Source organism: Prosthecobacter sp. (genome assembly GCF_044232965.1).
Taxonomy (GTDB): Bacteria; Verrucomicrobiota; Verrucomicrobiia; order Verrucomicrobiales; family Verrucomicrobiaceae; genus Prosthecobacter.
This window is the reverse complement of sequence record NZ_JBIIKX010000023.1, coordinates 1-57,671: the sequence shown is the minus strand read 5'-3', so window position 1 is coordinate 57,671 and position 57,671 is coordinate 1. Positions and strand designations below refer to the sequence as shown.

43 protein-coding genes and 1 pseudogene (1 of these 44 running past the window's edge) are annotated in these 57,671 nt (G+C 61.0%); 8 read left to right on the top strand and 36 right to left on the bottom strand.

What is annotated here, in order from left to right; all coding sequences use genetic code 11:
• Both ACILSI_RS12065 and ACILSI_RS12060 read left to right on the top strand, forming a co-directional pair.
• Positions 1 to 6,074: the final stretch of an autotransporter-associated beta strand repeat-containing protein gene (locus tag ACILSI_RS12065; RefSeq protein ID WP_395722131.1), read on the top strand. It extends 8,476 nt beyond the left edge of the window; 6,074 of the gene's 14,550 nt are visible here — the last part of the coding sequence; its start codon lies beyond the left edge, outside the window; the stop codon is at positions 6,072 to 6,074.
• Between the two features lie 7 nt (positions 6,075 to 6,081).
• Entirely contained in the window at positions 6,082 to 6,888 is an 807-nt protein-coding gene (locus tag ACILSI_RS12060) for a hypothetical protein (protein WP_395722130.1), read from the top strand.
• A gap of 22 nt (positions 6,889 to 6,910) precedes the next feature.
• On the opposite strand, the gene ACILSI_RS12055 is transcribed toward ACILSI_RS12060, so the two are convergent.
• From ACILSI_RS12055 to ACILSI_RS12035, 5 genes are all read right to left on the bottom strand, one after another.
• Positions 6,911 to 7,528 carry a response regulator gene (locus ACILSI_RS12055; protein ID WP_395722129.1) on the bottom strand — a complete coding sequence of 206 codons (618 nt, stop codon included), beginning with the start codon at positions 7,526 to 7,528 and terminating at the stop codon, positions 6,911 to 6,913.
• Between the two features lie 7 nt (positions 7,529 to 7,535).
• A complete protein-coding gene (locus tag ACILSI_RS12050) occupies positions 7,536 to 8,975 on the bottom strand; it encodes a sensor histidine kinase (protein WP_395722128.1) in 1,440 nt (479 codons plus the stop codon).
• Complete coding sequence (locus ACILSI_RS12045) at positions 8,972 to 9,961, bottom strand: ABC transporter substrate-binding protein (protein WP_395722127.1); 990 nt, start codon at positions 9,959 to 9,961, stop codon at positions 8,972 to 8,974. Before ACILSI_RS12045 ends, ACILSI_RS12050 begins: the two co-directional genes overlap by 4 nt.
• 224 nt (positions 9,962 to 10,185) lie before the next feature.
• Positions 10,186 to 10,767, bottom strand: a complete 582-nt coding sequence (locus ACILSI_RS12040) for a hypothetical protein (protein WP_395722126.1) — start codon at positions 10,765 to 10,767, stop codon at positions 10,186 to 10,188.
• 123 nt (positions 10,768 to 10,890) lie between these two features.
• Positions 10,891 to 11,145: a transposase gene (locus tag ACILSI_RS12035; RefSeq protein WP_395722125.1), complete on the bottom strand. Its 255-nt coding sequence runs from the start codon at positions 11,143 to 11,145 to the stop codon at positions 10,891 to 10,893.
• 36 nt (positions 11,146 to 11,181) lie between these two features.
• Here ACILSI_RS12035 and ACILSI_RS12030 point away from each other — a divergent pair, with 36 nt between their 5' ends.
• Positions 11,182 to 11,769: a hypothetical protein gene (locus ACILSI_RS12030; protein ID WP_395722124.1), complete on the top strand. Its 588-nt coding sequence runs from the start codon at positions 11,182 to 11,184 to the stop codon at positions 11,767 to 11,769.
• 339 nt (positions 11,770 to 12,108) lie between these two features.
• On the opposite strand, the gene ACILSI_RS12025 is transcribed toward ACILSI_RS12030, so the two are convergent.
• Positions 12,109 to 14,133: a DNA gyrase/topoisomerase IV subunit A gene (locus tag ACILSI_RS12025; protein WP_395722123.1), complete on the bottom strand. Its 2,025-nt coding sequence runs from the start codon at positions 14,131 to 14,133 to the stop codon at positions 12,109 to 12,111.
• A gap of 293 nt (positions 14,134 to 14,426) precedes the next feature.
• Here ACILSI_RS12025 and ACILSI_RS12020 point away from each other — a divergent pair, with 293 nt between their 5' ends.
• Positions 14,427 to 22,157, top strand: coding sequence for a PA14 domain-containing protein (locus ACILSI_RS12020; protein WP_395722122.1), 7,731 nt, complete (start codon positions 14,427 to 14,429; stop codon positions 22,155 to 22,157).
• Positions 22,158 to 22,410: 253 nt separating this feature from the next.
• Here the strand turns inward: ACILSI_RS12020 and ACILSI_RS12015 are convergent, their stop codons facing one another.
• The 6 genes from ACILSI_RS12015 to acsA are packed head-to-tail and all read right to left on the bottom strand — an operon-like array spanning position 22,411 to position 28,338.
• Positions 22,411 to 23,118, bottom strand: coding sequence for a hypothetical protein (locus ACILSI_RS12015; RefSeq protein ID WP_395722121.1), 708 nt, complete (start codon positions 23,116 to 23,118; stop codon positions 22,411 to 22,413).
• 15 nt (positions 23,119 to 23,133) lie between these two features.
• Entirely contained in the window at positions 23,134 to 23,376 is a 243-nt protein-coding gene (locus ACILSI_RS12010) for an acyl carrier protein (RefSeq protein WP_395722120.1), read from the bottom strand.
• Positions 23,373 to 24,614 (bottom strand): dihydrolipoamide acetyltransferase family protein, encoded by a 1,242-nt coding sequence (locus ACILSI_RS12005; RefSeq protein WP_395722119.1) that lies wholly within the window; start codon positions 24,612 to 24,614, stop codon positions 23,373 to 23,375. The genes ACILSI_RS12010 and ACILSI_RS12005 overlap by 4 nt, the downstream gene beginning before the upstream one ends.
• Positions 24,607 to 25,608, bottom strand: a complete 1,002-nt coding sequence (locus ACILSI_RS12000) for an alpha-ketoacid dehydrogenase subunit beta (protein ID WP_395722118.1) — start codon at positions 25,606 to 25,608, stop codon at positions 24,607 to 24,609. The genes ACILSI_RS12005 and ACILSI_RS12000 overlap by 8 nt, the downstream gene beginning before the upstream one ends.
• Positions 25,605 to 26,585, bottom strand: coding sequence for a pyruvate dehydrogenase (acetyl-transferring) E1 component subunit alpha (gene pdhA, locus ACILSI_RS11995; RefSeq protein ID WP_395722117.1), 981 nt, complete (start codon positions 26,583 to 26,585; stop codon positions 25,605 to 25,607). Before pdhA ends, ACILSI_RS12000 begins: the two co-directional genes overlap by 4 nt.
• A gap of 1 nt (position 26,586) precedes the next feature.
• Positions 26,587 to 28,338, bottom strand: a complete 1,752-nt coding sequence (gene acsA / locus ACILSI_RS11990) for an acetate--CoA ligase (protein WP_395722116.1) — start codon at positions 28,336 to 28,338, stop codon at positions 26,587 to 26,589.
• 157 nt (positions 28,339 to 28,495) lie between these two features.
• Between acsA and ACILSI_RS11985 the strand changes: the two genes are divergently transcribed.
• Entirely contained in the window at positions 28,496 to 29,476 is a 981-nt protein-coding gene (locus ACILSI_RS11985) for a DnaJ C-terminal domain-containing protein (RefSeq protein WP_395722115.1), read from the top strand.
• Positions 29,477 to 29,479: 3 nt separating this feature from the next.
• Entirely contained in the window at positions 29,480 to 29,722 is a 243-nt protein-coding gene (locus ACILSI_RS11980; RefSeq protein ID WP_395722114.1) for a chaperone modulator CbpM, read from the top strand.
• Here ACILSI_RS11980 and ppsA read toward each other — a convergent pair whose 3' ends face one another.
• The 5 genes from ppsA to ACILSI_RS11955 all read right to left on the bottom strand — a co-directional run bounded on the left by ppsA (position 29,723) and on the right by ACILSI_RS11955 (position 36,698).
• On the bottom strand, positions 29,723 to 32,137 hold the full coding sequence (gene ppsA, locus ACILSI_RS11975) for a phosphoenolpyruvate synthase (RefSeq protein WP_395722113.1): 2,415 nt from the start codon (positions 32,135 to 32,137) through the stop codon (positions 29,723 to 29,725).
• Between the two features lie 80 nt (positions 32,138 to 32,217).
• Entirely contained in the window at positions 32,218 to 33,537 is a 1,320-nt protein-coding gene (locus ACILSI_RS11970; RefSeq protein ID WP_395722112.1) for a universal stress protein, read from the bottom strand.
• A gap of 53 nt (positions 33,538 to 33,590) precedes the next feature.
• A complete protein-coding gene (locus ACILSI_RS11965; RefSeq protein ID WP_395722111.1) occupies positions 33,591 to 34,940 on the bottom strand; it encodes an erythromycin esterase family protein in 1,350 nt (449 codons plus the stop codon).
• 2 nt (positions 34,941 to 34,942) lie between these two features.
• Positions 34,943 to 35,356 (bottom strand): HPF/RaiA family ribosome-associated protein, encoded by a 414-nt coding sequence (locus ACILSI_RS11960; protein WP_395722110.1) that lies wholly within the window; start codon positions 35,354 to 35,356, stop codon positions 34,943 to 34,945.
• 49 nt (positions 35,357 to 35,405) lie between these two features.
• Positions 35,406 to 36,698 carry a trypsin-like peptidase domain-containing protein gene (locus ACILSI_RS11955; RefSeq protein WP_395722148.1) on the bottom strand — a complete coding sequence of 431 codons (1,293 nt, stop codon included), beginning with the start codon at positions 36,696 to 36,698 and terminating at the stop codon, positions 35,406 to 35,408.
• A gap of 157 nt (positions 36,699 to 36,855) precedes the next feature.
• On the opposite strand from ACILSI_RS11955, the gene ACILSI_RS11950 reads away from it, so the two are divergent.
• Positions 36,856 to 37,038 (top strand): twin-arginine translocation signal domain-containing protein, encoded by a 183-nt coding sequence (locus tag ACILSI_RS11950; RefSeq protein WP_395722109.1) that lies wholly within the window; start codon positions 36,856 to 36,858, stop codon positions 37,036 to 37,038.
• On the opposite strand, the gene ACILSI_RS11945 is transcribed toward ACILSI_RS11950, so the two are convergent.
• The 11 genes from ACILSI_RS11945 to ACILSI_RS11895 all read right to left on the bottom strand — a co-directional run bounded on the left by ACILSI_RS11945 (position 37,009) and on the right by ACILSI_RS11895 (position 47,000).
• Positions 37,009 to 37,545, bottom strand: coding sequence for a hypothetical protein (locus ACILSI_RS11945; protein ID WP_395722108.1), 537 nt, complete (start codon positions 37,543 to 37,545; stop codon positions 37,009 to 37,011). The two genes, ACILSI_RS11950 and ACILSI_RS11945, sit on opposite strands and share 30 nt — an antisense overlap.
• On the bottom strand, positions 37,542 to 38,585 hold the full coding sequence (locus ACILSI_RS11940; protein WP_395722107.1) for a CapA family protein: 1,044 nt from the start codon (positions 38,583 to 38,585) through the stop codon (positions 37,542 to 37,544). The genes ACILSI_RS11945 and ACILSI_RS11940 overlap by 4 nt, the downstream gene beginning before the upstream one ends.
• Positions 38,586 to 39,247: 662 nt before the next feature.
• Complete coding sequence (locus tag ACILSI_RS11935) at positions 39,248 to 39,841, bottom strand: GspE/PulE family protein (protein ID WP_395722147.1); 594 nt, start codon at positions 39,839 to 39,841, stop codon at positions 39,248 to 39,250.
• A gap of 262 nt (positions 39,842 to 40,103) precedes the next feature.
• Positions 40,104 to 41,798: an alpha-glucan family phosphorylase gene (gene glgP, locus ACILSI_RS11930; protein ID WP_395722106.1), complete on the bottom strand. Its 1,695-nt coding sequence runs from the start codon at positions 41,796 to 41,798 to the stop codon at positions 40,104 to 40,106.
• Positions 41,795 to 42,469, bottom strand: coding sequence for a phosphoribosyltransferase (locus ACILSI_RS11925; protein ID WP_395722105.1), 675 nt, complete (start codon positions 42,467 to 42,469; stop codon positions 41,795 to 41,797). The genes glgP and ACILSI_RS11925 overlap by 4 nt, the downstream gene beginning before the upstream one ends.
• Positions 42,466 to 43,167 (bottom strand): dienelactone hydrolase family protein, encoded by a 702-nt coding sequence (locus ACILSI_RS11920; RefSeq protein ID WP_395722104.1) that lies wholly within the window; start codon positions 43,165 to 43,167, stop codon positions 42,466 to 42,468. Before ACILSI_RS11920 ends, ACILSI_RS11925 begins: the two co-directional genes overlap by 4 nt.
• Complete coding sequence (locus ACILSI_RS11915; RefSeq protein WP_395722103.1) at positions 43,164 to 43,736, bottom strand: TraR/DksA family transcriptional regulator; 573 nt, start codon at positions 43,734 to 43,736, stop codon at positions 43,164 to 43,166. The genes ACILSI_RS11920 and ACILSI_RS11915 overlap by 4 nt, the downstream gene beginning before the upstream one ends.
• A 4-nt stretch (positions 43,737 to 43,740) precedes the next feature.
• On the bottom strand, positions 43,741 to 45,366 hold the full coding sequence (gene groL / locus ACILSI_RS11910; RefSeq protein ID WP_395722102.1) for a chaperonin GroEL: 1,626 nt from the start codon (positions 45,364 to 45,366) through the stop codon (positions 43,741 to 43,743).
• A 156-nt stretch (positions 45,367 to 45,522) separates the two neighbouring features.
• Complete coding sequence (locus ACILSI_RS11905) at positions 45,523 to 45,975, bottom strand: Hsp20/alpha crystallin family protein (RefSeq protein WP_395722101.1); 453 nt, start codon at positions 45,973 to 45,975, stop codon at positions 45,523 to 45,525.
• Between the two features lie 109 nt (positions 45,976 to 46,084).
• Complete coding sequence (locus tag ACILSI_RS11900; protein ID WP_395722100.1) at positions 46,085 to 46,384, bottom strand: DUF2934 domain-containing protein; 300 nt, start codon at positions 46,382 to 46,384, stop codon at positions 46,085 to 46,087.
• A 28-nt stretch (positions 46,385 to 46,412) separates the two neighbouring features.
• On the bottom strand, positions 46,413 to 47,000 hold the full coding sequence (locus ACILSI_RS11895) for a hypothetical protein (protein WP_395722099.1): 588 nt from the start codon (positions 46,998 to 47,000) through the stop codon (positions 46,413 to 46,415).
• A gap of 151 nt (positions 47,001 to 47,151) precedes the next feature.
• On the opposite strand from ACILSI_RS11895, the gene ACILSI_RS11890 reads away from it, so the two are divergent.
• Entirely contained in the window at positions 47,152 to 47,721 is a 570-nt protein-coding gene (locus ACILSI_RS11890) for a DUF6642 family protein (RefSeq protein WP_395722098.1), read from the top strand.
• 21 nt (positions 47,722 to 47,742) lie between these two features.
• Here ACILSI_RS11890 and ACILSI_RS11885 read toward each other — a convergent pair whose 3' ends face one another.
• The 8 genes and pseudogenes from ACILSI_RS11885 to ACILSI_RS11850 form a co-directional block, all read right to left on the bottom strand.
• The gene (locus ACILSI_RS11885) at positions 47,743 to 48,111 is read right to left on the bottom strand and encodes a hypothetical protein (protein WP_395722097.1); all 369 of its coding nucleotides are present in this window, start codon (positions 48,109 to 48,111) and stop codon (positions 47,743 to 47,745) included.
• A gap of 24 nt (positions 48,112 to 48,135) precedes the next feature.
• Positions 48,136 to 48,828, bottom strand: a complete 693-nt coding sequence (locus tag ACILSI_RS11880; RefSeq protein ID WP_395722096.1) for an SRPBCC family protein — start codon at positions 48,826 to 48,828, stop codon at positions 48,136 to 48,138.
• Positions 48,829 to 49,320: 492 nt separating this feature from the next.
• Complete coding sequence (locus tag ACILSI_RS11875; protein ID WP_395722095.1) at positions 49,321 to 49,992, bottom strand: response regulator; 672 nt, start codon at positions 49,990 to 49,992, stop codon at positions 49,321 to 49,323.
• Positions 49,985 to 52,555, bottom strand: a complete 2,571-nt coding sequence (locus tag ACILSI_RS11870) for a PAS domain S-box protein (protein ID WP_395722094.1) — start codon at positions 52,553 to 52,555, stop codon at positions 49,985 to 49,987. The genes ACILSI_RS11875 and ACILSI_RS11870 overlap by 8 nt, the downstream gene beginning before the upstream one ends.
• Complete coding sequence (locus tag ACILSI_RS11865; protein ID WP_395722093.1) at positions 52,552 to 52,998, bottom strand: response regulator; 447 nt, start codon at positions 52,996 to 52,998, stop codon at positions 52,552 to 52,554. Before ACILSI_RS11865 ends, ACILSI_RS11870 begins: the two co-directional genes overlap by 4 nt.
• A gap of 2 nt (positions 52,999 to 53,000) precedes the next feature.
• Positions 53,001 to 54,158, bottom strand: coding sequence for a PAS domain-containing protein (locus ACILSI_RS11860; protein WP_395722092.1), 1,158 nt, complete (start codon positions 54,156 to 54,158; stop codon positions 53,001 to 53,003).
• Entirely contained in the window at positions 54,155 to 57,037 is a 2,883-nt protein-coding gene (locus ACILSI_RS11855; RefSeq protein WP_395722146.1) for a chemotaxis protein CheB, read from the bottom strand. Before ACILSI_RS11855 ends, ACILSI_RS11860 begins: the two co-directional genes overlap by 4 nt.
• A gap of 299 nt (positions 57,038 to 57,336) precedes the next feature.
• A pseudogene (locus ACILSI_RS11850) lies at positions 57,337 to 57,671 on the bottom strand (hypothetical protein); the annotation flags it as partial.

Here is a 57,671-nt window from a genome sequence, read left to right as displayed (position 1 = left end):
GCACGGGCGACTTCATCTCGAACTTCGGCACGATCCGCCTCGCCAGTTCGGTCGCTGACCACGACTTCTTCGTCACGACGGGCCAGACGATCTTCATCAACGGCCAGACCACCATCACCCTGGACCGCAATGGTGGATCGGCAGCGGTTAACAAATACCTTGGCGACCACAATGACGGGCAGATGATCGTCACCAACAACAACCCTTTCCTCATCACCAATGGCAGCGACGGTCTCGTGATTGAGGCTGGCATCCTCATGAATGACATCCTGAACCTCCGCACGGACATCACGACCTACATTCGTGATGTCATCCAAGGCCGGGGCAAGATCGTCAAGATGGGCAACTACTTGATTCTGGACCAGAACGATGTTCACACCTTCAGCGGCGGCTATGACGCCTACCAGGGGGTGACCCTGCTTGGGCATGCCAACACCGTGCTGGGCACGGGTGCAGTGCGGTTCTTCTCCGGCACCTACCTTTCTACCCTCTCCACCGTCAACCTCGGAACGACCGGCCTGACCATGCTGGTCAACAGCAGCAGCGCCATGACAGCCGTCGGCGTCCGCACCAGCACTGTGGCCAACTTCAACGCCATCAGCGCAGCGGTGGCTGCCCCGGGCGTCTTCAAAGGCACTGGCGCTGGCATTCTGAGCATTGATGCCAATGCGACCTACTCCGCCGACCTGCTCATGGCGACCCGCGATGGCGGCTTCTACAACAACTGGTTCCTCGGTGGCGGCAATGGGAATGGAAACCTCACGGCGAACAGCGTTGAACCATGGGGCGCGGGTGGCGCTGAGTTCCGTCTCGGTGGTGCTGGCGGCACGCTCACGCTTAACCCTGGCACTGTGGGAGCGCAGTTCTCTGGTGGTAATCGCATGCTGCTGGGCGCGGGCATGAACGTCAATGCCTACGGGTTCGTGGCCTTCGCGAACAACGCCAACAACACCTACAGCGGAGGCTCCCTGCTGTCCCGCACCCGTCACTACGACGGTGGCTACCGCGGCTTTGGCCTCTCCCTAGCTGGCGGTAACAACGGCACGCGCACCCCACTTGGCACAGGTGAGGTGGACATCTTCGGCGAAGTGCGCGTTGAGGGTGCCGCTGGCACGGCCGTCGGCGCTGGCGGCAACAACGCCAACCAGTGGATTCTGCACCCCTCCAGCCGCTTGCGGTTTGACTATGCCACACCCTACACGGGAACCAATCTCGATGGCCGCTGGGGTGACAATGAGGCTATCACCATTGACGGCGGCAGCTTGGAATTGCTCGGCGACGATGCTGCGGCGGTTGTTAACACCATCCAATATAGGGAAACTGTCGGCGCGGTCACTGCCAAGCGTGGAGCGGACATTTCCGTGGTCAGCCGCGGTGCTTTCTATGCTGAGCTGACCCTGGCCGACCTGACTCGTGACACCGTCACCAGCGCCACGCTGACCCTCCGGCATAATGCCAACCGGCTCGGCGTCGCGGGCCTGGCCAATGCCGAGCGCCTCATCGTGACCGCCTGGGCTGGCAGTTCGCCGTTGATGAACAACAATATGATTGATCCTTGGATCGTCAGCCGCTCAGAGCATCAGTTCTTGAAGTATGACACGGTCCGAGGCTTTGAACTCGTCACCGCAGGCGGTGCGCCGGCCAATTACAAGACCTTCGCAGGCGGAACCCTCAACGGCACCACACTCTCGCTCAACGACGGCACGGAGATCCTAAATCTCACCACCGCCACCACCACTCTCGGCATCAATGCTGATGTGCATGCCCTGCGCCTGGACCGTGACATCAACGTCAGCGCGGACGGTCAGTTCAACCGCATCATCATCCGCAGCGGTGGTCTCCTGCTTGGGAGCAGCCAGACACCGACCATCAATCCTGATCTCTACTTTGGAGCCTCCGGGCTCGGAGATGGCGAGGCGATCATCAACACCTCGGTCAATACTCTTCAGATCAATGGCAAGATCTTCGCCAGCCAGGTCACCAAGTCTGGCCTGAGTGCCCTGAATATTCGTGGTGATCAGTCGCAGTTCGGTGGCGACTGGGTCATTCAGGACGGCATCATTCAGTTCCTGACCCCGGATTCCGTGGGCAACGGCAGCAATCAGATCATCCTGGGTGGCGGCCACATGAATGACAACGACAACTACCTGCAATCCTTCCACTCGGAGGTCCGTTTCACCTTCAATTCTGGCACGCCGGATCTCTTCATCTGGAATACCGGCAAGATCACCAACTACGACATCGGGCGTGTTTACACTCCGACGGCCAGCGATCGCTTGGTCCAGATCGCTGACATTGACCTGCGCACCACCAACACAGTGGCGGGAGCGGGACAGGAAGGTGTTCTGTTCTTCCAGGTGGATAGCCTGCGCTCTGTCACACGCACCGGCACCGTGACTCTCTTTGACCACTACCTGATGCATGTCGAGGCAGGGTCCTTTGGTCCGGGTTCGACCGTTGGCGTGCAACTCGGCTCCGGCACAGGCCTGGGCGGCCTCAACAACGGTGGTCTCTACGACTTCCGCAAAGTGGGGGACGGCATGCTCATTCTGGGTGACAACAGCGGCAGCTTCACCGGCGGCCGCACCTTCACCGCAGGTGAAGGTGGTGTGCGAGTCACCCACAATGGTGCCTTCGGCAACGCCACCATCAATGCCATCATCAATCCGACCGCCGCCCTAGAAATCGCCGTGTCCAACTGGACGCCAACCGCGAATCTGACACAGGCTTGGGGTTCCATTGAGCGCTGGGCTGTCAGTGATGCTCGTGGCACAGGAAATTTCACTCTGGCCGAGGGGGTCCACCTTCAGGTGTATGCCGACCTCGTTGGCACTCGCAGGATCGACCTCAATGGCGGTGCCATCATGGGCTACCTGCCGCTCGATTATGAACAGGTGGCTGTCATCCAGACCGTGCGCAGCGGTGTGACCCTCAATCTGACCTCCGACTCTTTCCTTGGCCAGATTTACCCCGCCGGCACCTCCAACGGGCAGAACTCAATGTTCTATGACATGGGCAAGCTCAACACCACGACCAACCTGAATCCAAACGATCCAGGACTGCGTGGCTCCTACCTCCAGATCGACGGCAACATCACCGGGAATTTCAACCTGACCAAGGTCGGCCAGGACATCATCAAGCTTTCCGGCACCGCTAACACCTACGGCAGCACGTCCGTCGAAAACGGCATCCTGCAGATCGGCGCGAACAACGTCCTGCCACTCGGAGGCACTCTCACCACGAAGTTCTCAGGCATGTTCGATCTCAACGGTTACAATCAGGAAGTGGCGGGACTTACCGGTGACGGCGGCTCCGTCAACAACGGCGGCTTCGACAACAACACCCTCACCGTCAACCAAGCCGCGAACACCACCTACGGCGGTCAGGTCAACGGCAACGTCACCCTGCGGAAGAAGAGCGCGGGCAAGCTCACCTTCACCGCCGTGAACAGCCACCGTGGCGGCACTGAGATCGAGGGCGGCACCATTTCCGTCGCACAGGCATCCAGTCTCGGCTATGTCTCGAATGCCTTCCGGGCTGCCGCGTTGCGGTTCCTCGGCGGTGCGCTCGAAGTGACCGCCAACACCACACTGGCTGCCAACAGCGGTGTGACGGTCGATGCAGGCGGCGGCACCATTGCCACGACCGCTGGCACCACCTTTACCATCGCTTCTGCCATCACCGGAACCGGCGACCTCACCAAGACCGGGACAGGCACCCTTGCCCTCACCGGTTCCGGCAGTGATCTCAGCGGCGACATGAATGTCACCGACGGCACCCTGCTTGGTGGCGCGGCCAATGCCTTCTCCTCTCACTCCCGTGTCGTCATCACCGGTGACACGGCTTCCGGCACACTTGATCTCGGTGGCTTCAGCCAGACCATCGGCTCCCTCGCCAGCACCGGTGCAACCCAGGTCAACGCCAGCGTCATCCTCGGTTCCAGCACGCTCAGCGTAGGCGGTGACGGCACCTCCGACGCCGTCTATGCGGGTGCCATCACCGGCAACGGGGTCTTCCGCGTCAGCACCCACGGCGCCCAAACTCTCTCCACCGTGGATCATTCCGCGCAGTCTTGGTCCACCGAGATCGCCAATGGCAGGCTTTCCGTGACCAATGATGGCAAGCTCGGCTCTGGCAGCATCACCCTTGGCATCGCCCCGGTCACAGGAACGGATGACATGACCGTGCTCAACCTTCAAGGTGTGACGCTCGCCAACAACATCATCGTCAACAACACAAACTCAGCGGGCGTCAGCGTGATCCAATCCACAGGAGCGGATTCTGCCATCACCGGCAATGTCACGCTCAATCGTGACACCTTTGTGGGGGTGCAAGCTCTCACGGGCCTGGTTCTTGGCGGCGCAAACGTTGTCAGCGGCACAGGCCGCATCACCATGGTGGACGGCGGCAATTTGCTGCTCTCTGGCAACAACACTTACGGTTCTGGCGTCAGCGGCAGTGCCGGCACCCTGATTGACGGCGGCACGATTGTCCGCTCCGGCCGGATTGAGCTCAGCAGCAGCAGCGCGTTGGGTGCCAAGCACGTCGAACTCGGTGACACACGCACCGTGATGACCACCATCATCGACCGTGCCTCCACGGCCAGCCTGACGGCTGGCGGCGGTGTCTTTGACGCGATCGGCGGCAGCGCGCAGTCCGGCTCCTTCACGGGCGTTTCCTCCACGGTGGACGGCAACACCTATGGTGTGGGCGATGTGGGCAAGACCATCCTCGTGAAGAACGAGGAGACCAACCCCACCCGCAACGGCATCTACACCATTGTTAGCGTGTCTGGTGGAACCATGAATTTGGTCCGTCATGTGGAGTTCGACGCTCCAAGCGAGATGACCTATGGCACCCAGTTTGCCGTGGTGAATGGCACCTCTGCCGGGAAACACTTCTTCATGATGCAGAATGATGCCGACGAGTGCTGCCTCCCGGTGGAGGACTCCGTGCGCTTCCGTGAGGAGTTTGCCACCAACAACGTCGCCCTGGTGATCACGGCCGATGCCCTGAACATCTCCAACGCCATTGATGTGAATGCCACCGCAGGCACAGGCAGTGTCACCCTCGGTGGTGATGAAGCCCTCACCACCGGAGCCGCGACCTTCAGTGGCAATGTGGCGCTCCAGAACCTCCAGGCCGGTGCCACTGGCATCGAAACCAAGACCGTCACCCTCACCTCGGCCACCAACGGCTCCAGCACTGGCATCACCTTCTCTGGCGTCATTTCCGAGGCCGACGCCATCAACGACACGCTCTCCGTTGAGAAGACCGGAAACGGCACCGTTACCCTCACTGGCGCGAACACCTACCACGGCACCACCCACGTCACAGATGGCACCTTGCAGCTTGGCACCGGCGGCTCCATCAACGACACCACCTTCATCCGCATCGACAGTGGAGCCACCTTCGGCACGGCGGTTGGTGGTTACATCACAGACGCCACTGTGAGCGGTGTGGGCACCATCTCAGGGGACATCACCATCGGCAGCAATGTCGGCTCTATCAATACCACTGGCTCGCTGAGAGCCGGTGACAGCACCGGTGGTCTCCTCGCCAATGCCGGCGACCAACTCGGAACTCTCACCATCAACGGTAATCTCACCATCGCTTCCGGCTCCTCTGCAGTGATGCAACTCGGCGGCTTCACGCTGAATGACGATCCGACGATACGCGGCTTCGAGAACAATCTCACCGGCATCGACTCTGGGATCATCACTGGCTGGGAAAACACCAACACCGTGTCACTCCACGATCACATCCTTGTGAACGGCGGCTCCGCCCCTGTCATTGACGGCACCATCAAGATCGCCCCCACCTTCCTGAACGGCTACACTCCGGTCTTTGGCGATATCTTCGACCTCATGGACTGGACTGCCGTCTCCAACCTCGGTGGTGCGACCAGCTTCGACTTCTCTGGTGTCGTTCTCGGATCAGGCCTCGCCTTCAATACACAATTGTTCGCCAGCAACGGCTTCATCGTCGTAGTTCCTGAGCCGTCCCGTGCGCTGCTGCTGCTGTTTGGCCTCTTGGGGCTGTTCTTCCGCCGCCGTCGGGCTTCTTCAATTTGATCCTGCCATGAAAACCAGCACGCACTCATCATCCTTCCATGGAACGGAGCAGGACGGACTGGAGTCGGGCACAGGAGCTGATTCGCCCCCGTTATTCCTGTCTCTCAGCAGTTATGACCGCGATCTCAGCGAGCGTCTTGCTGTGTCATCGAAAACCGCTCCTGCGGTGAGGCACATGGCCCGGCTGCTGTTGGAAATGGGCCGTCTGTCATCGTTGGAACATGCGGCTGAACGCACGGGCCTGTCGTGCCAGGTGCTGGCCGAGGTGCGTCAAACATATCTGTGGGGTGGCATCCAAGAGGTCCTCAGCATGAGCCAGCAGTTGCCCATGCCAGTGACCACGCCGGTGCGCCTCACCGCGGCTGAGCGTGCTTTCTGTCGGCAGGTTCTGGAGTCGTGTGAGGGATCGAAAGGCAGGCTGCGCCGCGCAAAGGCACTGCTGCTGCTTGACGAGGGCAAGTCGAAGGACAGCATCGCCAGCGAGACACAGGCATGCTCGCGTACGCTGAAACGACTGGTCGAGCGCTGTCAAATCTATGGCGTGACAGGCGCGGTGAATGACGCGGAGCGTCCGGGACGCCCGCAGTGTTATCCCAAATCCGAGTTTGTGCCTCTCATCCGGGAGGTGATGGGGCACGAGCCGCCCACCACGAGGTTTCGATGGACGGCCACCGATTTGCGCCGGGTATTGGCGCATCATCGGCCGGAGGCCGCGCGCATGTCCATGCCAACCTTGCGCGCACTCGTCACCGCTGCTGGTTTTGGCTACGGTTACGCTCCCAAAGGCGCGGCATCCATGTCCCTGAGCGTTTGATCCTGAGAGAGCGAGCCAAGCATCACAGTGTTTTCTGTCCTTCTGCCCAGCGGATGGCAAAGTAACTCAGCTCACTAGGATCGCTCATGCCCAGCTTTTCCCGGATGTTCATCTTGTGAACGTCCACAGTTTTGGTGCTGATACGGAGCCCCTCCGCGATTTGTGCGGTGTTTTTTCCCTGGCCGAGGAGCTGGAACACCTCGAATTCACGGTCACTCAGTCCGGCGATGGAGTCCTGGGATTCAGTCACTGCTCCTGTGGAGAACGCCTTCAAAATTTCCTCGGACATTTCCTCGCTCACCGCGATGCCGCCGGCCGCCACGCGGCGCAGCGCTTGCTCCAGCGCCTTTTGCGGCGCGCTTTTCATGACATAACCGCGTGCCCCGGCCTTCAAGGCTCGCTGGGCATACAGTTTTTCGTCATGCATTGACACGGCCAGCATGGACAACTTCGGGCGCAACAGGCGGAGATCCTTGATCAACTCCAATCCTGAGCGATCTGGCAGTGAAATGTCCAGCACCAGCACATCCGGCGTGTCTTCGTCAACCTTCCGCACTGCTTCGGAAGCGTCGCCCGCCATCCAGGCAAAAGCCATGTCAGCGGTGTTCTCGATGAAAAGACGCCACCCTTCACGCATCATGGTGTGATCATCCACCACTGCCACCCTGATGATTGTTGGTTGAGATCTCGCGTTCATTCGATACGGGATACATTAACGGAATGCGCACGGTGGCAATCGAGAAATCTCGCCCTTCGCTTTTAATCGTTCGCTCAAGAGTCGCGGACAAAGTGCGCAGACGCTGGTTCATCAGATGAAGCCCCATGCCACTGCTTCCATTGCTCACATCTGCATCATCGAATGGCTTGCCGTCATGAATCACACTCAGCACGATCTGATCATCCGCAAGATGTACAGACAGATTCAGGACTCCGGGACTGGAATGCTTGCAAGCATTGGTCACCAGTTCCTGGGCGATCCGAAAAAGCAACTCTTGGGAGACCACCGGCAAGTGTCCATGCACATCTACGCATTCGACGGCACACCTGACCTGATACATCCTCTCTGCAAACAACGCCACATTCTCAAGCGCATCCTTCAATCCATGGTTCTCCAGGCCCACCGGAGAAAGCCCCCGGGCCATGCTTCGGGCGATCACAACTGTCTTTGCCAGATCATCTATCACCTGCTGGGCCAGGCCGGCCACCTTGCCATCCTTGTCAGGCATCAGTCCCCGCATCACCTCCAGTGTCATTTTTATAGCCGAAAGTCGCTGGCAGACATCGTCATGCAAATCTCGGCCGAATTTTCTGCGTTCCTGCTCCGCGGCATCGAGAACGAGATTCTCCGCTGCCCGCAGTTGAGTCACCGTCCGGGAGAACTCGCGCGAGATCGTCGTCAGTTCATCGTTGCCAGGTAGTACCTCCGGTGGCGCTGTGCTCGTTCCCACGGCGCGCAGGTTGCTCACCAGCTTGCGCACTCGTCGCGTCACGAGTTCATCAAGCGCAAACCACATCAGCAAACTCAACGCCAGCAACACTCCGGCCTGCCGGAGGGACTCATGCAGAGCCTCTTCACGCACCTGGGTCAGTGCCTGTGTGGAGTTATAACGTATCAGCACTGCCGCTTTGCTGGTTGTGTCATAGCCTTCGTAAAAGGGTGCGATCACGATCAAATGTGCCTTCTCATCATCCCATGAAATAAAGGTGTCCATGCGTTCCAAAGTTGGCATCACATGCTGCCACTCCGATGCCAGCGGAGTCTCCAGCACCCGCATGCCTCGCCATTGCAATTGAGTCGCGCAACTGACCACTCCGGCCCAGTCGCAAACGACGCCGAGTTCCACATCAGCGGACAGCGAAACGTAGGCCATTTCCAGTTCTGCGGCACGTTCCTGCTGTTTGCGGGAGAGATGCTGTAACAGTCCGGACAGGTGGCTTCCCGTGTCCGCTGCCTCCTGCTCCAATCGATTCAGTCGTCTTTCCACCAGCCATTTTTGATTTCGCCAGTTATTCAGCACAATCATCGCCAATCCGAACAGCAACACGATGAGGGTGATTCGACCCTGAATGGAGTGTGAAACATTCACGGCAGCGCCTCCTTGAGGAGTGTGGCATCAATCCAGTCTGATGGGGCCGGTTTCGAACGCAGCAATCCACCCCGTATCATTTGTTCTTCCATCACTGCGGCCATTTGAGCAAGCTGCGGACTGTCTCCTGCCAGCATCGCTGCATTCTCTTCCATGTTCAGCGGCTTCCAGTGTTTCAGGCTGGAGGCAAATTCCTCAAATTGAAGCCGTTCGCGCCTCAGAATCAGCTCCATTCCATCAAACGGTTTTCCAGTCCTCACCAGCCGTGTCATGTCCATCTGCGTCCGCAGCAAGAGCGCCAGTTCTTTTCGGAACTGCGCATGCGCCTTCTCTGAGGCGACCAGCAGACGCACGATGGGAAGCGAAAGCCGGGAGGAATCAAAAACACTGTGGAACCCCTTCGAACACAGGCCTGACAACCAGGGCTCGGACGCCACCACGGCATCCACTTCACCTGCCTCCACCGCGCTTTCCATCTCCCGTTGAATCAACTGCACAATGTGAATGTCACCCATTGACATTCCTGCGCTTTCCAGCGCGTTGATCAGTAAATAGGTGCCGGCACCTCGAACATCCACGCCCACGCGCTTTCCTTTGAGCCCCTGCACATCGGTGACCTCCGGCCGCGCCATCACCGCATCAGCACCAGCGGATGCATCCAGCACCATCAACACCCGCAGTTGCTGCCCACCTTCGCGCATGCGCAGAACGCCGTCGAGTGTCACCACCGCCACGTCCGCCGCACCATTGCCCAGTGCGCGCATCACTGCGGATGACCATGGGAGCTCGATCATTTGAAAGCGATCCGCAGGCAGCTTCCCTTGAGAGTGCGCCAGCAAAAGCGCTTCTGAACCAGGCCACACGCCAGGTGCGACCCTCAACCGCTGTCTTTTCTCCATGTGCGGCACCAGCGCTGCAGCCAGCAGTAGCAACAGGGCACAAAATGGAACCATTAGCCGACTCAACCATGCCTTGGAATCATTCATTGATTCATGATGCAACAAGGTGGCGTCCCCTGTCCACTCTGGGGGAGCTCCGTGCTCAATTATTTTACCTTCATCACAAGGGCGTGTTTGAAAACCTGTCAATTGGCAAATGACGGATGTTAAGACATGAAGTGGTGTCGATGTAGCACAACGCTTTGCGTGGTGAGGTCCGTTCAAAGAGCATCTCAAAAAATTTTTGCCTTAACAGCCTGTTGATTTACCCCTCAACGTGCGGGTTGGAGCTGCCCGCTTTTACGTTCAGCGTCTGAGTCGGTGATAAGGACCAATGCGCGCAAATACATTCCGAGTTTACCCAACAAGGCTTCGAGGAGTCGGTCAATGACACCCATTGAGCGGAAAATGATCTCGAGCGGGCCTGCCAGCCACTGTTTGGTAGTTCCGCTGCCGAACATCGTACGCAGCAGCAGGCTGAGGTTGAAGCTCAACGCGGCGATCAGCTGACGCTTGGTCAGATTCTCACAGCCCCGCAACGTGGCGCGGCGCAACCCGCCGTGATCGAGCACATGGGCAAATCCTTGTTCGAGATGCTCGCCGCGTTTGCGCAGCAGCGCTTTGCCGCTCTCGCTGCGGGTGGCACACGCGGCCCGGCGCAGCGTCTGGCGGTGTTCCAGGGGCGCGTCCCGATGGCGTCTCCCTTCATGCGGATCGGCAATCACGGCGCGCACTCCGCAGCGTTGCAACTGCCCGATCTGTTCCACCGCGAAGTAGCCGTCATCAGCCACCACGGCCACGCCGAGTTTCTCCCGTGCCTTGGCCTCGGGCACCACCTCGATCAGCGTGCCCACCGCCGCGCCATGCTTGTATCGTTGTCCGCAGCATCTCCAGGACGCACCATCACATCGCCCCTCGGCGCTTACCCGCTGCGCGGGCTGCCTTCGGCAGGCTGTCTCGCTCCGCTCGGCTGTAGATCATGTCCGTGGCGCCGTGCTTGGTGCGCACCGCGAGGCGATGGCCCGCTCGCTGGGCAGGTTCTCGAAGAAGCCCACCATGAGCATCTTTAAATACACCACAGGATCAATGCCAGAGCGTCCGCCCTTGCTGCGCTCGGCGTAGGCGGGTGCGCAGATCTTCCAGACATCGGCAACAAAGCTCATCTTCTCCAGTGTCCGGTTCACCCGCGGGTAGCAACCATCGGGCGTCGCCGCAGGCAGTTCCCCGGCCATGATCCAAAACTCTTTTTACGCCCCGCCTGCTTCGCGTTGTTCAAACATACGGGGAGCATTTCTCGCTCAACCGGTGCGTTTTTCAACAGGCTGCTAGAGCACATCCAAGAGCGCGAATACCATAGACTTGAGAACAAAATAGAAGATGTCGCGCTTACAGTGCCTACAGCCTTGGTCGAAAGCACCCCACGATTGGCAGACACTCAACACCTGAAGGACGAGAAAGATAGGGCTCAGCAAAAGCTTGCGGAAGCACAAAGAATTCGGGACTCAATTCATGGCGGAACCGTTATCAAAGTCAATGGAGGTAACGTGGGCAAAAACCATGAGGTGGAGCGTTTGCGCACTGAAGCTCATAATAGCCTGAAACCTCTCAAACCAAAGAAGGTCAGGCTCGGCAAGCAGGTGAGTTCTACTCTGGTAGGAACAAAACATGATAGCATCTGGATGGAACTCAAAAGCCATTTGGATACCTTGGAGTTGATCGAGAGGAATCGCGCGTGGTATTACAATTGGTGGATCATGAGGGTCATAACCTGGACAGTCGGGATCATGCTCTATATCCCATTGCTTTTATTTGTGGCGCTCCTTCGTGATATGTTTAAATCTCCGTTCTCTCGATAGAATATGACCCTGATAAGGATGATATCTCCGTCAAACGGCGGGAAACGGGGTCAAACGGGTGCAAAATTTTGACAGACTGATTGGATTTTTTCATCTGGGGGGGGACGGGGTCAGGCAACTGATTGACAAAATGATCGAATTCATGGCTTCGCGACAGCGGCTTGCTCCAGGAAGCGCTCCAGGAAGCGCTCCAGGAAGCGCTCCAGTTCCCCGGGATCTTCCCTCATCGCCAGCTTGGGTTAAAACGCTTGAGGCACTGGCTCACATTCGCGGTCGATTTCACCGTGGCGGACGAGTCCTGGCAAAAAGGCAAGCCCGCCGCAACGACGCTCGTCCAGCTTATGCCTCGCCGCTCCTCGGCTCACGCACGACACGATCCACCGCATGCTTTGTGATGATGTTCCCCTGCGACTCGCGGCCTTTGATGGCCATGGAGTTGAAAGGGAATTTGATGGTGAGATTGCGCAGGTAGAGCGCGGGCTTGAGATGAACGATGACGCTCTGCGCGTTCGACTCCTCCTCCGTCTCGTGGCGCATGAAGTAGAGCACATTGCTGCCCGGCGTGCCTTTGGTGAGGGCGTATTCCTTGTCCCGCGTGACGCCGCCAATGCGGAAGCGCTTGGCCATCAGGCTGCCCTGGCGGCCGTCGCGATAGATCAGCGTGTAAACGGCCTCATCGTCCTTCTTGAAAAGGCTGATGTAGTGCGGGTTCTTGCCCACGAAGAACTTCGGCGCGGCCTTGGTGACGCTCATGGTGCCCTCGCGGGTGAAGAAGATCACATCGTCGAGCGGCGAGCACTTGCAGATCGGCTCGCCCTCTTTCTTCAGGCCGGTGCCGGCGAAGCCTTCCTTCGCGTTGAGGTAAAGCGTCTCGCCCTGGATGATGACCTCGGCGGCGGACACGCGGTCGAAGCTGGAAATCACCGTGCGGCGCTCGCGGCCCGCGCCGTAGCTCTTCTTCAACTGCTCAAAGTGCGCCACGGCGAACTTGGTGAGCTGCTTCAGGAACTTGTTCACCTGAGCGATCTCCTCCTCCAGCTCACGGATCTGCTCGTCAGCCTCGAAGCTGTTGAACTTGGAGATGCGCTTGATTCTGATCTCGGTCAGGCGGGCCACGTCTTCGTTGGTGATCTCGCGTTTCAGCAGGCTGAGATGCGGCTTGAGTCCTTTCCAGATGGCGTCGAGCACGGCCTCCCAGGTCTCGCACTCTTCAATGCGGCGGTAGATGCGGTTCTCGATGAAAATCTTCTCCAGGGAGCTGAAGTGCCACTTTTCCTCCAACTCGCCGAGCGCGATCTCCAGCTCACGACCGAGCAGCCGCTTGGTGTTCTCGGCGCTGATCTTCAGCAGCTCGTTCACATTCAAAAAGCGCGGCTTGTCGTCATGAATGACGACGGCGTTGGGCGGCAGGCTGACCTCGCAGTCGGTGAAGGCGTAGAGCGCCTGGATGGTCTGCTCCACATCGGTGCCGGCGGGGAGTTGCACGACGATCTCGACCTTCTCCGCCGTGTTGTCATCGACATGGGCGATCTTGATCTTCCCCTTGTCGTTGGCGGCCACAATGCTGTCCATCAAACCGCCCGTCGTCGTGCCGTAAGGGATTTCGGTGATGGTGAGCGTGTTTTTCTTCGGCCCTTCCTCGATCTTGGCGCGCACGCGCACCCGGCCGCCACGCAGGCCGCCGTTGTAGTCCTTGGCGTCCATGATGCCGCCGGTGAAGAAGTCCGGCAGCAGGTTGAACTCCTCGCCACGCAGCGCGGCGATGCTCGCGTCACACAGCTCGATGAAATTGTGCGGCAGAATGCGGCAGGACAGGCCCACGGCGATGCCTTCGACACCCTGTGCTAGCAGAAGCGGGAACTTCACCGGCAGCGTCACCGGCTCCTTGTTGCGTCCGTCGTAGGAGGCGGACCACTCGGTGACTTTGGGACTGAACACGACATCCAGCGCGAATTTGGAAAGGCGCGCCTCGATGTATCGCGGCGCGGCGGCGTTGTCGCCCGTCAGCGTGTTGCCCCAGTTGCCCTGGGTGTCGATGAGCAGGTCTTTTTGACCGAGCTGCACCATCGCGTCACCAATCGAGGCGTCGCCATGCGGATGATACTTCATCGTGTTGCCCACGACGTTGGCGACCTTGTTGTACCGGCCGTCTTCCAGCTCGTCCATGCTGTGCAGGATGCGGCGCTGCACGGGCTTCAAACCATCGTGCATGTGCGGCACAGCGCGCTCAAGGATGACGTAGCTGGCGTAGTCCAGGAACCAGTCTCCGTACAGATCATCGACAGGCTTGTGCTCCACCGGCGCGGCGGAAGGCAGGATGGGCGAGTGGGATTCGGTGTTTTTGGAGGAAGACTTTTTGGCCACGGCTGGAAAATGAAAAGGAGGAAAGGGCGGCGAGAATAGAGCGTGCGCAGGTGAGTGCAAGGGCGCGAAACCCGGCCGGGCCAACATTCAGCTTGTGCCGATGGTCCGGAGTCGGTGAGCAATTTTTCAAACTCCTGAATTGTGAGAGAGCCGTGAATAGCTAAGGATCGCCACTTATTGGAATTCTCCCGTCCATGAATCGCAGTCTTGCAAATCTCCTACAAGGCTCGCACAGGCCAAGGCTGGCTCGCCTTCTGGCATGTGGGATGATTTTGTCATCGACCTGCGCTGTCATGGCAGACGTGGATCATCACGCCGGTGCTGACACCTTGCTCATGGAGGCCGCGCGTCTGGCTCCGGCGGCACAGGCGGTGGAGATGAACATCTCCGCCCCTTCCCCGGCGGAATACGCGACTTTGGGAAACTGGAGTCCCGTCATTCCCTGGGATCCGCACATTCCTGTCTCGGCGGCGCTGCTGGCGGACGGACGTCTGCTGACCTTCGCCTCCAATCAACGCACCTCGTTTCCCGACGGCCCGCAGTTCACTTACGCGGCGGTGTGGGATCCGGCCACGGGTGTGTTCACCGAGCTGAACAACCCGCGTCATGACATGTTCTGCGGCGGCTTGTCACAGCTCCAGGACGGGCGCGTGATGGTGAACGGTGGCAACGGCATCCTCGGCACCACGGCGCTGGCGAGTTTGTTCGACTGGCGCACGAATGAATGGAGCGCGGCGCAAACCATGCCGGAAGGCCGCTGGTACAACACCAGTGTGGCCCTGCCGGGAGGCGAAGTCTTCACCGCCGGTGGCGCGGGCGGTGACAATGGCACGGGCACCACCGACCAATGGAACGCCATCTCCGGCTGGCGGCGCATGAGCGGCATCAACTGGTCCAGCGCGGTCAACACATCCATTCCGAACGCCATCGAGCCGAACTGGCATCCCTTCCTGCTCGTCTCTCCAGACGGTCGTCTCGCGCACTTCGGGCCGCACAAGGCGCTGAACTGGATCACGAACAGCGGCACAGGCTCACTCACTTCTGCGGGCGCAAACCTGCCCGGCACGCATTATCCCAAACAAGGCGCGTGGGCGATGTATGACGTCGGCAAGGTGCTCGTGGCCGGCGGTTTGCAGGCCATCGACAACGGCGCCGTGGTGAAACAGGCTTTCACGGTCGATTTGAACGGCCCCACACCAGTGGTGACGCCTGCGACGCCGATGGCAAACGCACGCTCGTTCTCCAACTCCGTCGTGCTGCCCAATGGCGAAGTCATGGTGGTCGGCGGCACCAACGTGGGCGCGTTCTTCAGCGACGCTGGCACGATTTACACCCCGGAAATCTGGAATCCCACGACAGGTCAATGGCGAGCCCTTGCGGATGCCAGTGTGCCGCGCAACTACCACTCGCTCGCGCTGCTGCTGCCAGACGGGCGTGTATGGTCGGGTGGTGGTGGACTGTATGGCGACGCCACGGTCGATCACCAGGACGCGCAGGTCTTCACACCTCCACAGTTGTTCCAGGCCGATGGCAGCGCGGCCCCGCGCCCGCAGATTCTTGCCACACCCGATCGCATCGGCCCCGGTGCGGTCTTCACCGTCAATGCCTCGCCCGGCGTGCAGTATTTCAGCTTCATCCGCCTGTCCTCGCTCACGCACTCGGTAAACACGGACCAGCGTCACCTGCGCTTCACCCACAGCGTCACCGCGCCGGGCGAGTACGCGCTAACCGCGCCCGGCAGTATCAACGTGCTCACACCGGGCTACTGGATGATGTTTGCAGTCGATGCGAACGGCGTGTGGTCCGTCTCCCGCATCATGCAGGTCACGAATGCCACGCTGCCGGTCGTGACCAACCCTGGAACGCAAAACGTCACGCAAAACAGCGCCGTCTCGCTGCCCATCAACGCCAGCGCCACAGGCGGTGCGCTGAGTTATTCATCCACCGGCCTGCCGGGCGGTCTTGCCATCAACTCAACCACCGGTTTAATCTCCGGCAGCCTCACCGCCGCGCCGGGAACGTATCGCAGCACTGTTTTTGCCACGGCAGCAGGCCAGGTGACCTCGGTGTCATTCAACTGGATCGTGGTGCTGCCCAATCTCGGCAGCGGCCAGATCATGCGTGAATGGTGGACGGAGATCAGCGGCACCACCGTGGCCTCTCTCACCGCCGATCCATCTTATCCAGGCACGCCAAAGGGCCGCGATCTTCTCGCTGAATTCGAGGTGCCGCAGAACTGGGACGACCGCACCGGCCAGCGCGTGCGCGGCTTCTTGCATGTGCCGGTCACAGGCCAATATCGTTTTGCCATCAGCAGTGATGACCAGTCCGCCCTCCTTCTTAGCATCGATGCCAATCCCGCCAACGCCGTGCAGATCGCCAGCCAGCCCGACTGGACGGAACCCCGCGCATGGTCCTGGTATGCGCAGCAGACTTCGGCTTTGATCACGCTCAATGCCGGCACGCGCTATTACATCGAAGCCATCATGAAGGAGGGCGGTGGAGGCGATCATCTGGCCGTCGGCTGGCAAAAACCGGGTGACACAACAATCAGCGTCATCGCAGGCACTTACCTCACGCCTTACCTGCCCGTGCAAAATCCCGCGATCTTCTGGAGCCTGGAAGAAAGCGCCTGGAACGGCACAAGCGGCGAGGTCAAAGCCTCCGACCAAGGCATTCACCGTCTCAACGGCACCGCAGGCAACGGCGCGAACACCACCGTGAACAATCCCGCACTCAACGGCAATCCTGGCACCGGACGCAGCGCGGTTTTCAACGGCACCTCCCAAAGCGTGATCGTCCCCTTCAACACCGCGTTGAATCCCACCGATTTCACCATCGCCGCCTGGGTGCGTTGTGACGCACTGAACGGCGCCGAGCGCTGCATCCTGGCCTCACGCGAGATTGTCGGCACCACCGAGCGTGGTTACAGCCTGTGGGTTTCGTCGGCGGGCCGGTGGCAGCTTCGCACCGGCATCGCCGCGAACGCCTTGACCGGCCCCGCCATCACGCCTGGGCAGTGGACGCACCTCGCGGCCACCTTTGACACGACGAACACCAGCACACGCGCCGGCATCCGCCGTTTGTATGTGAACGGCGTCCTCGTCGCCGAGGACAGCGGCATATATCAGATCAATGCGTCGCAGCCGCTCGTCTTCGGCGCGGCGGGCAGCGCGGGCACGGCCTTCTTTGCCGGAGCATTGGATGAAGTAACGCTGCATCAGGCCCCTCTCTCGGCGCTGGACATCATTGCGCTGCGTGATCTGCGGCATGCCACCGAGGGTGGCGGCGGACCGCAGAATCAATCGCCACAGCTCGTGAATCCAGGCGCGCAGGGCACGCTCGTCGGCGCTCTGGTTTCATTGCCGCTCAGCGCCAGCGATCCTGAAAACAATCCCCTCACCTTCTCCGCCACGGGACTGCCCACGGGACTCACCATTTCACCTAGCTCCGGCGTCATCTCCGGCTCGGCGAGCACCGCAGGCGTGTTCAACGTCACCATCACGGCAACCGACACACTCAGCCCGCCTGCCAGCGCGGCCTTCGTGTGGACGGTGACGAACGGCATCACACTCCAGCCGCTCGCCTCCAATCCCAAGCCCTCCGGCGCAGCGCAAACTTACACCGCACAGGCGGCGAACGGATTGAACCCGCGCTTCAAGTGGAACTTCGGCGATGGCACACCCGAAACCGCCTGGAGCACCAGCCCCACCGTCTCACATACCTTTGCCAATCCAGGCCGCTATCTCGTGACACTCACCGCCACGGACGACACCGGCCTCACCATCACCAGCACTTTCTATCAGGCTGTGCATGCGCCGCTGACGGCCAAAAAGCCGAACACCTCCAGCAGCATCGCGTTTCAAGACCTCGCCACTGGCAACGACCGCGTCTGGTGTGTGAATCCAGACAACAACAGCGTCTCCGCCTTCGATGTCGTCACACGTACACGCTATGCCGAAATCGCTGTGGGCACCTCGCCACGCGCGCTGGCCTTTGCGCCGGATGGAAGACTCTGGGTGGTGAATCACGAAAGCGGCACTCTCAGCATCATCAACACCAGCACGCGCAAAGTAGCCTCCACGGTCACTCTCGCGCGTGGATCACGGCCATTTGGCCTCGTGTTTGATCCTGTCAGTGGGAATGGCTGGATGGCGCTGGAGGGCACGGGCCGCGTCTTGCAACTGAATCCCTCCAATGGTGCTCAAACCGCCAGCATCGACGTCGGCGGCCCCGTGCGGCATCTGTCCATCTCCGCCGACGGCACACGCCTCTATGCCTCGCGTTTCATCACGCCGCGTGTGCCTGGTGAAAACACCGCCACGCCTATTTTGACCGGCACTGGCGGCCAGATCGTCGTCATCGGCACCGCCGCGCTCGCCGTGCAGCGCACGATCCTCATCAATCCGAGCACCGCCGCCGACACCGAGACTTCCGCTCGTGGATTGCCCAATTACCTCGGCGCGGCGGCCATCTCACCGGACGGCCTCTCCGCCTGGGTGCCTTCCAAGCAGGACAACATCCAGCGCGGCATGCTGCGCGATGCCAAGCCGCTCAATCACGAGGACACCGTGCGCTCCATCGTTTCGCGACTGGATTTAACTGCGCAGGCCGAGCATCTGCCTTCACGCGTGGACATCGACAACGCGGGCATGCCCTCCGCCGCTGCTTACGATCCGTGGGGCATCTATGTCTTCACTGCTTTGGAAGCCAGCCGTGAAGTGGCCATCCTGGATGCGTGGACGCGACAGGAGGTTCTGCGCTTCCCCACCGGTCGTGCGCCACAGGGCCTCACGCTCTCCCCGGATGGCGGCACCCTCTACGTTCAAAACTTCATGGATCGCAGCATCAGCGTGCATGACGTGCGTGGCATTCTCAGCGGCGGCACCGCCGCGCCGGTCACGCTCGCCACGCTGAACGCCATCACCACGGAAAAGCTCACCGCGCAGGTCTTGCAGGGCAAAAAGCTCTTTTATGACGCCAAAGACGCGCGTCTCGCGCTTCAGGAATACATGAGCTGCGCCACCTGCCACAACGAGGGCGGCCAGGACGGCCGCGTGTGGGATCTGACCGGCTTTGGCGAAGGTTTGCGCAACACCATCACACTCAAAGGCCATGGCAATCACGGCACGCTGCATTGGACCGGCAACTTCGACGAGGTGCAGGACTTTGAAGGGCAGATTCGCGCTCTCGCGGGCGGCACCGGCCTCATCGCAAGCGGATCACCGCATCCGACGCTCGGCACGCCCAACGCGGGACGCAGTGCTGATCTCGACGCGCTCGCCGCTTATGTGAAATCGCTCACGAGCAGCGGCACCAGCCCAGGCCGCACCAGCAGCGGCGGCTTGAGCTCGATCTCCACCGCCGGTCAGCAGATCTTCCGGGCGCAAAACTGCGCGGCCTGCCACAGCGGCACGACCTTCACCGACAGCGCGCTCAACGTCTTCGCGAACATCGGCACGCTCAAGCCCTCCAGTGGCACGCGCCTCGGCGCTCCGCTCACCGGGCTCGACGTGCCCACCCTGCGCGGAGTATGGGCCACCGGGCCGTATTTGCACGACGGTTCCGCCGCCACGCTCGCCGAGGCCATCGCCGCGCATCAAGGAGTCGTTCTGTCTGCCGCCGACATGGCGAAGCTCGTCGCCTTCGTCTCCTGCATCGACGACGCGCCCACCTCCGCCCCCCTGCCCTTCGCCCTCGCGCTCAGCACACCACTCACCACGGTCACCGCCGCGTTCAATGTGACCGCTATCTTCAATTCATCCGCCACCGGCTTCGCTCTGACCGATGTCGTGGTGGTCAATGGCACCACGTCCAACTTCACCGGCACAGGCTCGGCTTACACCTTCACGGTGACTCCGACCGCCTCTGGACCTGTCACCATCAGCGTTCCCGCCAACGCCGCCACCGACAGCACCGCGCTCGGCAACCTCGCCTCAAATGTCCTGACCGTGAACTACGGCTCCACCGACAACACGCCTCCCACCGTCGCGCTCAGCACCACGGCCTCCAGCGTCACCGCCCCCTTCGTCGTCACCGCCACCTTCAGCGAGAATGTCAGCGGCCTGCTTGGCTCCAAGTTCAGCGTCACCAACGGTACCGTCACCGCGCTCTCCGCCGCAGGAGCCGTGTGGGCCGCCACCGTCACACCTGCGACGTCTGGCAATGTGATCGTCACCCTGCCGGCGAACACCGCGCAGGATGCCGCAGGCAACGGCAACACGGTCTCCAACACGCTCACCGTGGCCTACACACCGCCGCCCGTGGTCACCAACGGAGTCACCGCTGATTATTTCATCGGCAAGAACTTCGAGCAACTCGCTCTCAACCGCGTCGATGCCGACATCAACTTCGACTGGCCCGCCTCTCCCGCGCCCGGGCTTCCCGCCGATGGTTTCAGCGTGCGCTGGCAGGGCAGCATCGTCCCGCCGGTCAGCGGCGCGTTTGATTTCATCACCCGCAGCGATGACGGCGTGCGTCTCTGGCTCAACGGCGTGCTCGTCATCAACAACTGGGCTGATCATGGCGAGAGCTGGGACACCATCACGCTCAATCTCCAGGCCGGCGTGCCGGTGACGGTGAAGATGGAGTTTTATGAGAACGGCGGCGGCGCGGTGGCGCGGCTGTTTTGGGAAGGACCGGGCATCGCCTTCAGCGCGGTTTCCTCCAGCGCCTTGCGTCCGTTGGAAGCCGCCTCCGCCCCTGCGAACCAAACCCTCACCCGCCTCCTCGCGCCTCCCGCCACGGGGGATACTCTGCTCGCCCTCACCCTCGGCCTCTCAAACAACGGCGGCGTTGCCCAGCCAGGAGAAGGACTGCAACTCGTTCACCGGGAGCACACCGCCGTCGATGCCGTGCTGGTGCGCCCGGCAGGTCAAAGCGCCATCACCTTCACGCTCGAAAGCACGGAAGATCTGCACCACTGGCAGCCGCTCGCCCTTTTCCCTTCCATCGTGAACCTCGGCGACGGCCGCGAGCGCGTTACTTGGTCCAATCTGCAAAACACGACCGGTTTGAGCCTCGCTCGCGGCATCGTCCGCCTGCGTGTCACGCAGAGCACGGGTACCACCGCTGTCACCACGCCCGTCGGCTGGCAGCAGCTCGCGCCACGCGCCGGCATCCAAAGCTTCGGCCTCAATCTAACCCACCCGCCCGTCTTCACCGGCGCGGCCCAGAGCGCCAACGCCGCCGGCATCACGCTCAGCGCTCAAAGCACGCTCGCCAGCGTGACCGGGCCCGGCTTCACCTGTTACATCGAGATCATCAGCGGCCCGCAGGCCGGTCATCGCGTCGAATTGCAGAGCATCACCGCCAGCGCCTGTGTGTTCTCCCCCGACTCACCTCTGCACACGATTTCTCCCGCCGCCATCGACTGGACAAGCGCGCGCTTCAACATCCACCCGCACGTCATCCTCACCGATGTGTTCGATCCCGCCCGCTTCCAGGGCCACACCGCCACCAGCAGCGCCGATCAGGTGCTGCTGCACGCGAACGGCACCTACCTCACCCACTGGCTGTACGACGATGGCACCCAGCGCCGCTGGTTGCTCGAAGGCGAGCCCACCTTCGCCGACCAGTCCGGAGTGATCCTACCCCCAGGCACCGGAGTGATGCTCAAAATCGCCGCCACCACACCGCAGCCGGTGCTCTTCGCTGGCAGCGTGCGCACCACAGCGCTCGCCCGCGACTTGCAGCCCGGCTACAACCTCGTCGCCAATCCCTGGCCCATCGACACCACGCCTGCCGCCGCCGGCTTGACCGGTCCGGGCTTCGTCGCCAGCACCCAGGTTGCCAGCGCCGATCAACTCCAGCTCTGGTCCGGCGACGCCAATGCCGCCCTCAGCGGCTACACGGGTTATTGGCTCTTCCAGATGCCCGGCCAGCCCATGCCCGTCTGGATTTCTCCCCTCGACCCCGCCCAGACCTCGCAAAACAACACCATCCTCCTCCGCGCCGGCCGCGCCACCTTCATCAAGGCTCAGCCCCAGGCGAACCGCCCCGTGTGGATCGTGCCCGCCCCGTAACCCGGCAGGTGGCTGGCAGTAGCAGCGGACGCAAGTCCGCCTTCGGCTCGGCCTCGTCCTCCTACTCGATTAGGAGGTTGGCGTTTGTTTGCAGTGGTTGACGGTCGTTTGAAAATCACCGTCAACGGCGCGCAGTGAATCACAGGCTGCCAGCCTGTGGGACCAGTCCTCAAGGAGAGGCGCTTTGCAAGCGCCTGGACGGTTCCAAACCGCTTCCTTGGGATCACTGAGAGCACCGCCAGAGGATGGCCGTTTACGCTCTGAGTGGGTGACCTCGCCGGCAATGCAGCCATGCGCTCCACAACCAGCCATACATCACCCCAAAGCCCAGCCGCTGCCACAACCCACGGCGGAACTCCAGGTGATCGCCCATCAAAAAAAGCACGGACATCGCCAGTACCGCGCCGAAGGTTCCCCAAGCGAAAAAACGTTTAAGCGAAGACGAAAGCAAACCCGCTCCAATGAAGGAAATGCCTGTCAGGCCCATGCTCACGACAAGACGAATGGCACGATAGTGAACATCGGAATACGCGTCCGCCATACCGTGCTCGTAGCCGGTGTGAGAAGTCTGCGAGGTGAACCACCACGTCGGCGTCCACCACTCGTGTGCCGGTGGTGGCGGTTGCTCCACGCGGCGCATCGGCGCGTACGCCACGAAGAAATTGCCCATCGCCGTGGCGGTGAGCAGCAGGCTGCCGACGAGAACCAGGACATTCCCCCCACTCTGCCGCAGAAACGCCAGCGCGAGCAGGAACAGCAGCAGCGCGAAGGCAAAGCTCGTCACGATGAGCCACGGCCAGTGCGGCGCCTTTTTCATGTACTCGGTGATGTAGCTGTCCATGAGGCTCAGCCCGCTCTCCGCTCCGCCCATGTGCCCGTAAATCAAGGTGCCAAGGATGACGAGCAGGCAGAGGACGATGCCCGCGTCGATGAGTCGCGAGATGAACGATCGGTCATTCATGGTGCTGCGCTGGTTTCACACTTTCGGCGCCAGATAACGCAGCATGGCGTCCAGGGTGTTCAGCTTGCCGTAGTCGGCCTCGGGAATCTCGACGCCGGTCTTTTCGTTCAAGGCGATGAGGAACTTGAGGAAGTCGAAGGAGTCGATGTCGAGCGTCTCACGAATCTTCTGATCAGGACGCAGTTTTTCCGGCTCGGCCTCGGGCGCGATCTCGCGCAGACCGTCGAAGAGAATGGCTTTGAGTTCGGCTTCGCTCATGGCTGGTCGGGTGCTTGCAGGTGACGGTTGAGGGCTTCGAGGAATTGCGCGCCTAGGTGACCGTCGGTGGCGCGGTGATCGGCGGCGAGTGAGGCGGTCATGATGGGATGCACACCGAGCATGCCATCCTTCGCCCACGGCTGCTCCATGATTTTGCCGAGACCGACAATGGCGACCTGCGGCGGATAAATCACGCCAAACACCGTCTCCACGCCGAGATCGCCGAGGCTGGTGATAGTAATCGTGGCATCGGTCATCTCCGAGCTGCGCAGCCGGCCACTGCGAGCGCGAGGAATCAAATCGCTCAGGTCAGCCATGAGTTCGTCACAGGATTTATTGTCCACATCATGAATCGCCGGAGCCACGAGGCCGCCGCCCTTCATCGAAATGGCAAAGCCGAGGTGAATCGCTTCCGAAACGCGATGCTGACCATCAATCCAGAAACCGTTGAGCTGCGGCACGTCGCGCAATGCTTTCGCCAGAGCCTTCAACAGCGGCACCACCGGCAGCAGGCGGTCTTTGATGCTGCGCTTCTGATTCTCCGCCTGCAACCACGCCAGCATGGCGCTCATGTCGATGTGCGTTTGCAGGTAGTAATGCGGAATCTCCCGCTTCGACTTCGCCATCGCAGCGGCGATGGCACGGCGCATCGAATCGCCTGCCTTGGGCGGCGTGGCAGCGCGCTCGATGTCGGCCGCTTCGATGGCACCGTCAGGACCGCTGCCTTGGATGTGCGTGACATCGATATGCAGTTCCTCGGCTTTTCGGCGTGCCAGAGGCGAGATGCGCACACGAGTTGGCGGAGCAGAAGCAGGATTGGCGGCTTGCTCGACATCTTCGCGATCAATCAAGCCTCCAGGGCCGGTGCCATGGCCGATGAGCTTGTTCAAATCGACATGCAGTTCTGCTGCGATCTTCTTCGCGAGTGGCGAGGCATGAATGTGCGGTGGTTCAGGCATCACCGCAGTTACAGGAGCGGGCACCGGAGCCGCCACAGGAGCTTCACCGCCTTGAATCACTGCCAGCAGCGCACCAACGGGGATCTTTGCGCCAGGTTCGATCTCGAGTCTTTCGATGATGCCGGACTGGAAACATTCGACGTCGATGATGCCCTTGTCGGTATCGACCTCGGCAATGATCTGGCCGCGTTTCACGGCATCGCCGGGTTTGACGTGCCATTTCACGAGCGTGGCGGACTCCATGTCCGCGCCGAGGCTGGGCATGACGAAATCAGCCATGGGAGCGGACGAGGTTTTGCACGGCTGCGATGATCGACTCCACCTGCGGCAGCGCGGTCTGCTCCAGGTGCTTCGCATAAGGCATTGGCACCTCGGCGGAGCACAGACGCTGCACCGGGCGGTCGAGTTCATAAAAGGCCTGCTCCTGGATGCGCGAGCTGATCTCGGCAGAGATGCCGCCACTGCGCCAGCCCTCATCCACGATGAGCACACGGTGCGTCTTGGCCACGCTGCGCATGATGGTCGCATCATCAAGCGGCCTCAACACACGCAGATCGACGACTTCGGCATGCACGCCTTGCTCCGCGAGTTTCGCGGCGGCTTCGAGGGACTTCGGCAAACTCGCGCCATAGGTCAGGATGGAAACGTCCTTGCCCTCGAGCCGCACTTTGGCGCTGGCAATGTCCACCGGACCGGCATTCGCAGGCAACTCGCCCTCCATGATGTAGAGCGTCTGGTTTTCAAAGATGAGCACCGGATCAGGATCGGCCAGCGCGGAGGCCAGCATGCCGTAGCCATCTTCGAGTGTGGCCGGTGTGAGCACCTTGAGGCCAGGGATGTGCGCATACCAGCCCTCCAGGCTGTGCGAGTGCTGCGCCGCGAGCTGCTTGCCACCACCGGTGGCCATGCGGATGACGAGGGGCACGTTGAACTGGCCGCCGGACATGTGCAGCAGCGATGCGGCGGTGTTCATGATCTGATCCAGCGCCAGCAGGCTGAAATTGCAGGTCATGATCTCGACAATCGGTCTCATGCCGCCGAGCGCCGCGCCGATGCCCGCGCCGACGAAGGCTGACTCCGCCAGTGGTGTGTCGCGAATTCGCTCCTCGCCAAATTCAGCCAGCAAACCACGGCTCACGGCGAAACAGCCGCCATAGTGACCCACGTCCTCGCCCATCAAGAACACACGCGGATCGTTTTGCAGGGCGCTGCGGATGCCTTCACGCACCGCGTCGCGATACGTCATCTTTTTCGGCTGATCGGTCGCGCTCATGATGGTGACACCTCCGAATAGACAAAGCGTGTGAGATCGCTCACCGGCTCCCAAGTGCCAGCTTCGGCAAAGGCGACCGAATCCTCGACTTCCTTGGCCACATCAGCTTCCACGGCGGCGTAATCGGCATCGCTGAGCACGTTCGTCGCCTTCATCGAATCGAAGAACAGCATGATCGGATCGCGCTTCTTCCATTCGACGACTTCGTCTTTCGAGCGATACAGCTCAGCATCAAACATCGAATGCGCGCGGAAGCGGTAGGTGCGGCATTCGAGCAGGAAGGGTTGGCCTTCACGAGTCGTCGCGATGGCCTTGGCAGCGGCTTCATGGACCGCAAGCACGTCCATGCCATCGACCACGGCGTTCGCCACATTGTAGGCATCGCCCTTCTTGGCGATCTCGGTTTTTGATTCGGTGTAGCGCAGCGCGGTGCCCATCGCGTAGAGGTTGTTCTCGCAGATAAACAACACTGGCAGCTTCCACAGCGCGGCGAGATTCAGCGACTCGTGAAATTCACCCTCTGCCACCGCGCCTTCGCCGAAGAAGCAGGCGGTAACGGCTTTGCGATTCTGCATCTTGTCCGCCAGCGCCAGTCCGATGGCCAGCGGCAGGCCACCGCCGACAATCGCGTTGCCGCCGCAGAAGCGCGTCTTTGCATCAAACAGATGCATCGAGCCGCCGCGACCACGAGCACAGCCTTCCTGCTTGCCATACATCTCCGCCATGATCGACCCGGCGCTCATGCCGCGCACGAGTGCCTGACCGTGCTCACGATACGTCGCCACGATGGCGTCCTCGGGCCGTAGCTGGTCGATAATGCCCGTCGCCACGGCTTCCTCGCCAATGTAGAGATGCATGAAGCCGCGTATCTTCTGCGCGCTGTACATCTCGACGCATTTCTCCTCAAAACGCCGGATGCGCACCATCTGCCAGAGAAGGCGGCGGGCTTGATCGTGATCTGGCTGGGCGGTGCTCATGTCAGTCGTTTTCCAAGGTGGATAAATCGCCCTCAGGCAGGCCCAACTCGCGGGCTTTGAGCAGACGGCGCATGATTTTGCCGCTGCGCGTCTTCGGCAGGCTTTCAACAAAGGCGATCTCCTTCGGCGCGACGGCCGGGCCAAGGCGCTTGCGTGCAAAACCGATCAATTCCATGCGCAGCGCGTCGCTGGCGGTGTGTCCGGGTTTCATCACGACGAAGGCTTTCACCAGTTCGCCGATCAACGGGTCTGGTTTGCCGATGACACCGGCTTCGGCGACCGCGGCATGTTCCATGAGCGCGCTTTCGACCTCGAACGGCCCGACCATGTGTCCGGAGGTCTTGATGATATCGTCCGCTCGACCGACGAACCAGAAGTAGCCATCGGCGTCACGCTTCGCCAGATCGCCGCTGAGATACCAGCCATCCACAAAGCACTTCGCATAACGTGCTTCATCGTGCAGGTAGGCACGGAACATCGACGGCCAGCCCGGCTTCAGCGCGAGTTCGCCTTCCACATCAGGTTCGGTGATGACCTCGATGCCATGCTCGCCGCGCTTCACGATGGCGGCATCAATGCCCGGCAGTGGCTTGCCCATCGAACCGGGACGAATGTCCATGGCGGCGTAGTTCGCGATCATGATCCCGCCGGTTTCCGTCTGCCACCAGTTGTCGTGGATCGGCAAACCGAGCGCTCGCTGGCCCCACACAACGGCCTCGGGGTTCAATGGCTCGCCCACGCTGTGAATGAGGCGCAGCGCACTCAGATCATGCTGCGTGCGCGGCTCGCCCGGGATGCGCATGAGCCGGCGGATGGCTGTAGGCGCGGTGTACCAGACGGTGACCTTCTGCTCCTCCAGGATGCGATACCAGCGTTCGGCATCGAAGTCCGCCTCATCGACCAGATTCGTCACGCCATGCAAAAACGGCGCGAAGATGCCATACGAAGTGCCAGTGACCCAGCCTGGATCGGCCGTGCACCAAAAAATGTCTTCGGGATGCAGATCGAGCACATAACGTCCCGTGGCGAAGTGTGTGAGCGCCGCCTGATGCACATGCACCGCGCCTTTGGGCATCCCGGTGGTGCCGCTGGTGAAATGCAGCAGCGCCATGTCCTCGGGGCTGGTCGGTGGAATCACAAACTCACCGCTCGCGGCGGCCATCAGTTTCGGCAGCGAGCGCACGGTGGCATCGAGATCGTCCTCCGCATCAGCGAGCAGGATGAACTGCAACGCGGGCAGCCGCTCGCGCAAAGCAACGACCTTCTTTTCATATAGAGCCTTGGTCGTCACGAGCACCTTAGCGTCGCCACGGCTCAGCCGCTGCCACACCGGCTCCGGACCAAACTGCGAGAACAACGGGCAAAACACGCTCACATTCTTCAGCGCGCCAAGCGCGGCGAAATACAGCTCCGGCACGCGCCCCATGAGCGCGAACACGCGGTCGCCTTTCACTACGCCGAGAGTGCGCAGCACATTCGCAAACCGCGCCGATCCACGCGCCATGTCGGCATAGGTCAGATCGCGCACAGCTCCATCTTTGCCAAGCCAGCGCAGCGCGAGATGGTTGGCACGCGGGCCTGTCGCATGACGATCCACGGCTTCTTGGGCAAGGTTCAATCCGCCTCCCGGAAGCCCCTGCAACTCCGCACGCACCGCTTGCCACGAATGTGCGGCGCGTTCGCGTTCATAGTCCACGAGATGCGGTGTGACGCGCATCGCCTTCAGTTCTTTGTGGATGGGATCAAAGGGCATGGTTGGTTAGCCTCCTGCTAAACCCATTAAACCCGACGGCAGCTCGGCATGTCTTGTCCGCTCTTGCGCGTCATGGGGCAGATGTTGCGCCATCTGCCGCCTGGGATGAGAATCGCAGTGACAGCATCTCTGCCCACGTTCATCTTCCAACCCTACCATGCCCGCCCAGTTCAAGGATTACTACACCACCCTCGGCGTCTCCCGCGACGCGACACCGGACGACATCAAAAAGGCCTTTCGTAAACTCGCCCGCCAGTACCATCCTGACACCGCCAAGGATAAGAAGACCGCCGAGGAGAAGTTCAAGGAGATCAACGAGGCCAACGAGGTACTAGGTGATCCCGAGAAGCGCAAAAAGTATGACACCCTCGGAGCGCGCTGGAATGACGCGGGAGGCTTCGAGCCACCGCCGGGCTGGCAGCAGGCGGACGCTGGCGCGGGCGGCCAAGACCAGGAGTTCCACTTTGGTGGAACCGGGTTCAGCGACTTCTTCGAACAGTATTTCAGCGGTGGCAGCCGCTATGGCTTCCCACAGGGCTTTGAGGAGGAGATTCCAACCGGTACGACGCGCCAGGGAGGTGCGCGTCGAGGTCACGACATCGAGGGTGACATCCTCGTCACTCTTGAGGAGGCCATGCATGGTACGCAGCGGCCCATTTCACTGCAAACCGTGAACCGTCAGACCGGTGCGGTGGAAACCCACGAGTTTCAGGTGCGCATCCCGCCGGGTGCCACGGACGGGCGCCGCATCCGCGTGCCCGGCCAGGGCGAACCGGGCCGCAACGGTGGCGCGGCAGGCGATCTGTACCTGCGCGTGCGCCATGCCTCGCACCCCGACTTCACCACGCGCGAAGCCGACCTGCACCACGAACTCGATGTGGCCCCGTGGGAGGCGGTGCTCGGCGCGGAAGTGATCGTGCCCACGCTCGACGGTTCCATCAAGCTGCGCCTCCCGGCCGGCACCGAAGACCGCCAGCAACTGCGCGTGCGCGGCAAAGGCCTGCCGAAGGGCAAGACCGGCGAGCGCGGCGATTTCTTCGTCACCGTCAACGTGGTGCTGCCCGCCCAGGTCAGCGACGACGAACGCAAGCTCTGGGAGCAGCTTCGCGCCACCTCCACCTTCAACCCACGCGCCTGAGCCATGAACGAAACCTACACCCTGGAAGTACTCGCGGAGATCACCGGCGTCACGACTCAAACGATCGTGCAGTATCAGGAGCACGGGCTCATTCGTCCCGAATTCGACGATGAAACCATCCGTGCGCTGCGCCGCATCGAGCACCTGCGCGAAAGCTGCGAGATGAACCTCGCCGGTCTGAAGCTGCTCACCGGCCTGCTCAATGAGGTGGAACAGCTCCGCGAGGAGCTGCGGGCGCGGCGGTGATCACGCCGTCACACCACCCCGCTCCTTCTCCACAATCGCCAGCGTGGTCTTCATGACCGTGTCAGGGTTCAGCGAGATGCTGTCGATGCCTTGTTCGACGAGGAACTGCGCAAACTCGGGGTAATCGCTCGGGGCCTGGCCGCAGATGCCGATCTTCCGGTGCTTCTCACGGCAGACCTGGATGACTTGTGCGATCATGGTCTTCACGGCGGCGTTTCGTTCGTTAAAGATGGGCGCGACGATCTCACTGTCGCGATCGACGCCGAGAATGAGCTGCGTGAGGTCGTTCGAGCCGATGCTGAAGCCGTCGAAGATCTCGGCAAACTCGGCGGCGAGGATGACATTGCTCGGAATCTCGCACATGACGTAGATCTCCAGGCCGTTGACGCCGCGCTTGAGGCCGTGCTTCTCCATCTCGGCCTGCACGCGCAGTCCTTCCTCGATGGTGCGGCAGAACGGGATCATCACCTTCAAGTTCGTGAGGCCCATGTCCTCGCGCACACGGCGCACGGCCTGGCATTCGAGCGCGAAGCCGGCCTGATAACGCGGGTGATAGTAGCGCGAGGCTCCACGGAAGCCGATCATCGGGTTCTCTTCGACGGGCTCGTAGGCCTTGCCGCCGATGAGATTGGCATACTCGTTGGATTTAAAGTCGCTGAGCCGCAGGATGACATCCTTCGGATAAAACGCCGCCGCGAGCATGGCCACGCCTTGGGAGAGCCGGTCCACGAAGAACTGCGGCTTGTCCGTGTAGCCGCGGGTGAGCTTCTCGATCTCGGCCTTGGCCGCTGGATCGGCGAGCTTGTCGAAGTCGAGCAACGCCAGCGGATGCACCTTGATGTAGGTGTTGATGATGAACTCCATGCGCGCGAGCCCAACGCCGTCGTTCGGCAAAAAGGAGAGCGCGAAGGCCTCCTCCGGATTGGCGAGGTTCAGCATGACCTTCGTGCGTGGCCGCTGAAGTGCCTTGAGGCTCGTCTGCTTCACGTCAAAGGCGAGTTTGCCGTCATAGACAAAGCCGGTGTCGCCCTCCGCGCAGGAAACCGTGACGCTCTGGCCTTCCTGGAGCGCTTCGGTGCCATGCTCGGTGCCAACGATGGCTGGAACGCCGAGCTCACGGCTGACGATGGCGGCGTGGCAGGTGCGCCCGCCGCGATTGGTGATGATGGCGGCGGCTTTTTTCATCACCGGCTCCCAATCCGGGTCCGTCTTGTCCGCGACGAGGACATCGCCTTCGCAGAACTCGCGCAGGAATTTGACGCTCTTCACCACGCGCACCGGGCCGCTGGCGATCTTCTCCCCCACACTGCGGCCGGTGATGAGCACCTGGCTGTGTTCCTTGAGCTTGAAGGTTTGCATGACCTCAGGGTCCTTTCGCGACTGCACGGTCTCGGGCCGGGCTTGAACAATGAACAACTCGCCAGTGCGACCATCCTTGGCCCATTCGATGTCCATCGGCGTCGGCTGGCCGCGCTTGGTGGAGTAGTGATCTTCAATGACACAGGCCCAGCGGGCGAGCTGCAGGATGTCGTCGTCGCTCAGAGCGAAGCGCGCACGATCACCCGGTGAGACGGGCACGTTTTTCACCATTCGGCTGCCGCCGGTGTCGTAGATGAGCTTGAACTCCTTCGACCCGACGCGCTTTTGCAGCACGGGCCGGAAGCCCTGCTTCAGCGTGGGCTTGAAGACGTAATACTCGTCCGGGTTCACCGAGCCGAGCACGACGTTTTCACCGAGGCCGTAGGCGGCGTTGATCAGAACCGCGTCGCGGAAGCCCGTCTCGGTGTCGATGGTGAACATGACGCCCGCCGTGCCGAGATCGGAGCGCACCATGCGCTGCACACCAATGGAAAGCGCGATGAGCGAGTGATCGAAGCCCTTATCGACACGATACGAGATCGCGCGGTCGGTGAAGAGCGAGGCAAACGAGCGGCGGCAGTGCTCCAGCAGCGCGGCGTTGCCCTGCACATTGAGATAAGTCTCCTGCTGCCCGGCGAAGCTCGCATCGGGCAAATCCTCCGCCGTGGCGCTGCTGCGCACGGCCACATCAAGCGGCGCACTGTGGGTGCCATTGAGATTGAGATAGCCTTCGAGGATTTCGTCCTCCAGATCATCGGGCAATGCGGTGGCCAGAATGGCGTGACGCACCTCGCTGCCACGCTGCTGGAGGTTGTCCATGTTGGAGGTGTCGAGCGAGCTGAGAATCTCTTTGATGCGCACGTCGAGTCCGGTCGAGCGCATGAAATGACGATAACCTTCAGCCGTGACGGCAAAGCCGTCTGGCACTTTGACGCCCTGTGAGCTCAGCGCATGGAACATCTCCCCAAGCGAGGCGTTCTTGCCGCCGACGAGCGGGATGTCGCCGATGGAGATGTCGGCGAACCATTTGATGAAGCGGGGCGAAGGAGTGTTCATGACTTATTATCATCATCCCGACTGCCACAATGCTCTCTGCCTGATTTGTCAGCTAATGCGCCGAATCTGTTCAGGCAGGATCATGCGAGTGGAGGCGTGATGACGAAAACGGGCTTGTGCGCACGAGCGAGCACGGCCTGCACCGTGGAACCCAGCAGCGCCGCTCCCGTGCGTGAGCGCCCTTTGGTGCCCATGCAGATGACATCGGCTCCCTTGCGTTCCGCTGCATCGCAGATGGCTGCGGCGATGTCGTGGTGAGCCAGCACCTCGGAAGTGATGGCGACGCCTGGAACCGTCAGCAGTGACAGGGGCAGTGCTTTGATTTTCTCCTCGGCCTCTTTCCTGGCCTTGGCTGTGGCGATGCTGTGATCGAAATACACTTCGGAGGCAATGACCGGATTGATGCCGCTCGATGGCTCAAAACAGACGTGCATGAGGTGAATGGAACCCCCCGCAGGCAGCAGGCTGTGGGCATGGCGGAGGGCTTCGGTGCAAACGTCGGTAAAATTCGTCGCCAGGAGCACGCGCTGGATGGATGGGATGCGCGTTTCAGGCAAGCTTGCGGCAGAGGGAACGCAGAGGACGTTGGTCGTGGCATGGGCGAGCGTACTGCGGGAGAAGGAAGGAGCCTTCAGCCGCTGCCAGCCATGCCGCTGATGCGTGCCTACCACGATCAAGCCGGATTGTTGTTCATCCGCCGTGCGCAGAAACTCGACCGCAGGCTGGCCGCCCACATCTCGAACGTGCACCTTCACCGGCACATCGCCGAGAATGGCATGCAAGCGCTCCCAAACATCGCGCTGACGGATGACCTGCTGATCTTTGGCCGCGATGGGGTCTTCGGGAGGGGGAACATAAGCCGCCTCGATCTCCACCCGGCCCAGAACGACGAAGGTCTGCAGCGCCGCGACGGCCGCATCCGCCGAAGCCGTCAAATCCACGCCGCAGAGCAGACGCAGAGCGTCTGCACCGCTCAGCCAGTCCAGCAGCAGTTCCGGCTGCCGGACGACCAGTGTAGGCACAGCCGCGCCCTCGGCGACACGTTCCGCCACACTGCCGAGCAACCAGCGCTCGGCCATGCCTTTGCCGACCGATCCAAGGACGATCATCTTTGTTGGCTGGCCGGCCGCTGCGTCAATAATCTCCGGGCTGGCATTGCCGTGACGAAACTCTTCAACGACTTCCAGGCCGGTGGCACGCAACCGATCCGCCTCCCGCTTGAGTTGTTCGCGCAGATGCTTGTCATCCGGCACCACGACCGGCAGATCGCCCATGACAATGTAATCCTGCGCGCAATGCACCAGCCGCAGGGGAAGCTGTAGTTTTTTTGCAAGCGCCGAAGCGATGTCGGCGGCCGCCATGGCGGCTGTGGAGAAGTCAGTGGCACAGAGGATTTGCATGGTGGTGGTGGATTGAGGTTATGGCTGATGAAGGTGGGATCAGGATGCTGCGTTCATATGCCTGAAGGGAAAGTTTCCGGCACTTCACCGGCTTCCCAGGCCGCAGTTCGCTCCAGAGGCTCGACGGCGCGGGTTTCGTCGAAATGAATCACGGCATCGAACTGATCCGACAAGCGGGCGTGGAAGTAGTGGCTTTGCCGCTCGGTGTCCGGCCGGTAGATGACGCCGATCGCGCGCTCCAACTGCAACTGGCTCAGGGCGTCTTTGAGGTCGCTGTTCTCCTGTAACAGCAGCAGAAAGCGGTTCAATCCGACCTCATGGAACAGCGTTTCGAAACTGCTGCGCAGGGCCGGCCGCACGCGCTTCCGTTCTGCCTGACCACCCCAGTCTGAACTTGCGGTGACGGTGCCGTGATGCGTCGTGAACCCCACCAGAACAACCTTCGCACCGTAGCGCTGACGCATGAGCTGACCGACATTCCATTCACCCCGGTGTCCCATGGCAGTGGCGCGTGCATCACCCAGGTGGGAGTTGTGCGCCCACACCACGATTTTTGGCGGCCTGCCGCGATGGGCAAGATGATGCTCCAGTTCGACGAGCGTCTCCACCATATGGCTGTCACGCAGATTCCATGATGAGACATCGCTGCGATACATGGTGCGGTAGTACTGCTCGGCATTTTTGACGAGACGTGCGTTCTGCTCAGCCATGAAGAAGTCGTCGGCGGCGACACGCCCATCAAGCCGTGCCAGCTCTGCCGAGCGTGAATAGATCTCGACAAACTGACTCACGACGGCGTCCTCACAGGAGTACCCATGACCAACGGCGGCTTCAAAACCATATCGCTGCGTGTCACCACCAAAACTGTCAAAACATGCATAGCGCTCCCGAGCGCGTGCGGCGGCTTCAGGATCGACTTTTTCAAGATAGCCCAGCACGGCAGCCATGGAGGAATTCATGCTGTAAAGATCCAGGCCGTAGAAGCCTGTTTTGGACTGTTCTTTGGGCTGGTGATCGTTATGCGCGCGCAACCAGCCGACAAAGTCGAGCACGTCGGCATTGCGCCACATCCACGCAGGGAAGCGCTTGAAGCCGCCGAGGGAGTCAATGGCATCCAGGTCATCGCCCATCCCGCGAACATAGCGGTTCACGCGGCTGGCGTCAGGGAAGTCGGCCTCGACCGCCACGGCGGTGAAGCCTTTTTCGGTGATCAGCCGCTTGGTGATCTGGGCGCGTTCGCGATAGAACTCATGCGTGCCGTGAGAGGCCTCGCCGAGCAGCACAAACTGCGCATCGCCGATGAGTTCGAGCAAGGGATCATAGTCGGAGATCTCGCCTTCACGCAGCGGGTGTGCGGCGGCACGCACCAGCGTCTTGGAGGACATATGGGCAACAACAGGCATGGTCAATCCTCCGTAGTTTCAGTGTGGTGCTTGGTGTCGCCGCGCAGGACGCGCGCATAGTCCTCCAGCCGTCGGCGTGCGGCGGCGAAGGCATCACGAATGGAAACATAGACATCTTTGTGGTCGGGCTGCGTCTCAAGGTGCTTCTCCCACTCGCCGGATTCACTGTTTGCGGCGGTGCTGTGTAGAGAGGGTTCGTGATTCACCACGATCTCGGAACCCGGCACGCGGAGGTCAATGTTGATATGAAATCCCCTGCCCCGCTGGTGATGCTGATGCGGGGCCTCAACGACCACTCGGCAGCTGGTGATGCGGTTGAAATAGTGTTCCAAAGCCGCCGCCTCCTCGCGAATGCGCGCTTCGACGGCGGGTGAGACATCCATGTGTCGGAAGGTGATCTGGGCGGGATGGTCCATACAAGAGTGACAACGAGTGGTGATTTGCCTGGTTTTTTGTGCGGCGTGTTCAACTTCTCACGATGACGAATTTCGCCCGGCCATTACGGAGGATTTTGAGATGCGCGGCATCGCCTGCCCCGCCTTTGCTGGCAATGGCCTCAGCCACGTTCTTCACGGGCTTACGGTTGACCTGCATGATGACATCGCCCTCCTCCAGCACTGCGGCAGCTGCGGAATTCTTCTCCACCGAAGCCACGACAACGCCTTCGACTTCGCTCGCGATGTTGTAGTCCTGGCGGATTTCATCACTGAGGTTTTCAATGGCCACGCCCTTGATGAAATGGCCACCAGACTTTGGAGAGCCTTCATGGGCGGGTTGCTTCTCCGTCTTGGTGCCGGGCTTGTCTGGAATCGCCCGCAGCTTGGCCGTCAGTTCCATCTGTTCTGGATGTTTCAGCGTGTCGTTGTAGCGCACCACGCGAAACTTCACCTCCGTGCCAGGATGATTGGCGCTGACGATGAGTCGGAGCTGAGCAGGACCGGTGACCTTCTGATCATTGATGCTGATGATGGCATCGCCTTCATGAAAGCCCGCCTTGGCGGCAGGTGAATCTGCCACAACGGCATTGACGATCACACCGCTGCCGAATTCCAAACCCAGATACTCCGCCATGCTGGCGTCCAGGTAATCCATCTCGATGCCAAGAAAACCTCGTTGAACTTTTCCGCCCTCCAGCAGATCACGCGCCACGGAGACGGCCATGTTGATGGGAATTGCCAGACCGATGCCTGCGAACATGCCGCTGCGAGTTTCAATGGCCGCGTTCAAGCCGACGACACGTCCTTGTTCATCCAGAAGCGGTCCGCCAGAGTTGCCCGGATTGATCGCGGCGTCGGTTTGGATAAAGTTTTCATAGCCTGCTTGTCCCCGTTGAGCATCGCCGATGATGCCCAGCTCACTGCGGCCCAGGCCGCTGATGATTCCATGTGTGACAGACTGCTCCAGACCCATCGGTGATCCAATCGCGAGCACCACATCACCCACCCGCACTTTGGAACTGTCGCCGATGGTTGCAGGGGTCAGTCCTTCGGCGCCCACCTTGATCAAAGCGACATCCGTTTGCGGATCCGTGCCGACAACCTTGGCGATGTATTCCCTGCCCTTCCCGGCAATCTCCACCTTCAGTTCATCCGCGTTGTCCACCACATGGTTGTTGGTGAGATTGTAGCCGTCGGCGGTGATGATCACGCCGGAACCGAGGCCCGTCTGCACGGGTTTTCTTGGCTGCGGGCGTTGTTTTTCACGTGGTGCCCCGGGCTCACGACGGTCCAGCCAGTCACCAAAAAAATCACGAAACATCGGCGGCAGATGCTCCCAATCGTCTGAGTCAAAACCAAAGCTGAAGCCCTGTCCGGGCTTCTTGGAGTACGTCCCAATGCTCACCACGCTGGGAAGAATGCGCTGCACCACATCCGCGTAGCCGCCAGTCGCACGGCCAGACGCATGTGCTTCCGAGGTGTCACGCAGGAGCTTCTTGTCAAACTCAGCAGCGCTCATCTGTGGCCTTGTCATTTCGGCCCAGATGACTGATGCGGCGGCCAGCCCGGCACTTGTCACGATCAATTTGAAGTATCTGTATGTTTTCATGGTTGAGTCTGCTGGCTGGGTTTCACCTGGAAGATCTGAGCAGGAGTGCTGAAACATAAACAAGCGTGCAACCAGCATCACGGTGTCCGCCGTGAACGGACTGCAGACGCTGCGATTTTGGCATGGCAAATGTCTCTGGATTGCCTACGGACAGTGTGGTGTAGATCAAAAATGCGCCAAAAGCACAGGCGAGCAGCGACCAGTGGCGAATGTACCGGGCGGGATGGTGGCACCACCACTTGATGAGATTTTGCTGCCGTACGCGACCAAGCAGCGGAATGGACGCCGCCTTGATCAGTGACAGCGCCCCGAGTGCGAGGCTGACCTTCGGAAAGCGAGTGCCCGATGCGGCGGCGATGAGAAGAAACCCAAAGGCTGCGCGCATGACGATAACGAGGCCGAATCCCGGCGGGGATGCCCAGACCCGTTGAATCAAAGCTGTGAACGATGACGGCCGCACGACCCCCAGCAACCCAACTGCGAAGATGAAAACACCCACTGCGGCCACTGCCAGATTCAAGGGGGCGATGACCGCCATGACAGGGAGTTCCAGCTTCATGGATTTGACGTGGCGGCCCCCACCGGCTCGAGGTTGATGCCTGCGTGCTCACGCACATCAATGACCAGGTGGTCCCGCCCCGCAGAGGCAGTTGAAACAGTTCCGAATGAAGCACACAACTCCTGCATGGCCGCGATCATAGCGCCCGCCTCGTCTGCCCCTGCAAGACTTGCCTGGCAATCACGGATCACAGTGGGATGAAGATGCAGATGGGTGACCTGCCTTCCTTCGACATGAATCTCAAAGGCCCAGGACCGGTCATTCCGCTCGATCGGATCGACGGCGTAGTCGTCCACAAAATCACCCGTTGAATACAGGATCAGTCCGCCTTCAAAGACCTCAATGCCACGGCACACATGCGCCGAGTGACCAAAGATCACATCCGCACCGGCTCGGATGAGACCATGTGCCAGTGTTGTGTGTTGCGCAGGCGGATGCGCACCCCAGTTTCCTCCCCAGTGGGCGGCCACAATGAGCACGTCCACTTGACTCCGTGCCCGATGCACCTTGTTGAGCAGTTCAGCCGTGCGCTCGTCGTGTGTCTCCACGGGCGCATAAAAAATACCGGGATGATCCTCTCCAGCATCCCAAGCCGGCTCGTTGTCAGTGAAGGAGAGAAAGCCAATGCGAACACCCCGCACTTCACTAACCGCCAGTTGCATTGCCTCCTCCCGGTTCAATCCCGCGCCGCTATGGCCGATGTGGGCACCATCGAGCAGCTTCAGCATCTCCACCATGCCGCGATGGTTGAAGTCGAGCGTGTGATTGTTCGCCAAAGAGACCGCATTAATCCGCGCCGCCTTCAGCACCGCGAGATTTTTCGCGTCGGACTGGAAGTGAAAGATCTTCGGTGAACGCGCCCATGGCGAGCCATGATCGGTGATGACGCACTCCAGATTGCAGGCACGCCAATCAGCTCCGTGAAAAAGCGGCAGCGTATCTCCCCACGGATACTCGGGCGGCTCCTTGCGCAATCGTTCATTGACCAGACGACCGAGCATGACATCGCCGACGAGCAAGAGTTTGAGAGGAGTGTTCATGAATGACGGGACATGAGGCCTGTTCCGATGGACCCCAAAACAAACCGGTGTCCGGCGGCAAGACTGGAAGACGGCTGCGTGCTAGCAATGGGCAGGACTTCCCGCTGACCCTCAGGCAGCGGCTGAGGAGTCCTCAGCCTATTGCGCATTTGATCCGTGACGGGCGTAATACCATGCCTCCCAGCACCATGCAGTGGCGCGCCACACTTGAAATGTGCGAGCACATCAAGGAGCCTGTGCCGCCATCACGCCCTGCCGGCACAGAGGTCGTATTTCGGATAAGGCGGTCAGGCCGGAGGCAACCTTGTCGAGAGCATCAAGCAACAACGTCCGCGTGCCAGTCACCAAGACATGCCGATTGAGCGTGGGTTCATCTGCTCCGTGCAGAATGAGCGTTCTCCCCTCCGTAGTCAGCCGCCAGACTTCAAAAATGCCCACCCGGCCAACGAAACCAGTGCCGGCACAGATGTCGCACCCAGATGGTTTCCACAAGGACGCTGGCGCTGCCACGCCAGCGCCACGGAACCATTCCGCCTCTGCTTCCGTGATGTCTGCAAGAACACGACAGCGCGAACATAGCCGACGTGCAAGCCGCTGCCCGACGCTGATTTCCAACGCCGCACTGATTTCCTAGTTTTTTACGCCATAGTTTCTCAGCGCCGTCACCCCACCCACGACATCGCGTGCGTGAATGGTGGAGAGGAGCGCCTGACCGCAGTGATCGCGACATGGGCGCTTTCAGGATCGCGTATTTCACCAACCAGCAAAAAATCAGGATCAAGCCTCAGCATGGCCCGGACGGCTTTCGGAAATGGCAGACCGCGTTTCGCATTCACTTCGATTTGCGTAATGCCGTCAAGACTGCTTTCCACCGGGTCTTCCAAGGTCACTATGCTGCGTGGCAGACGTTGCAGTTCATGCAGCATGGCATAGAGCGTCGCAGTTTTTCCGGCGCCGACAGGTCCGCACACCAGCAACATGCCCTGAATTTCGGCCAGCCAGTTGCGCAGGTGGGCCTGATCGCCCTCCACCATTCCGATCTCATCCAGACGCAATACCGGACGCAAGCGGTCGAGCAGACGGATGCCGATCATCTCGCCGTTCGGCGTGGGAACCCCCGTGACGCGCAATTCCAGCAGCATGCCATTGGCCTCGATGCGGCCATGGCCATGTTCTGCATGTGCCAGGGCCGCAGTGTCCATTTGTGCGAGCACTTTGAAATACGAAACCAGATGATGACCCGAACTATTTGGCACCACGGCCACTCATGCAGCAAGCCGTCAACGGGCATGCGAATCCGCGTCTCCACGGCACCTGGTTCGATGTGTAAATCCGAGGCCTTCCAATGCGCGGCGTCAGTTGCGAGCGCGATGGCACACTCCACGGTGAACGGCAGGTCCGCCGGCGGCGGATACCGCAGCAGCAGTTGTTGATAACGAACCGCAAGCTGTGGCTCGACCGGACGTGTGTTGGCGGGAGATTTTGAGTTCATGGTGGGGGAGGCATTGAGGCTGAGTGTCACTCGAAGTAGGCCTTGATGACGTATTGCGATACCATGCGCTGGGTATTGAAGAAGGAGCCGTTGAGCGAGATGCAGTGGCGCATCACGTCGGTGAAACGGTCGCGATCGCGGTAGAACAGCGGAACCACGACATGCTCCAGCTTGTCATAGAGCGCGGCGGCATCACACGCGGTGCGATCGGGATGGCCTCGACCCATTTTGCAATCCTCCCCGATGGCCCAGCCGGTCTCGCCTTCGATCCAGCCTTCGATCCACCAGCCATCCAGAATGCTGAGACTGGGCACGCCGTTGAGCGCGGCCTTCATTCCGCTGGTGCCGGAGGCTTCGAGGGGCGGCTGCGGCGTGTTCAGCCAGACATCGACACCTGCAGTCACGAGCTTGCCGAGTTCCAGATCGTAGTTGGGCAGATACACCAACCGGATGTCATGCCCGAGACATTCTTTCACGCGAATGATCCGCTGGATCGCCTCTTTGCCTTGGTAGTCGTTGGGGTGGGCCTTGCCGCCGTAGATGATTTGCAACGGCCCGATTTTGGCGGCGATGTGCTTGAGGCGGCTCACGTCGCTCACCATTAGATCACTGCGTTTGTAAGCAGTGGCGCGGCGTGCAAAACCAAGCGTGAGCACTTTCGGATCAAGAGTCACGCCGGCATCCTGGCGCACGCGCTCAAGCAGTCGCTGCTTGGCGGCGACATGCGCCTCCCAGATTTCCGTCAATGGGAGGCTGTGGGCAAAGCGCAGGCTGAAATTGTCCGCGCGCCAGCCGGGGATGTGGCGGTCAAACAGCGCTTGAAACGATGGTGATGTCCACGTCGCGGCATGCACGCCATTGGTGATGGAGTCGATCTTGTAGTGGCCAAACATCAACTGCGAGGTCTCGGCATGCTTTTTGGCAACTCCGTTGATGTAATGGCTGAGATTGAGGGCGAGAAAGGTCATGTTCAGCGTGCCTTCGCAGCAGAAAACCTCCTTCATGTTGGCCACTTCTTCGCGACTCAGCACGCGCATGGCGAGATCGAGCGGGAACTGATCGTGACCGGAGGTAACGGGCGTGTGCGTGGTGAAGACGCACTGACGGCGCACGGACTCCACGTCGTCGTGATTGAAGGTGCGGCGGCCGGCCTTGCGGGCCGATTCGTCGAGCAATTCCAACCCGAGCAGCGCGGCATGGCCTTCGTTCATATGATAACGGATGAGCGCGTTGAAGCCCAGCGCACGCAACATGCGTACGCCGCCGATGCCGAGCACGACCTCCTGGCAGATGCGGTAACACGCGTCTCCACCGTATAGAAAATGTGTGAGCGCACGATCCCAGTCGGAGTTTTCGGGAAGGTCGGTGTCGAGGAAGAACACCGACACGTTAAAGCCGCCCGGCGCCTTGGCTTCATATTTCCAGGCACGCAGGCAGACGACTCGGCCTTCGATGGCGACGGTGACGCGCGGCGTTTGTTCCTCCAGATGCTTGTCAATGTCCCAGTCGCACGGCTCCTCGCGCTGCCAGCCGCTGGCATCGATCTTTTGACAAAAGTAGCCTTTCCGATGCAGAAGCGTGACTGCCACCATCGGCACCTTCAACTCCGCTGCAGAACGCACCGTGTCGCCCGCCAGCACACCCAGCCCGCCAGCATAGGTCGGCATGGCGGAGTCGAGCGCGATTTCCATGGTGAAGTAGGCGACAAGTACTTCATTCACGGCGAGGACACTGGTTCCGTCTCAAGGAGAGACGCCTTGGCGAGCAACTGCGTGACCTCGGCATCCGTGGTCTGCGAGAAGTCTTCATACCACCGACCGACACCGCGAAAATCCTCCGGCTTGATGAGGGCGACCAGATCATCGACGATGGGGGCCAAATCAGCGCAGGAGTCTGGAGCCGCGGTTGGCACGGCAATGATGATTTGTTTCGGGTGCTGTTGTCGGAGCGCCTGAACCGCGGCGCGGATGGTGGAGCCGGTGGCGATGCCGTCATCAACCAAAATGACGGTTCTTCCCTTGATCTCCGGAGCGCCGGTGTGCCCACGATAGGCCAACTCACGCCGGTGCAACTCCTTCAACTGCACGGTGGCCTCGGCCTCGAGAGCAGCGCTCGGGATGCCCATGGCGCGCATCACCGCATGATGTATCACCTGCACGCCACCGCTGGCGATCGCACCCATGGCGAGTTCCTCATAGCCCGGCACGCCGAGTTTGCGCACCACAAGCACATCCAGTGGCACATGCAGTTTCTTCGCCACCTCATAGGCCACTGGCACACCGCCACGCGGCAGCCCGAGCACGATCACGTCATCACGATCCGCGTACTTCACGAGGGCCTCAGCCAGCTGTTTCCCAGCATGCGCGCGATTTCTAAAAACCGGGCTATTCATGCGGCCTCCTCCCTTTGGGCTGAAATGCCCATGTGTTTGCTGAACCAGTTCGCGCTGATCTGCGCCACCTGTTCGAGCTTGCCAGGTTCCTCGAACAGATGTGTGGCACAGGGCACGATGCGGATATCTTTCTCACAGTGCAGTTTTTCATAAGCTTCATTGTTCAAACAGATGACCATCTCATCATAACCACCGACGATGAGGAGCGTAGGCGCCCAAACTTGGCGCAGAGCATTGCCCGCGAGGTCGGGGCGTCCGCCACGCGAGACCACAGCAGCGATTCGGCCACCAAGTTCCGCCGCCGCCATGAGCGCGGCGGCAGCACCAGTGCTTGCACCAAAGTAGCCGACTTTCAGGCCACGCGTTACGGGTTGGAGTTCCAGCCAGCGCGTGGCCCCGATCAGCCGCTGGGCCAACAGATCAATGTCAAAGCGCAGAGCACCAGTGATGGCATCCTCCTGCTCTTCGGTCTGTGTAAGCAGATCAAACAACAGGGTGCCGAGACCCGCTGCCTGAATGACTTCAGCGACATACTGATTGCGTGGGCTATGCCGACTGCTGCCACTGCCGTGGGCAAAGAGCACCACGCCGGGCGCATCAGGCGGCAGATCAAGATATCCCTCCAGTTCTGCGTAACCGGTGGAAATCCGCACCGCTGTGCGCCGTGATTTTGTAAAAGTGGCGGGTGCGGCGCTCATAGTTGTGATGACTCGTCGGCGGCCAATCCGCCGCCACATTCGGTTGTCTCAAGGTCAGCCAGACGCTTCTGGCGGACCACTTCCTGAGTCCGCAGTTCTTCGTCCGCCGACTCCCCTTCTTCAGACAGAGACATCGGTGAGGAATTCCGAATGGACGCGACTTTCCCCAGATGCGGGCCGTTGACGAGCCCCTCCTGCTCCAGACGCTCCTCCACTTGGCGGCTGTAGCGTGTCCATGGCACAGCTCGCAACCTGGCCGCTGGAATCACTTTGCCTGTCTCCTCGCAGATGCCATAGCATCCTTCCAAGATGCGGCGCATGGCGGCATCCAGCTCGAAAAGAGCATCCTGCTCATGGCTCAAAATGCCGAGGGCCAGGTCATGATCAAACTCGTCCGTCGCGCTGTCGGCCATGTCCATGCTGTGCGGCTCAATAGTCTCCGACGCTTCGGCGATGTGAATGTCCCGGTCAGCCAGCAGGCGGTCGCGGAGTGATTGAAGTCGTTGGTAGTGCCACGACCAACGAACGGGCACGCTCATTGCGGAGGAAACGGCTGCTGTTGTTTTCATGATGCTACTCCATGCCGGGTTCCATGGCCGCCCCATGAGTTTCTTTCGGTTCCGGCACCTCGGTCATGGTTGCCTCGGTGAGAAGCAGCACGCTGGCCACGGAGACGGCGTTCTCCAAGGCGATGCGCACGACCTTGGTGGGATCGATGATGCCAGCCTCAATGAGATCGACATAAACATTATGTGCGGCGTCAAAGCCCTGGTTGCCCGTGCCCTCGCGCATCTTGCTGACCACCACCCCATCGTCTGCGGCGGAGTTTTCGGCGATCTGCCGCGCCGGGGCCTCAAGGGCGCGCTTGAGAATGAGCAGGCCGGTGCGTTCATCACCTTCGGCAGCGGCGGCTTCGCGCTCCACGGCGTCGATGGTGCGCAGCAGCGCGAGCCCGCCGCCCGGCACGATGCCCTCGGCGATGGCGGCCTTCGTTGAGCTGATAGCATCATCAAAGGCATCCTTGCGCGCCTTCATCTCGGACTCCGACGGCGCACCGACACGCACCACCGCGACGCCGCCGCTGAGCTTGGCCAGGCGTTCCTCCAGTTTCTCGCGGTCGTAGTCGGAGGTCGTGTCTTTGATCTGCGAGCGCAGTTCATTGCAGCGTCCCTTGATCGAGGCTTTGCTCCCTTCGCCGCCGACGATGGTGGTGGTGTCCTTGGTGACAACGACGCGTTTCGCACGGCCAAGATCGTGCAGCGTGACTTTTTCCAGTGTCATGCCCAACTCCTCGGAGACCACCTTGCCTCCGGTGAGGATGGACATGTCCTGCAGCATCGCTTTGCGGCGGTCTCCAAAGCCCGGGGCCTTCACCGCCACGCAGGCCAGCACGCCGCGCAGCCGGTTGACCACCAGCGTGGCCAGCGCCTCGCCTTCCAAATCCTCCACCACCAGCAGCAGCGAACGCCCGCTCTTGGCGATCTGCTCCAGCAGCGGCAGCAGATCCTGCATGTGAGTGATCTTGCGTTCGGTGAGCAGAATGAACGGCTCATCGAGCACGGCCTCCATTTTTTCCGGGTTGGTGACGAAGTAGGGCGAGATGTACCCGTGGTCAAACTGCATGCCCTCGACCACCTCGACCGAGGTCTCGGTGGTCTTCGCCTCCTCCACGGTGATCGCCCCCTCGGGGCCGACCTTCTCCATCGCATCGGCAACGAGTTCTCCCATGGCCGGATCATTGTGGGCTGAGATCGTCGCCACCTGGGCCTTTTCTTTTTTGCTTTCGACCGGACGCGACAAAGCACGCAACGCTTCGACCGCCACCCTCAGTCCACGGTCCAGTCCGCGCTTGAGATCCACCGCCGAAGCTCCGGCGGTGACATTGCGCACGCCTTCTGCAAAGATGGCATGAGCCAGCACGGTCGAGGTGCTGGTGCCGTCACCCACGGCTTCGCCGGTGCGCTCGGCGGCCTGGCGGATCATCTGCGCGCCGAGATTTTCCTCGGGATCCTTCAAGTCGAACTCCTTGGCAATGGTCACACCATCGTTGCAGACGAGCGGTTTGCCCCACTTGCGCTCGATGAGCACGCTCTTGGATTTAGGTCCGAGCGTGACGCGCACGGCATCTGCCAGAGCCTCCGCACCACGCAGAATTTTCTCGCGGGCGGCGGCTCGAAACATCACTTGTTTATGTGCCATGGGTCAGACTTTTGTTAATGGTGTGTCCGGGCGTTGAGCCGGCACGAAGACGGATGGGGAAATGATGGGGCATGGAATTCACGGAGGGAAATCAGCAGGCGACCTCGAACCCGGCCGCCTCCGCCCCATGGCCCCATCATTAATTGGTCTCGCAGCTTACTGCACCTTGACCTCGATGGTCTTCAGCTTGGCCTTTTCATCCTTGGGCAGATGCACGGTCAGCATGCCATCCTTGAACTCGGCCGAGACTTTCTCACCGCTGACCGCTTCAGGCAGAGTGAAACTGCGGAGGAAACTGCCATACGAGCGTTCGATGCGATGGAACTTCTTTCCTTTCTCTTCCTTCTCGCTTTTGCGCTCGCCGGAGATGGTGAGCTCCCCGTTCTCCACGCTGACTTTCACATCTTCCTTCTTCAGTTCCGGCAGCTCGGCTTTGACGAGGTACTCGTTGGCGTCCTCGCTGATGTCCACCAGCGGGGTCCACTGGGCGACGGTCATGGCTTCCTTCTCGCCGTTCCTCGACGGCCAAGTCAGGCCGAAGAGACGTTCAAGACGGTTCTCGAAGTTGCCAAGTTCGCGGATGGGATTCCAGGTTGTTAATGCACTCATGATGTTTGTTTTTTTATGGTTTGGTGGCGGATTTTGATTTGGGCCGGTGAAAGCTGCCCGCCTTGGCAACGGCACCGGAAATGCAGGAATGAAATGGCGGGGACTGAGTTCACCGCGCCCGTGCTGTTTTTTTGGTGTTCGCCGGCTGGCTTTTGGCCGAGCCATTGCCCGTGGGCGCGCTGGCACGCTTGACCACGGCTTTGGCAGCACCAGCCGCTTTGGCTGCGCCGGCAGATTTGGTATTGGCGACAGGTTGCTGGCCACGTTTGCCAAAAAGCTGTTCCTCGGCTTGCAGCCAGAATTTGAGATCCTCGCCTGGAGGGCAGTTCGCCTGCTGCCAGAGGTGATAAGCCAGCATGCTGGTTTCTTCGAAGCGATGTTCAGTTCGATGAGGGGGTATGGAGTTCATGGGAGTTTGGTGTTTGGGTGAGGAGAAATCAGCCGTTGATGCCCCAGTAGCGTGGAGCGGAATAGAACTCCCGCCCGAAGGGCTCCTCCCGATGGCACGTGTCCGGGGTTTTGTGGCGGATGAGCTGCAAGGCAAAATCGAGGTCCAGACGCCGGTCAAAGTCCTCATTGCACATGAACTCAGTCTGCCAGGATTCCGCCACCCGCTTCAGATGGGAGCAGAGCGGCCCAGGGGTGCTTTCAAACTCCATTTTCTCACCATGCAGGGCGACCAGGATCGGGCGTATCTCCCCCTGCTCCCCCAGACTTGAGTTCAGCCAATGCTTGATGTGATCCGGCAGCGGTTTCACGTCCGAGGCGGAGACGATGATCACATCCGCCGCCGCGGCCGCACGGATGGACATGGAGCGTAAATCCAGCCTTTTCAGGTGCTCAAAGCTCCATGTGATCGGGCAGACCCGCAGCTCAGAACCCAGGGAGAACTTCAGCCATTCCAAGGCCTCCTGTGCGCGGATGCCTGCGATGAAATCGTCATGGATGGCGACGATAGACAAGGCGGGCTTGGATGCCTTGATGGTATGCCTGCTCAGCGTGGGTAAAGTCGCGGTGTGTTGCATGACGGCGATGATGCCGAGACACGCAAAAACTGACAATGGGCAGAGCCCCCCTGCGTTTCTCAGTAAACGGCTGACATTGTCTAAGAACATCGGCAGGGAATCATCTGTGTGATAGACTGCCTTCACCTCCCGGTTGTTACCGGCTGCCATCATGCCACGCGTTCCGCGCTACCTCAAAAACATCGCCTGCCTCGAGTCCCTGTGGAACGAGGACTTGGAGAGCCGTCTGAGCGTGCTGCCCATCCTGGAATTAACGGTGCGCGTCACCGACGTCAAATACGTCTATCTCACTTGCAACACCAAGGCGGAGCTTCGCTACAACCTCAGTCTCCTCGGCAGGAAGCGCACTTATGGCATTCTCATGCTGGCCTTCCACGGTGACCCTGGAAAGATCGAACTCGCGGAGCATGTGACCATCTCACTCGAAAGCTTGTCCACGATGATGGGCCGGAAATTCGCCGGCTGGGTGGTTCACTTTGCCAGTTGCAACACCGTGCAGACCGACCCAAAACGGCTGGCGCGTTTCGTCGCCGAAACCCAGGTCGCGCTGGTGACGGGCTTCACCCAACAACTGGACTGGACGGAGGGCGCGGTGATGGACCTGCTGCTGCTGCGCTGGCTGCAGGACTACCGTGATCTCAACGCGCTCTGGAAACACCTGCAAAAGCGCTATCCCGACCTCATCGCCACCACTGGCATGACCGCCTTCCCCATGACCTGAGCAGTCGCGCCGCAATGCGCCTCAGGGCAGCCTCAGCAGAAAGATCTCTGCCTCAGGATAAGTGGCGGCGGCACGTGCTGCCCAGGCAGGGTCACGAATCACGATCACGGCGGTCATGACGCCAAACGATGGCAGAGTTTCGCCAAGCGGCAGATAGCGGACGCCAGACGGGTCATCCTCCATTTCCTTTTGGTTGGAACGCGCCACATAGGCATAGCCATCGTGGTTGAACTGCTGCGCCAGCGCCGTCACTCGTTCATCTGGCCGGACCGCGTCCGCATCACCTCCTGTCGGCTCCGGGACGATGATCAGGAAGTTTCGGTACGGCGGGGGCCGGTCTTCATCAAGAGTGGCGGTGTGGTTGGCAAACGCCTGAGGGGCCTGCTTCATCTGTGGGGAGGAAACGAACACGACTCAGCAGGGCGAACCGGGAGAACTTGCCACCTCGTCCAGCGTTTGGACGACCAGGGTGTCATGAAAACGCCTCAAGCTTTGCTCCAGCGACTGGCTGAGCGATGGCATTGGATCGCCAAGCCAGCGGTACACGCCGCTCATGTCGAAACCCACCTGCACCATGATCCAGCTCTGCTGGTGGCTGATGGGCTCAAACCTCACCGAGCCGAAACCAGGATGGGGTGTTCCCTGAACGCTCTTCCAGGTGATGAACTCAAAGGGAACCTGGTCACAGACCTGCGCCTGCCACGCAAATTGATCGAACAAGGTTTGAACGCGCCAGGTCATGCGGCTGCCATCACCAAGCTCAGGCAGATGCGTGCCCCGCATGAAATGCGGCACCTCATCAAACCTGGTCCAGGCATCGTAGGCCACAGTGAAAGGCACCGGCACCTCGATGGACATGATCAGATAAGATCCATCTTCGTCGCTGACCGTGCTGCGGACGAGATTCGCCCCGTTGAGATGGGCGGCCGGCCCCTCGTGCTTGATGGGCGGCGGAGGCGCCATCTCAGAGGCTTCCGCCTGCCGTTTGATCGGAGACGGAACCCTTCTCAGCAGCATCCTGGTCTTGCTGCGATGTGCCGGCACATGCCGGCGCTTGAGAAGGTGATGCCTGCGCTTGCGCAGCGGGTGGTGTCGTTTCGTTTTCATGGAGGCTGGCAGTGTCAGTGCAGGCAGCATGGGGGCCGGGATGTTGGGTTCGGGGGCAAGGGGTCCATGCCCTGCTCCGCGCCTTGGATCTCCGAAAGACTTTCGGCGGACTGACCCACCGGATCCGCAGGTGCGTTCCCGTCATTGACGAGACCCTTCAGCCAACGGCCGTTGAAGAGCGAGTCCAGGCGCCGGGCATAGTCGCCCAGGTTATACGCACGGAATGGATAACAGTTGGCCCGGGCCGTCGTCATGCGGGCGTGGTGTTTGACAGGGCAGGACCCGGCGGCTTCCCCCATGAGCTGCTGCCGGAGACGGGAACCGCTCATGGCTCCCCTTCCCCCGGCTGTGGTTCGTTTGTTTTCATGCGCCCGATGCTAGAAGCCTCAGAAGCACGGGCAATGCGCAGACGATCCCGATAGATGTCAGGAAATGGCTGAGACAGTCTTGGCAGATCCGCATGGTGCCGGCTGCCACCTCAACCGAAACACTTCACACCTGCTCCCCGACCCAGCGCACGGCGTAGTGGATTAGTTCCGTGCCGTTCTTCAGCCCGAGCTTCTCTTTGATGTGACCGCGATGCGTGTCCACCGTCTTGAGGCTGATGTGCAGTTCCTGCGCGATCGCACGGTTGTCCTTGCCCTGGCCGGTGAGGCGCAGCACTTCGAGTTCGCGGTCCGTGAGTTTCCCCACCGTCGAGGTGCTCTCTGAGGAGCGCGGGCGGGAGAGCGCGTCGAGGATGGCCGCCGCCGTGCGTTCGCTGGCATACACCTGCCCGTTTAACACCTTGGTGATGGCATCCCGCATCTTGTCCGGGCCTTCCTGCTTCATGATGTAACCACGCCCGCCGGCACGCAGCACCCGCTCGGCATAAAGCTGCTCGTCATGCATGGAGATCACCAGCACGGGCAGTGTCGGCTGCATGGCGTGCACGTCCTGCAGCAGTTCCAGCCCGCTCTTGCCGGGCAGGTTGATGTCCATCAGCACGAGATCGGGATGCAGCTTTGAAATCGCATCAAAGGCGTCGCGGGCGTTGTCCGCCTCGCCGCAGACGACGAGGCCGGGGACGGCTGATGCGATGCGCACGAGCCCGTCGCGGAACACGGGATGATCATCGACGATGAATACTTTTTTGGCCGGATGGCCGGATGCTTTTTTAGCCATGGGTTGGATGGGTTGAGGGTTGCGATGGCGGAGTTGGAATGGTGCAGATAACGGTGGTGCCGATGCCGGATTGATTGCGTTGGATGTCAAGCATGCCGCCAATGATGTCAGCGCGGTAATTCATGATGCGCAGGCCCATCCCACGCTGCTTGGGGTCCGGCTCGGCGATGCCCTTGCCCTTGCCCTTGCCCTTGCCCTTGCCCTTGCCCTTGCCCTTGCCCTTGCCCTTGCCCTTGCCCTTGCCCTGGTCCTTCACGGAAAGCACGGTGTGGTGAGGGTTGGCGGAGAGTTCAATGTCGATCTCCTTCGCCAGCCCATGCTTGACGGCGTTGGTCACCGCTTCCTGCGCGATGCGGTAGAGATGCGTGGCCGTGGTGTTGTCCGTTTCGATCGCGGGCGGGCATTTGCAGCGACAGTTGATCCGGAACATGTCACTCGTGCGCGTGGCCAGCTCTTCCAGTGCGGCGATGAGTCCGCCCGACTGCATCGCCACGGGATGCAGCCCGCGCGCGAGCGAGCGCGTCAGCCCCAGGGCATTTTTGAGCAGGCTGGTGATCTTTTCGGCGCTTTCCGCCTCGGACGACTTCTGCTTGATCAGGCTCGTTTTCAGCAGGTCGCTCAGCAGCCAGATGCCCGCAAGCTGCTGGCCCAGATCATCATGCAAATCCTGGCCGATGCGCTGCTTCTCGTGCTCGCTGATGTGCAGGATCTCTTCTTCCAGCCTGCGGCGCATGACCACCTCCTGGCGCAGCCGGGCATTGGCCAGTTGTACCTCCCTGGTGCGCTCCTCCACACGCCTCTCCAGCTCATCATTCAGCCGTCGGATCACCTGCTCGGCCCGTTTGCGCTCGCTGACGTCCACATGCGCGACGACGACGGAACGCGGGCCGTTGCCGGTGAAGGGCGTGACGTAGCCGACGAACCAGCGCTGCAGCTCGGGCGAATGGCAGGCGTATTCCATGCTGAAGCGCGGCAGCGCCCCGCTCATCACCTCACGAATGCCCTCGGCGAAACGTGCTGACTCTTCGACACCGTCACCCGCGGCGGCATCACACACATCAAGATAGTTGGCACCGACTCCGCAGGTGTTGCCGAGCGCGCCATTGATCTCGGTGAAGCGCGTCCATGCCTGGTTGGTGCTGAGAATTTTGCCGTCGGAATCAAGCACCGCCAGGCTTGCGGGCACGGCTTCCAGCGTGGACTCGGCAAACCGGCGCGCCGCGAGAATCTCATCCTCGATCCGCACCCGGTCGTTGATGACCTCGGCGAAGATGATGATGCCGCCGATCTCGCCCTTCGCATCATACCAGGGTCGGATTTCCCACTTCACCCAGTCGAGGGTGCCATCGGCGCGGAGAAACTGGTCGCGCTCGCAGCTCTCGGTCGCACCGGCGAGACAGCGCTGGTGAATCTGCCTCCAGCGCTCAGGGAGCTCCGGGAAGACCTCATAGTGCGATCTGCCGGTGAGATCGCCCGCATCGAGGCGGAAATCCTTCGCCCAGCGGTCGCTGACCACGAGGTAGCGCATCTCCCGGTCAAACATCACCACGGGGGCCGGCGTGTGTTTGATGAACAGGCGCAGTCTCTCCTCGCTCGCTAGCAGGGCCTGCTCGGTTTGTTTGCGGTCGGTGATGTCCTCCGCGATGCCCACGATGCTGCGAACCGTACCGTTTTCATGGTAGCTGGTGGTGGCCGTGGCGCTCACCCAGATCACACAGCCATCCTTGCGGACGCAGCGCCGCTCCGACTCGTAGGAGGGGGCCTCACCTTGCAGTATGCTGGCCACCCTCTCCCGGCTGATCACCACATCCTCCGGATGCGCGAGACTGACGGGCGACATGCCGCCCAGGAGTTCCTCACGGCTGTAGCCGGTGATGGCGCAGAAGCGGTCATTGACCCGGGTGAAGCGCCCATCGACCCCCAGTTCGACCGTTCCGACGCCGACGTTCTCAAAGAAGCCACGGAACCGTGCCTCGCTCTCCCGCAGTGCCGCCTGGGCCTGTTCCGCCTTCTGCCGGGCAGCGATGGCGTCTTCCATCAGGTTGAGCGCCGCCATGTGGGACTCGCGCAGCGCCTCATTGGCCTGGGTGAGTTCCACCGTGCGCTCGTTCACGCGGCGCTCGAGTTCCGCGTGGGAGCGGGCCAGCGCCTCCTCGGCGGCGGTGAGCCGGGCCTGCTCTTCGATCCGTGCCAGCGCGCGCCGCACCACCGTCGGCACCATCGTGATGAAGTTCACGTCCTTGACCAGATAATCGAGCGCCCCGCGCTTCATCATCTCCACCGCCACGCGCTCGTCCCCCTGGCCGGTGATGATGATGAACGGCAGGTGGTCGTGAAAGCCGTCCAAGCGGTCGATCAGCTCATTTCCCCGCAGGCCCGGCAGCTTCAGGTCCAGCAGCACCAAGTCGGCCTTGTGATCCTGCATCCAGGCGCTGGCCTCCTCGCCGGAACGGGTGGTGACGGCGTGATGACCGTCCCGGTGCAGTTCACACGCGATGAGCCGGGCAACTCCCGGATCATCATCCACCACAAGGATGGTCGCTGGCGTGTGAGGGGCGGTCATGGCTTGCCGTTGATCTCGGGAACTTTCACAAGAGAGACGAACATGCCGAGCTGGGCGATGGCCTCGGCGAACTTGTCATAGTCCACCGGTTTGACGATGTAGCTGTTGCAGCCCAGCAGATGGCAGCGCTCGATCTCACGCGGGTCATCCGTGGTGGTGAGCATGATCACCGGCAGCTTGCGCAGGGTGGCGTCTTCTTTGATCTGCCGCAACGTCTCCACGCCGTCCACCTTCGGCATGCGGATGTCCAGCATGAGAAGATACGCCTTGTTGACCAGGCGATGCGGGCCGGGACCGCGGCGGAAGAGGAAGTCCAGCACCTCCTGGCCGTTCTCACAGCGCTGGATGGTATTGTGCAGCCCGGCGCGCTTGAGACTTTTTTCAATGAGCCGTGCATGGCCCAGGTCGTCGTCCGCGATGATGATCACGACTTCTTGCGTCATATTCATGGCTTGGTGGGGGTGTCTGCGGTCAGCGAGGGGTTTGATTTCATGGAAGCAACTGCTGAAGCCGCAAACTCCACGCGATAACGCGGGGGCTGGCCGGCTTGGGCGAGGAGATCGTTGATTTCCTTCTTCAATTCGATCATGCGCAGCTCACGGTCCACCATGGCGCGGTTGAAGCGCTCCAGTTCGTCATACTTGGCGCTCAGTTCGGTGTTGCGAAGACGCAGCTCCTCCTCCGCGCATTTGCGGTCCGTGATGTCCCTGGCGATGCCGCTGATCTGGTGGGGGCGGCCATCCTTGCGCCCGAGGACACTGCCGCGATCCGTGATCCAGCGAATCTGCCCCTCACGGTTAAGCACCCGATACTCCACGCGGAAGGTGTCCGACTCATCGCTGATCCAGCGATGAAATGCAGTGTGGACAGCCTCCAGATCATCAGGATGAATCGCCTTCATCCATGCTTCGTTGTCGGCATAGACGTCAGCGGCCGGGACCCCCCAGATCTTCTCGAAGGCAGGGCTGACATAGGTCACGCGCGGCGGATCGAGCTCCATGAACCAGAACACCTCGCCGATGCTTTCCGCCAGCATGCGGAACTTGGCCTCGCTGGCGCTGAGCGCCGTCTCGGCATCACTCTTCTCCGTGATGTCGAGCATCGCCGTCTGGAACCAGGTGGCCTGCCGCCCGGCCGCGTGCTGGCGGCGGGTGGCGAACTGCACCTTCCGCTCAGCGCCATCCCTGGGCTGCAGCCGCAGCATGGTGATGACTTGGCCGGGGCTTAAACGGCTCTCCCACAGGTGCTTCAACCAGGCCTTGCGATCCGGCGCGGCAAGGTGCGGCAGGAGGGGCAGGCCCAGCATGTGCGCCGTTGACCAGCCGAGCATCTGGCTGGCGGTCTGGTTGATCTCGCGGATGCAGCCCCTGGCATCCAGGGTGAGGTAGCCCACCGGGGCTTGGTCATAGAGATCGAAGTAGCGATGCTGGGTCTGCTCCAGCTCGACACGGGCCTCGCAGAGCTGCGCGTTTTGCAGTTCCAGCAGGTTTTGCTGCTCCTGCATTTGATCCATCAGGCCGACAGCGCTTTTCACGCCCGCCGGGGCCGCCCGTTTTTTGGCGGACGCACGCGGCTTGGCGGTCTTGCTGGCGGCACGTTTCATGGTTGCTCCGGTCTGGCAGTCACATCCTCCAGCGCCAGCAGGATGAGCGGCGGTTGGCCGGCCTCAGGCGCGAGACGCCGCGCATTGAGCAGCAGCGTCTTCCGGCCGATGCCGGGGAAGTCGTGCTCGATGCGAAAATCCTGGAAGGTGGATTTCTTGGGCAGGATTTTTTCCAGCAGCTCCCGCAGTGGCGGAAGGTCCCAGGCGCGATCGATCACATCGTAGATGAACCTGCCCTGGCAGCTGGCCGGCGTGGTGCGGAACAAGCTGTAGTAGCTCTGGTTCGCGCTCTTCACCCGCAGGTCAGCGCTCAGAATGAGCAGCGGCTCGCGCACGGTGGCCACAATGGCTTCGGCAAAGCCGCGCGCGGCTTCCGCTTCTGCGAGGGTGCGCTTCACGGCGTCGATGTCCTGCAAGGTGAGCACGACGCCGTTGATGCGGCTGTCCGCCGTCTTGTAGGGGCGGATGCGCAGCGCATACCAGCGGCCGTCGAGGTCCTGCACGTCCAGCTCCTTGACGTTGAGGGTTTCGATCACCTCGGTGATCAGCTCCTGAAGATTCGGGAGGTTGAGCTTGATTTTGAAGTCCGAAATCGGGCGGCCGATGTCGGCGGCGATCAGGTTCAGCACCTTCACGGCCCGTGGCGTGTAGCGGCGGATGCGGAGGTCGTTGCTGAGCATGAGGATGGGGATGTCCACGCTGCTGAAGAGGTTACCCATGTCATCGGTCAGCTCCTGCAGCTCGACGTTCCGGTTCTGCAGCTCGTCATTGAGCGTGATGAGTTCTTCATTGGTGGATTGCAGTTCCTCGGTGGCCGTCTCCATCTCCTCGTTGGTGCTTTGCAGCTCCTCGTTGCTGGAGAGGATCTCCTCGTTGGCGGCACGCAGCTCCTCGTTGGCGGCGTCCTGCTCCTCGATGATGTTTTGCAGCGAGAGCTTGGTGGCGTCCAGCTCGTCGCGCAGTTGCTCCAGCTCGCGCTGGGCGGCGGTGGTGCGCGAGGTCTGGCTCTGCCTGGAGGCGGGCAGGTTGACGGCGGCGGTCTCCTCGAAGAGCACGAGGAAGAACAGCTCGTTGAAGTTCGGCATCAGCAGCGGGATCACGCGCACGTTCACCGTGAGCATGCGGCCGTCGTGACGGATCTGAATGCCGTTCTTTTCAGCGTGCCGCCTCTGCTTGCCGGCTTTGGCGACAAGCGGGCGCAGCTCCACGGCGAGGCCCTGTCGCGCCATCTTGAGCAGGTTCAGGCTGGCCTCTCCTGGAGTGTTTTCCAAGAAGGGGCCGGTGCGTCCGCGAAATTGCAGGATCTCCATGCTGGCATTCACCACCACGCCCGCGGGCGCGAACTGGCTGAGCACGACGGCGTCCGCCTGCTTGCGGATTTCCCCGAGCATGGGCTCCACCGCCATGCGGACGTTCCCCTGCGGCAGGCCGCCGCCTTTCGCATGGACGGCGGTGAAGCGGGCGAGCACGCGGCTGTGACGCGTGTGGGAGAATTTCTTTTCGTAGATGCGGAACTTGGCGTCGGCGACGGCGAACAGGTCGGCAAATCCACCGATGGACTCCGCCGTGCCCAGCACCAGGTAACCGTGCGGTTTGAGGGCGTAGTGGAAGACCGGCATCACCTTTTTTTGCAGCGCGGCATCGAAGTAGATGAGCACGTTCCGGCAGGTGATGAGGTCCACATGCGAGAAGGGCGGGTCCTCGATCACATTCTGCCGTGCAAACATGCACTGGTCGCGGATGGCTTTGTTGATGCGGTAGCCTCCGTCCGCTTTGGTGAAGAATTTCCGCAGCCGCTCGGGCGAAACCTCGTCTTTGATGCGCTCAGGATAAAGACCGGTGCGTGCGCGGCTGATGACACTCTCATTGATGTCCGTGCCAAACAACTGGACCGGGCAGCGCACGCCCGCCTTTTCCAAAAACTCCACCAGCGTGATGACCAGCGAGTAAGCCTCCTCGCCCGTGGAGCAGCCTGCCACCCAGAGCCGGATGGGGGCGTCGTCCTGCCGGCTCTTGAGGATCTTGGGAAAGATCTTCTTCTTGAGCAGGTCGAACATCTTCGCATCGCGGAAGAAGCCGGTGACACAGATGAGGATGTCCTGAAACAGCGCCTCCACCTCCGTCGGATTGCCGCGCAGGCAGGCCGCGTATTCCTTCAGTGTGTCGAGCTTCTGCAGCACCATGCGGCGGCTGATGCGCCGCCGCAGCGTGGCGGGTTTGTAGTGGGAAAAATCCACCCCGCTGTGCGTGCGCAGCAGCGTGCAGATTTGTTTGAATTCGTCACCGTCGATCGGCAGCAGGCCGCTTTTCTCCACCCTCTGCTCCGGGAGAAGATGCGGATGATGACCGACCCTGACCAATTCCGCGGCCATCTCGTCCGGTGGCAGAATGTAATCCGCACAGCCGCTAGCGCCTGCGCTCGACGGCATGCCCGCATATTTGGCCGAGTCCTCATTCTGCACAAAGGTGATGCCGCCCGCCGCCTTGATCTCCTCCAGCCCCAGCGTCCCGTCCGAGCCCGTGCCGGAAAGCACGATCCCGACGGCCTGCCCGCCCTGGTCAGCCGCCAGCGTGCTGAAGAAATAATCCACTGGCGCGTGCAGATCCCCGCCATTCCCGCGCGGGAGCAGCCGCAGCGTGCCCTGCTCGATCCCCATCTTCTTGTTCGGCGGGATCACATACACCTGGTCCGGCCTCACCACCGATCCATCCCGTGCTTCGCTGACCGTCATCGCGGTCGTGCGTGACAGCAGGGCGGTCAGCGCGCTCTCATGCGTGGGGTCCAGGTGCTGCACCAGCACGAAACCCATGCCTGTGTCAGGCGGCAGATGCTTGAGCAGTTGCGTCACCGCCTCCAGCCCGCCCGCCGAGGCGCCGATGCCGACGACGGGAAATGATTCCTTCCGCCCATGTCGGGCTTTGACAGCAGCCGGTTTGGACCGCTTGGGCTGGGGGGGGGCTTTTTTTCATGATCTCCATGAATCGCTACGAGAAAGGGGTGCTTTTGCAAAAGCCAATGAATAGCGTGGAATCATTTCATGCCATGGAGATGCACATTTAAAACTCAAACTCACGCCGCCATGCTAACCACGCGCCAGCTCCTCACAACACGGGAGGGGCACTTTGCATGTCAGCCAACGGCTGAGACAGCGTGCGAGTTTTCTCTGAGACAGCACGCTCAGGAGTGCTTGCCGTCAGGTGCCGTCGCCGCCTGCTCTTTTCGCACCTTTCGCATGTGGCGGTAGCCGACCAGCCGGCCGAGCTTTTCATCCCAAAGGCGAAGTGGAAGAGACTTCAAGCTGGAGAAGAGCGTAATCGGCCTGACCTCGTGAAACATCGGGTCGGCCTTGTGGCAGCGCTCCAGGTTGTAGTTGGGGATGCGCGGGCTTAGCAGCCTGTTGAAAAACCTCTCCTCCTGGGTGATGAGAACAACCCTGCATGTTTGAGCAACGCCAAACCAAGCAACGCCAGCAGGAACTCTGGATAGTCGCCGGAGAACTTCCCGCAGCCACC

What these genes read in the sequence shown, in the direction of transcription:
- ppsA (WP_395722113.1), bottom strand. Translation starts at nt 32,137, where the DNA reads ATGAACACTCCTTCGCCCCGCTTCATCAAATGGTTCGCCGACATCTCC.
- ACILSI_RS11925 (WP_395722105.1), bottom strand. Translation starts at nt 42,469, where the DNA reads ATGAATAGCCCGGTTTTTAGAAATCGCGCGCATGCTGGGAAACAGCTG.
- ACILSI_RS12010 (WP_395722120.1), bottom strand. Translation starts at nt 23,376, where the DNA reads ATGAGCGAAGCCGAACTCAAAGCCATTCTCTTCGACGGTCTGCGCGAG.
- ACILSI_RS12005 (WP_395722119.1), bottom strand. Translation starts at nt 24,614, where the DNA reads ATGGCTGATTTCGTCATGCCCAGCCTCGGCGCGGACATGGAGTCCGCC.
- groL (WP_395722102.1), bottom strand. Translation starts at nt 45,366, where the DNA reads ATGGCACATAAACAAGTGATGTTTCGAGCCGCCGCCCGCGAGAAAATT.
- ACILSI_RS11875 (WP_395722095.1), bottom strand. Translation starts at nt 49,992, where the DNA reads ATGGCTAAAAAAGCATCCGGCCATCCGGCCAAAAAAGTATTCATCGTC.
- ACILSI_RS12055 (WP_395722129.1), bottom strand. Translation starts at nt 7,528, where the DNA reads ATGATGCGTGAAGGGTGGCGTCTTTTCATCGAGAACACCGCTGACATG.
- ACILSI_RS11905 (WP_395722101.1), bottom strand. Translation starts at nt 45,975, where the DNA reads ATGAGTGCATTAACAACCTGGAATCCCATCCGCGAACTTGGCAACTTC.
- ACILSI_RS11970 (WP_395722112.1), bottom strand. Translation starts at nt 33,537, where the DNA reads ATGCAAATCCTCTGTGCCACTGACTTCTCCACAGCCGCCATGGCGGCC.
- ACILSI_RS11870 (WP_395722094.1), bottom strand. Translation starts at nt 52,555, where the DNA reads ATGACCGCCCCTCACACGCCAGCGACCATCCTTGTGGTGGATGATGAT.
- ACILSI_RS11900 (WP_395722100.1), bottom strand. Translation starts at nt 46,384, where the DNA reads ATGAACTCCATACCCCCTCATCGAACTGAACATCGCTTCGAAGAAACC.
- ACILSI_RS12045 (WP_395722127.1), bottom strand. Translation starts at nt 9,961, where the DNA reads ATGAATGATTCCAAGGCATGGTTGAGTCGGCTAATGGTTCCATTTTGT.
- ACILSI_RS11890 (WP_395722098.1), top strand. Translation starts at nt 47,152, where the DNA reads ATGCCACGCGTTCCGCGCTACCTCAAAAACATCGCCTGCCTCGAGTCC.
- ACILSI_RS12035 (WP_395722125.1), bottom strand. Translation starts at nt 11,145, where the DNA reads ATGGCCGGGGAACTGCCTGCGGCGACGCCCGATGGTTGCTACCCGCGG.
- ACILSI_RS11980 (WP_395722114.1), top strand. Translation starts at nt 29,480, where the DNA reads ATGAACGAAACCTACACCCTGGAAGTACTCGCGGAGATCACCGGCGTC.
- ACILSI_RS12060 (WP_395722130.1), top strand. Translation starts at nt 6,082, where the DNA reads ATGAAAACCAGCACGCACTCATCATCCTTCCATGGAACGGAGCAGGAC.
- ACILSI_RS11945 (WP_395722108.1), bottom strand. Translation starts at nt 37,545, where the DNA reads ATGAAGCTGGAACTCCCTGTCATGGCGGTCATCGCCCCCTTGAATCTG.
- ACILSI_RS11880 (WP_395722096.1), bottom strand. Translation starts at nt 48,828, where the DNA reads ATGAAAACGAAACGACACCACCCGCTGCGCAAGCGCAGGCATCACCTT.
- ACILSI_RS11955 (WP_395722148.1), bottom strand. Translation starts at nt 36,698, where the DNA reads ATGTTTCGTGATTTTTTTGGTGACTGGCTGGACCGTCGTGAGCCCGGG.
- ACILSI_RS11965 (WP_395722111.1), bottom strand. Translation starts at nt 34,940, where the DNA reads ATGCCTGTTGTTGCCCATATGTCCTCCAAGACGCTGGTGCGTGCCGCC.
- ACILSI_RS12015 (WP_395722121.1), bottom strand. Translation starts at nt 23,118, where the DNA reads ATGAATGACCGATCGTTCATCTCGCGACTCATCGACGCGGGCATCGTC.
- ACILSI_RS12020 (WP_395722122.1), top strand. Translation starts at nt 14,427, where the DNA reads ATGGCAGACGTGGATCATCACGCCGGTGCTGACACCTTGCTCATGGAG.
- ACILSI_RS11885 (WP_395722097.1), bottom strand. Translation starts at nt 48,111, where the DNA reads ATGAAGCAGGCCCCTCAGGCGTTTGCCAACCACACCGCCACTCTTGAT.
- acsA (WP_395722116.1), bottom strand. Translation starts at nt 28,338, where the DNA reads ATGCCCTTTGATCCCATCCACAAAGAACTGAAGGCGATGCGCGTCACA.
- ACILSI_RS11960 (WP_395722110.1), bottom strand. Translation starts at nt 35,356, where the DNA reads ATGGACCATCCCGCCCAGATCACCTTCCGACACATGGATGTCTCACCC.
- ACILSI_RS11865 (WP_395722093.1), bottom strand. Translation starts at nt 52,998, where the DNA reads ATGACGCAAGAAGTCGTGATCATCATCGCGGACGACGACCTGGGCCAT.
- ACILSI_RS12000 (WP_395722118.1), bottom strand. Translation starts at nt 25,608, where the DNA reads ATGAGCGCGACCGATCAGCCGAAAAAGATGACGTATCGCGACGCGGTG.
- ACILSI_RS11940 (WP_395722107.1), bottom strand. Translation starts at nt 38,585, where the DNA reads ATGAACACTCCTCTCAAACTCTTGCTCGTCGGCGATGTCATGCTCGGT.
- ACILSI_RS11860 (WP_395722092.1), bottom strand. Translation starts at nt 54,158, where the DNA reads ATGAAACGTGCCGCCAGCAAGACCGCCAAGCCGCGTGCGTCCGCCAAA.
- ACILSI_RS11920 (WP_395722104.1), bottom strand. Translation starts at nt 43,167, where the DNA reads ATGAGCGCCGCACCCGCCACTTTTACAAAATCACGGCGCACAGCGGTG.
- pdhA (WP_395722117.1), bottom strand. Translation starts at nt 26,585, where the DNA reads ATGAGCACCGCCCAGCCAGATCACGATCAAGCCCGCCGCCTTCTCTGG.
- ACILSI_RS11985 (WP_395722115.1), top strand. Translation starts at nt 28,496, where the DNA reads ATGCCCGCCCAGTTCAAGGATTACTACACCACCCTCGGCGTCTCCCGC.
- ACILSI_RS11895 (WP_395722099.1), bottom strand. Translation starts at nt 47,000, where the DNA reads ATGCAACACACCGCGACTTTACCCACGCTGAGCAGGCATACCATCAAG.
- ACILSI_RS11915 (WP_395722103.1), bottom strand. Translation starts at nt 43,736, where the DNA reads ATGAAAACAACAGCAGCCGTTTCCTCCGCAATGAGCGTGCCCGTTCGT.